Below are 57,671 nucleotides of genomic sequence, written 5' to 3' on the forward strand. Positions count from 1 at the left end.
GCGCGATCTTCCACGCCTTCGGCCGCGGCCTGGGCGCGCTGGAGCTGCTGCCCGACCTGCTGCGCAACCTGGAATGGAAGCCCGAGCGCTTGCGCGCGGCGCTGGAGCCGTCGATGTACGCCACCGACCTCGCGGTCGACCTGGCCCGCCAGGGCCTGCCGTTCCGCGACGCCTACAAGCAGGCCGCCGACCCTGCGCGCTGGGCCGAAGGCGACCCGGAGGCCAGCCTGGGCGCGCGAGTGTCGCCGGGCGCGGCGGGCGACCTGCGCCTGGACGCCTTGCAGGCGCGCCTGAAGGAACTGACATGAGCGCCGCGGCAAAGGATTTCGCTGCGCAGCCTTTGCCGCCCTGGCGCCGCGCCGTGCTCAAGGTCGGCAGCAGCCTGCTCGCCGGCTTCGAGGGCGGCGGGCTCGACCCGCGCTACGCCGCCGGGCTGGCGCGTTTCATCGAAAGCGCGCGCGAACAGCAGCGCGAAGTGGTGCTGGTGTCTTCCGGCGCGGTCGCGGCCGGGCGCAGCCGCATCCACACCGGCGGCGACGGACTGGTGCTGCGGCAGGCGCTGGCCTCGTTGGGCCAGGCCTCGCTGATCGCGTTCTGGCAGCAACTGTCGAGCGTGCCGGTGGCGCAGGTGCTGCTGACCCACGACGACCTGCGCAACCGCCGCCGCTATCTCAACGCGCGCGCTTCGCTGCGCGAGCTGCTGCGCCTGGGCGCGCTGCCGGTGATCAACGAGAACGACACGGTCGCGGTCGACGAGCTCAAGCTCGGCGACAACGACAACCTGGCCGCGGCGGTGGCCTCGCTGGTCGACGCCGACCTGCTGCTGATCGCCACCGACATCGGCGGCCTGTACAGCGGCCACCCGCAGCGCGATCCGAGCGCGCGGCCGATCGGCCATGTCGCGGCGGTGACCCCGGAACTGCTGGTCGCCGCCAGCGGCGGCGCCGGCGCGCTGGGCACCGGCGGCATGCGCACCAAGCTCGAAGCCGCGGCCAAGGCCGCCACCGCCGGCATCGCCACCGCGCTGTTCTGCGGCCGCGACGCCGAGGTGGTGCAGGCGCTGGCCCAAGACCGCTTGCACGGCACCCTGGTCGCCGCGCACAGCGACCGCCTGCGCGCGCGCAAGCAATGGCTGCGCCACGCGCCGGCCAGCGGCAGCCTGCATATCGACGCCGGCGCGGCGAATGCCTTGCGCGTGCGCGGCGCCTCGCTGCTGCCGGGTGGAGTGGTCGCGGTCGAAGGCGAGTTCCGCCGCGGCGACGTGGTCGAGCTGCGCGTGGCCGCGGACGGCGAGGCGGTCGGGCGCGGGCTGGTGCAGTACAACTCGGTCGAGTTGGGTCGAATCAAGGGCCGCCACAGCCGCGATATCGAGGCGGTGCTCGGCTTCCGCTACGGCGAGTCGGTGGTGCACCGGGACGATCTGGTGATGCTGGGCGGACGCACGCCGGCGGAGGTCGCCGCGATCGCGGCCGACCCCAACGATGCGGCCGCCGCGAACGAGGGGAGCAAGGCATGAGCGGTTACGTACGTACCTTGGCCGAGCGCGCCCGCGCGGCCTCGCTGACCCTGGCCGCGCTCGACGGCGGCGAACGCGCGGCGCTGATCGCGGCGATGGCGGGGCAACTGGACGCGCAGAGCGCCGCCATCCTGGCTTCCAACGCCGAGGACGTCAGCCACGGCGAAGCCGCCGGCCTCAGCGCGGCGATGCTCGACCGCCTGCGCCTGGACCCGCAGCGCCTGGGCGCCATCGCCGACGCGCTGCGCGAAGTGGCCGCGCAAGCCGATCCGCTCGACGGCGTCACCCGCAGCGAACCCCGTCCGAACGGGCTGGTGATCGAGCGCAAGCGCGTGCCGCTGGGCCTGATCGCGATGATCTACGAATCGCGCCCCAACGTGACCGCCGACGCTGCGGCGCTGTGCCTGAAGGCCGGCAACGCGGTGCTGCTGCGCGGCGGCTCGGAAGCGCGCGCCAGCAACGCCGCCATCGCCGCCGCCTTGCACGCGGCGCTGCGCGAACGCAGCCTGCCCGAGGCGGCGGTGTCGCTGATCGAGGACACCGCGCGCGAGCACGTGCTGGAACTGCTGCAACTGTCCGACCTGGTCGACCTGGCGATCCCGCGCGGCGGCGAAAGCCTGATCCGTTTCGTCGCCGAACACGCGCGAGTGCCGGTGATCAAGCACTACAAGGGCGTCTGCCACCTCTACGTCGACCGCGCCGCCGATCCCGCGCTGGCACTGGACCTGCTGGTCGACGGCAAGGCCTCGCGCCCCGGCGTGTGCAACGCCCTGGAAACCCTGCTGGTGCATCGCGACATCGCCGACGCCTTCCTGCCGCCCGCGCTGGCCGCCCTGGCCGCGCGCGGCGTGCAGGTGCGCGGCTGCGAGCGCGTGCGCGCCTATGCGCCGGAGCTGGCCGCCGCGGACGAAGCCGATTACGCCGCCGAGTACCTCGACCTGATCATCGCCGCCCGCGTCGTCGACGACCTCGACCAAGCCCTGGCGCACATCGCCCAGTACGGTTCCGACCACACCGAAGTGATCGCCACCGCCGACCCCGCCGCCGCCGACGCCTTCGTCCGCCGCACCCGCAGCTCCGCGGTGATGGTCAACGCCTCCTCGCGCTTCAACGACGGCGGCCAACTCGGCCTCGGCGCCGAGATCGGCATCTCGACCACCCGCCTGCACGCCTACGGCCCGATGGGCGTCGAATCGCTGACCATCGAACGCTTCGTCGTGCGCGGGGCAGGGCAGGTCCGCCACCCCGAGTCGCAGACCCGCTGACTACCGGGCTTCTTGTAGGAGCGGCGTAAGCCGCGACCGCAGGGTATCCAGCTTGCGCCGCACGCCAGGTTTCGCAGTCGCGGCTCGCGCCGCTCCTACACGCAGCAATGCAAAAACGCGTAGCCACCTGGGCCTCCTGTAGGAGCGGCGTAAGCCGCGACCGCAGGGCATCCAGCTTGCGCCGCACATCAGATTTCGCGGTCGCGGCTCACGCCGCTCCTACAGACAGCGATCCAAAACGCGCAGCCACCTGGACCCCATGTAGGAGCGGCGCAAGCCGCGACCGCAGGGTTTCCAGCTTGCGTCGTACGCCAGATTTCGCAGTCGCGGCTTGTGACCGAAGGAAATCCCCGTGGGACGCCGCTCCTACAAGGGAGCGGTCGGCCTGAACTCCAGTTCGTGCGGCCGCTTCAACGCCCGGCGGTTTCCCCGGAATCCCTGCCAGACGCCATCGTCTCTTCGATCCAACCTGCGTAGCTCCCCAGCCGCACGCCGTAACAGGTCTCGCCGTACCGGCCCGGGCGCAGTTCGGTGCCCTCGACCTGGCCGCGCTTCCACGCCGTCAGGCCGGCGACGCGCCACTGTTTGCCCACGGCGACCAGGATCGGCCCGCCGCTGTCCCCGCTACCGATCGATGCCTCCAGCGGCAGCGCCTTCGGCGGTGCGTCGAAGCGATAGCCGATCCAGCGGGCGTCCTCGCTGTCGATCCGGTTATAGCCCTGGCGCAGTTCGGTCCGGTTCGGCCCGTGCAGGGAATGCCCCTTCGTGCCCGTCCCGGTGGCGCCGCGTCCGATGATCCGGACTACCTTGCCCAAGGCCCGGCCGTCGTAGATGCGCGCCGGCGCGACATCGGCGACCGGCTCGGCCAGTTCGATCAAGGCGATATCGTCGGACGCCGCGGCGAAGGCGAAGAAGGCCTCCCAATCGCCGGATTTCAGCGCCGCGTCGATCATCGCCTGCGGCGGTGGCTTGTAGCCCGGATGAACCACGATGCGCCGTACCGCACGGGGCGCGCCGCCGACGACCACCGAATCCACGGCGTGCTGCCAACCGACGGCATGGGCGGCGGTGACCACCCAGCCCGGCGCGATCAGCACCCCATGGCCCTCGCCGGGCATGTCCGCCAGCGCCGGGAACTCGGCGGCCGCCAGCCGATAGCGCGAATCGGGAACGTCGTCGCGAATGACGATGGCATCGGCACCGAACGAGGCCAGCAGGAGCAGCAGGGCGGCAGCGCGCATGCGCGACATCCAGGGTCGGAAACCGCCATTGTCGGGCCCGGAGCGTCGCCTTGGCTACAGATCGGGAAACCTTGCATCGGATGCCGCCGGCGCGCTTCCAGCGCGCGCCGCCAGGCGGGTGGAACCGCCGTGCGAGCCGGCGTTGAACCGAGACCCGCCCGGGAGGCTGCGATCTCGCACCGACTGCGTCCGAACCGCCCGCGTGCTCTCGTTCAGACCGATTGCTCGGCCACGAACACCTTCTGCACGATCTGCCAGCGTCCGTCGAGGTAGAAGCACGACAGCAGGTCGGTCACCTCGCGCGGCGCGATCCGCAGGCGCAACTGGAGCAGGGCCATGTCGCGGGCCACGGCGATGGACAGGATCCGGTCGTCGCGCGCGTCGCCTGCGTCCTGCGGCGAGGTCAGTTTGCGCACCGCATCGAGCCAGGCGGCGACGGGCGTCACCACCACGCCGTCGTCGCCGCGTCGGGTGATCGAGGCCGTGGGGGCGAACAGGGGCGCGAATCGGTCGGCGTCCATGGCATAGGCGGCGTCGAAGTAGGTCTTCGCCAAGGCGATCAGCGCCTCTGTTTTTCCGGCTGTATGCGAGTCTTGCGGCGTCATCGCGGTTCCTTTCGGCGGGTCGGTGCGCACGATATATCGATGCGGTTGACGGGATTAATCCCCGCGCGCTAACCGGCCTTGTTAGCTGGGCTAAGCAATCCAGGGCTGTCGTGAATACTCGGTTACTCTCGGCTGGCGACTTGTGCGACGATTCGGCCGACGACGACATCTCCTTGGGGAATCCGTCGCGCCTGGGAGGGCGAATGCTGCGATCCATCCTGTTGCCGGCGCTGGTCGCCGGTGGTTTGTCGTGCGCCGCCCATGCATCGACGGCGACGCTCGCCGCGGTATCTGCGCCTTATGTCCTGCCCGCGGCGGTCGCCGACGACAACGCGCGCCTGGACGCGGCCATGCCGGCGCTGGCGCGACAATTGCTCGCCGGCCATCGCGACGACGACCGCAGCCGCGACCTCAACCAGCGCTTCCGCCTGCAACTGGTGGCCGGCGACTACGCCGCCGCCGAGCGCAGCCTGGACGCGCTCGCCGCCACCGCCACCCAGGGCCCGGTGCCGGTGCGGCCCAACTTCGCCCAGTACCGGCTGTACGCCCGCGCCAAGGCGCTGCAGGCGGGGCAGGGGCTGCGCTTCGACCAGGCCCTGTCGCGCGCCTTCGCCGAAACCGTCGCGACCCTGGACGACCGCAGCGCCGCCCTGGCCATGCGCGTGCTCAACTTCGAGGCCACCGAACTGCCGCGGCAGCGGCGCGCGCTGGCCGAGGCGCTGGCGCCGCTGCGCGAACGGCCCAGGCTGGACCGCAACGCCGCGCTGGCGCTGGTCCGCAGCTACCAGATCGAACGCAGCTACGCCGCCCTGGCGCCGCGCCTGCCCGCGCTGATCGCCGAAGACGACGCGCGCCGTTACGCGATCCAACGCGACGTCGCGGTGGCCACGCCCGACGGCGCCACCGTCTGCGCGCTGATCTTGCGCCAGCGCAACGCGCCCGCGCGCCAACCGACCCTGCTCAACTTCACCATCTACGCCGACCCGGTCCCTACCTTCAACGAAGCGCGGCGCACCGCCTCGCACGGCTACGCCGGCGTGGTCGGCACCAGCCGCGGCAAAGGCTGCAGCCGCGACCGCCCGGTGCCCTACGAACACGACGGCGACGACGCCGCGGCGCTGATCGACTGGATCGCCGCGCAGCCCTGGAGCGACGGCCGGGTCGGCATGTACGGCGGCAGCTACGAGGGCTTCACCCAATGGGCCGCGGCCAAGCGCCGGCCCAAGGCGCTGAAGGCGCTGATGCCTTCGGTGACCGGCGCGCCCGGCATCGACGTGCCGATGGAAGGCGGCATCTTCTACGGCTTCCAGTACTACTGGCCGTTCTACGTCACCAACAACCGCCAGGTGGACAACGCCCCGCTGCAGGACTATCCGCGCTGGAACCGCATGCACCGCCAGTGGTACCTCAGCGGCCGCCCCTACCGCGAACTGCCGCAGATCGACCGTACCCCCAATCCGTTCTACCTGCGCTGGCTGTCGCACCCGGACTACGACGCCTACTGGCAGTCGATGATCCCGTACCGCGACGAATTCGCCGCGCTGGACTTGAAGGTGCTGACCACCACCGGCTACTACGACGGCGCCCAGATCGGCGCCCTGTACTACCTGCGCCAGCACTACCGCTACCGCCCGCAGGCCGAGCACTACCTGGTGATCGGCCCCTACAACCACGTCAGCGGCCAGCGCGGCACCGTTGCCACCGGCGCCGAACTGCGCGGCTACACCCTGGATGCGCAAGCGCAGATCGACCTGGGCGAACTGCGCTACCAATGGTTCGACTACGTGTTCAAGGACGCGCCCAAGCCGGCGTTGCTGGCCGACCGCATCAACTACCAGGTGATGGGCGCCGACCGTTGGAAGCACGCCCCCTCGCTGGCGGCGATGGCGCAACGGCGCCAGCGTTTCTATTTCGGCGCCGCCGCCGGCGACGGCCGCCACGCCTTCGCCGCCGAGCCGGCCGCGGCCGACGGCTACGTCGAACAGACCATCGACCTGCGCGACCGCAGCGACGCCGACCGCATCGTCCCCGGCGGCGCCATCCTCGACCGCGAACTCGACACCGCCGACAGCCTGGTCTTCGTCAGCGACCCGGTCGGCATCGCCGAATTCAGCGGCCTGTTCTCCGGCCGCCTGGAAGTCGAAACCAACAAGCGCGACTTCGACTTCAACATCTCCCTGTACGAGCAACTGCCCGACCAGCGCTATTTCGAACTCTCGCGCTATCAGTCCCGCGCCAGCTACGTCGGCGACCTCAGCCGCCGGAAACTGCTGCAACCCGGCCAGCGCACCGTGCTGGAGTTCGAAGCCGGCCGCGCGATCAGCAAGCGCCTGCAACCCGGCAGCCGGCTGGTGGCGGTGGTGAGCCTGTTGCGCAATCCGCAGCAGCAGATCAACTACGGCAGCGGCAAGGCGGTGGCGGGGGAGAGCATGGCGGATGCCGGCGAGCCGGTGCGGGTGCGCTGGTACGAAGAAAGCTATCTGGAGATTCCGTTGAGCCTTTGAGCCCTTGCGCCGGCAAGCGTGGTGCAAGATCGCGTCATCACATCAGGGAATCGGGGGCATCGGCTATGCGAACAGCTTCGGCATCGGCTTGGTTTCGAAGCGGGCTGCCTGCAGAACGAGGGGTAGGGCGGAGCGATCCGATGCGCCGCGGTCGATCGCGCGGCGGCCCGGGCCGGAAAACGGCGTCTGCGAAATGTCGCTTTTCTACCGGCCGCCAGCCATGAGCGCGATCGATCGCTTTGCCGCGTTGCGGGGCTGGCGGGAGGCCGGCGAGTTCATCACTGTCGGCGGCCGGCGCATCTACTGCCGTCGCGGCGGCGCGGGGCCGCGGCTGCTGCTGATCCACGGTTTCCCGACCAGCAGCCTGGATTGGGCGCCGATCTGGCCGATGCTGGCCGCGCGTTTCGAGGTGCTGGCCTTCGATCTGCTGGGCCTGGGCTTTTCCGACAAACCCCGCGGCCACCGCTACCGCGTGCATGAGCAGGCGGATCTGGCCGTAGCGGTCGCGCACCATTACGGCTGGAACGCCGCGTTGGTACTCGCCCACGATTACGGCGATACGGTCGCGCAGGAACTGCTTGCCCGAAACGAACGCAACTCCGCGCTGCGCATCCTTCGTCTGTGCTTGCTCAACGGCGGACTGTTCCCGGAAACCCATCGTGCGCGGCTCATCCAGCGACTGCTCGCTTCGCCGCTCGGCCCTGGCCTGGTCGGGCTGATGAGCCGGCGCGGCTTCGCGCGCAGTCTCAATGCCTTGTTTTCGCCGGCGCGGCCGCTCAGCGAGGCGCAGATCGACGAGTACTGGGCCTTGCTGCAGCACGAACGGGGCCTGCAGGCGGTGCCGTCGCTGCTCGGCTACGTGGCCGAGCGCCGGCGCGAACGCGCGCGCTGGGTCGGTGCGCTGCAAACGGCCGAGGTGCCTGTGCGCTTGATCTGCGGTGCGCTCGATCCCGTCAGCGGACTGCATATGGCCGAACGCTATCGGCAACTCGTGCCGCGTGCGGATATCGTCGTGCTGGACGATGTCGGCCATTTTCCGCAGTTGGAAGACCCGCAGCGCGTGTTCGCCGCCGCCGCCGAATTTTTTCTCGGCGGCGACGCGCAGTCGAGCGTGTGAGACGGTTCGGAATTCCGGGTCAGGGCGACGCCGATCCGCCGCATCCGATCGATCCGAACCCATCAAGAACGCGACAGGGTAGAACCCGACAATCGCGCACGCCGGATCGCGCCGTCCGGGCGACATACGCCGCTGCGTTTTTCGGTATGCGGGCTACCGGATCGACGCTGCATCGAGCGCAAGAGATGAACGCGGATCGTCGTCGCCGGCATGCCGTCATTCGATGCATCGCTGGCCGGTCGCGGACGGTTTGCCCGTCTGCTCCAGGGCGGTCGGTGCGTATCGCCGAACGCGCAAGGCGAAACAGCACGACTAACCCATATTTTTGTCGGGAACAGTGAAAGGGTTTCCGAAAACCAAAAACGGCCGTTGACGCTTCCAGGGGTGGGATGTAGTGTCCGGCCGCAGGACGAACCGGTGTAGAGCAAAGGAGAAATGCTCGTGAGCGCGCCCTCGAACGACGGGACCATGGCCGTGCCGGACGCCAGTCCCGGCCGTGCCGACTTCCCGCTGACCGACATGCAACGCCTGCTGGTCGTCAGCGCCGCCGACGGCATGGAATATGCGCTGCATCCGCACCTCTATTTCGAGGTGGAGCGTCCCGGTCTCGACATCGACCGCTTCGTTGCCGCGATCGGCCGCGTGATCGAACGCCACCGGCGCAATATCGTCGCCGTGACCCCGGATCTGCGGCTGCGCCAGGTCGACGAGGTGGAGCCGCCTCGCGTATCCGTCTGGGACCTGCGCGGATTGTCCGAACTGGCGACGACGCTGGGACTCGCCCAGATCCGACACCGGATGGCGAATCAGCCGCTGCCCATGGACCGTTGGCCCTGGCTCGATTTCCAGCTGACCCGCTACGGCGACAGCGACGTGCGGCTGCACGTCAACTTCAGCAACCTGTTTCTCGATCAGTCCTCGGGCCTGCGCCTGCTGTCCGAGATCGAGCAGTACTACGCGAATCCGGATACCGAATTGCCCGCCGACCCGGTCGGCATCGCGGAGGTTTCGCTGGCGTTGGCGCAGCGCCACGACGCCGCCGACCGCGCGCGCGCCTACTGGGACGAGCGCATCGCCGCGCTGCCCGCTCCGCCCGACCTGCCGCTGCTGCGCCTGCACGGAAACCCCGGTTTGAACCGGCGCCGGCTGGTGGTCGACGCAGCGACGTGGAGCGCCTTCACCGCCGGCGTCGCCGCGCACGGCATGAGCCCGGTGACGGCCTTGCTGGCGGTGTACGGCGAAATCGTCGCCCGTTTCAGCGGATCGCGCCATTTCATTCTCAATCAGATGATCACGCGCCGCCTGCTCAGGCGGATCCCGGGCGCCGAGTCGGTGCTGGGCAACCTCGGCGCGATCTATCCGCTCGAATTCGATTGGCGCGGCACCGCCTCCCTGCAGGAACGGGCCGGCCGTCTGCAGGCGACGATCATCGGCGATCTCGGGCGCACCGATTGGTCGGGCGTCGATGTGCTCGGCGCCTTGAATTCCCGCCACCATTCGCAAGGCCGCGCCGCGTGTCCGTTCGTGGTGTCGTCCGGCTTGGCCGGCGGCGAGCAGGAGGCGTTCGTCTACAGCAAGCTGGCGACGCCGCAGGTGTTGCTGGACCACCAGTTCTTCGCGCTGCGCGGCGGCCGCATCGAAATCGTCTGGGACGTCGTGGAAGCGGCGTTCCCCGCCGGGTTCATCGATGCGTTCTGCAGCGCGCACGAAGCGCTGATACGCCGCTTGGCCGCCGACCCGCAAGCCTGGACCGCGACGGCCACGTTGGTGTCGTCCGACCGTCCGGCGCCGCCGGCGCAAACCGGTCCCACCCGGCCGCAGCACGCGGGCCGCCTGTCGGACGGGCTGAAGGTAAGCGCCTGCCTCGCGCCCGAGCGTCCGGCGGTGGTCTGCGGCGACGACGCGCTGAGCTACGGCGAACTGGCCGCGGCCGCCGAATCCTTGGCGAAGGTCTTGTGCGCCCGGGGCGTTCGCCCCGGCGACCGCGTCGCCATCGTGCTGGCCAAGGGCGTCCCGCAGATGATCGCGGTGTATGCGGCGCTGCTCGCCGGCGCCGCGTACGTGCCGATCGATCCGGCTTGGCCGCAGAAGCGGATCGACCAACTGGTGACCGACATCGGCGCGGCGGCGATCGTCTGCGTCGACGGCAGCGACGGCGGCGAACGCGAAGGCGTGCCCGTCGTCGCGGTCCGCGGCGATGCGGCGGCCTCCGCCGGCGCCGCCTGCGCCGGCACGGTGCTGCCCGCCGAGCTCGATCCGTCCGGTCTGGCCTACGTCATCTACACCTCGGGCTCGACCGGCCAGCCCAAGGGCGTCGCGCTCGATCACCGTGGGCCGATCAACACCATTCTCGACGTCAACGGCGAGTTCGGCATCGTCGCCGAGGACGTGCTGTTCGGGGTGTCGTCGCTGTCGTTCGACCTGTCGGTCTACGACATCTTCGGTGCGGCGATGGCGGGCGCGACCCTGGTGCTGCCCGATCCGGCCGACCACAGCCCGCACGCCTGGCTGGCGGCGATGCTCGAACGCGGGGTCACGGTGTGGAACTCGGCGCCGCCGCTGATGCAGTTGCTGGTCGACGTCGCCCGCGCCGAGGGCGTGCAACTGCCCGAGCTGCGCCTGGTGATGCTGTCCGGCGACTGGATCGCGCTGTCCCTGCCCGACGACATCAAGGCGATCGCGCCGAACGCGAAGGTGGTCAGCCTGGGCGGCGCGACCGAGGCGTCGATTTGGTCGATCTGGCACCCCATCGATGCGGTCGATCCGAGGTGGCGCAGCATTCCCTACGGACGGCCGATGGCGAACCAGCCCTGGTACGTTCTCGACGAGCAGGGCAATGAGACGCCGACCTGGACGACGGGGCAGCTGCATATCGGCGGCGTCGGCCTGGCCCAAGGCTATTGGGGCGACCCCGACAAGACCGCGAGGGCGTTCACGACGCACCCCGCCACCGGCGAGCGCATCTATCGCACCGGCGATCTCGGCCGCTTGTTGCCCGACGGCAATATCGAGCTGATCGGGCGCATCGACGCGCAATGCAAGATCCAGGGGCATCGGGTCGAGCCCGGCGAAGTCGAACACGTGCTGGCCGCCGATCCGCGGGTCAAGGACGCTGTCGTCCTGGTCGCCGGCGAGGCCAGGCAGAAGCAACTGCGCGCGTTCGTCGTGCCCCACGAGGGGGCGGGCCCCAGCGACGGCGAGTCGATCCGCGCCAGCCTGGTCGACCGGCTGCCGAGTTACCTGGTCCCGGCGCAGGTCACGGTGCTCGCGAGCCTGCCGGTCACCTCCAACGGCAAGCTCGACCGTAGCGCGCTGATCGCGCTCGCCGAACCGGTCGTCGTCGCCGGCGCTGCTTACGTCGCGCCGCGCACCGAGCTGGAGCAGACCATCGTCGCCGTGTGGAAGGACGTGCTGGGCGTCGAAACCATCGGCGTCGACGACGACTTCTTCAATCTCGGCGGGCAATCGTTCGCCGCGCTGCGTGCGGTCGCCGCGCTGCGTTCGCGGACCAAGCTCACGCTGTCCCTCGGCGGGCTGATCGAGTCGCGCACCGTCGCGCGCCTGGCCAGCCTGATGACCGGGCAGCGGCGGTCCAACGCCCTGGTGCCGCTGCACCCCGGCGCCGGGCCGGCGATGTTCATGGTCCACCCGGCCGGCGGATCGGTCGCGGCCTATCGCGACCTGGCGCGCGACCTCGACCGCGCCAGTTTCGGGCTCGCGGCCAGCGAGCCGCTGCCCGGCACCGTGGAAGCGCTGGCGCAGGGCTATGTGGCCGCGGTGCGCGACGCAGCGCCGGGCCCGTACACGATCCTGGGCTGGTCGTCGGGCGCGGTGATCGCGCTGGAGATGACCGCGCAACTCGAAGCGGCCGGGGAAAAGGTCGCGCAGTTGATCGTGCTCGACGCTCCGGCGCCGACCGACCCGCCGCCCGGCCCGGTCGACGACGGCACCTTGCAGGACTGGTTCCGCGAGGACACCGCCGGCGCCGACCTGCTCGACACGGAACTGCATCATGTCTATCCGGTGTTCGCGCAGATCGTGAACGCCTGCCGCAGCTACCAGCCGCCGGTCGTGGCCGCGGACGTCGCCCTGATCCGGGCCCGCGACGGGCGGGTCAGCGAATACGCGGAACATCCGCACGAGGCCATGGGCGATTGGGGCTGGTCTCCGCGCACCCGCGGCACGGTGGCCACGCGCGTGGTCGCCGGCACGCACCACAGTCTGTTCAGTTCGCAGCACCTCGCCGACGTCGTGTCCGCAGTCCAGGAGCTCAGCCGATGACCCACGCACGCCCTTGCGGCTCGCCCTCGCGCCTTTGCGCGTCCGCATCTGTACTGCCCGCGCCGGCGCCGGTTCGCGCCGGGGTGGTGGAGTGAGCATGTCCGGCACCAACGCATCGGCCGGCAACGGCGGGCTGCCCAGCGACGTCGACGTCGTGGTGATCGGCGCGGGCCAGGCCGGCCTCGCCGTCGGCCAGACGCTGAAGCAAGCGGGCGTGAACTTCGTCATCCTCGACGCCGCGAACGAACTCGGCGTTTCCTGGACCCATCGCTGGGATTCGCTGCGGCTGTTCACCTCCGCGCGGTACTGCGGTCTGCCCGGCCTGCCGTTCCCCGGCGACCCGGACCGATACCCGGCCAAGGACGAAGTGCCGCATTACTTCCGCAGCTACGCGGCGAGGTTCGAGCTGCCGGTGCATCTGGGCCACCGGGTGACTTCGGTCGGCCGGTCCGACGGGGGCTTCATGGTGACCACGCCGACCGCACGCATCGCCGCGCGCCAGGTCGTCGCCGCGGTCGGGGCGTTCCAGACTCCGGTCGTTCCCGAGTTTTCCAAGCGGCTGGCACCGTCGGTCACCCAGCTGCATTCGCACGCTTACCGCAATCCCGATCAGATTCCCGCCGGCAAGGTCGCGGTCGTCGGCTCGGCGAACTCGGGCCTGCAGATCGCGACCGAGCTGGCCGGCAGCCGTGAGGTGGTGGTCTGCAAAGGCCGCAAGCAACCCCGATTGCCGCAGCGGATACTGGGGCGCGATGCGTTCTGGTGGCTGTCCAAGTGCGGCATTCTGCGCCTGCCGACCAACACGCCGTTGGCGCGGCGACTGGCCATGCCCGACCCGGTGGTCGGCGCCAAAATCGGCGAACTGGCTCGCAGCATGAGCTTCGTCGAGCGGGTGGTCGACGCCGACGGCACGCAACTGGTCACCGCCGACGGCAAGCGGATCGAAGCATCGACCGTGCTGTGGGCGACCGGCTACCGCAACGACTGGTCCTGGCTGAGCCCGGAACTGCGCGGCTCGGACGGGCAGCCCCAGCACGACGCGGGCATCGGCGCGTCCGGCTTGCACTTCGTCGGCCTATACCGGATGCGCAACCGCGGTTCGGCGCTGCTCGGTTTCGTCGGCCGCGACGCGCAACGCGTCGGCGCAGCCGTCGCGCGCCGCAGCCGGCGCTGAGCCTAGGCTCAGCCGGCCTGCCGTTCGGCGGCCTGCGGTTCGGTCGCCTGCGGTTCGGTGGGCTGCAGCCCGAAAGCCTGCTCCGGCTGCCACTCGTCGATCAGCCGGTCGTAGTTGGCGTAGTCCGGCTCCAGGCCGGCGGCGACGATCTCCCACAGCATCTCGTCGGTGCCGCCGCCGATGCGCGCCATCTTCACGTCGCGCCACCAGCGGCCCAGCGGCGACTCCGACTCCAGCACGCCGGCGCTGCCGAAAATGTGCATGCACTCGGACATCACTTCGCCGCCGAGGCGGACCACGCTGACCTTGGCCGCCGAGGCCGAGCGCACGTTGAACCCGGCGCCCTCCGCGATCAGCCCGTTCAAGGCCAGGCGCATCATGTCGACCCGCGCCTGCAGGTCGGCGACCCGCAGCCGCAGCGCCTGATGGTCGAACAGGGTGGCGCCGAAGGACTTGCGCCGCTTCATCCGCGCGACGGTCACGCCCAACGCCAACTGGCAGGCGCCGACGATCTGCGCCGCCATGGCGAAGCGCTCCTGGGCCAGGGCCATGCTGAGCACGGCCAGGCCGGTGCCGGGGCGGGCGATCATCATCTCCGCGGGCACCCAGGTGTCGAAGAACACCGGCGCGGTGCTGATGCTGCGGGCGCCGACCGTGGCGAATTGCTTGCCGACCCGCAACTGCGAGGTCGGCACCAGGAACAGCGCCAGATCGTCGCGGCCGGCGTGGCTTTCGTCGGTGCCGCGCAGCGCCAGCACGATGTAGTCGGCTATCGGCGAAGGCGAGGCCATCTTCTTGTGCCCGCGCAGGCGGTAGCCGCCGTTCTCGCGCACCGCGGTCGAGGCCAGCCCGAGCATGTCCGAGCCCGCGCCGGCTTCGGTCGCGGAGATGCACAGCACGGCCCGGCCGGCGATCGCCTGGTCGGCGACTTCGCGCAGCCGGTCGGAACGGCCGAACCGGCGCAGCATCGCGATCGCCGAGTCGTGCAGGGTCACGCCGGAGGCGATGCCGCCGGCGCCGAGCCGGCCGAAGCGCTCGGACAAGGCCAGGGTGTGCTCCAAGGCGGGCACCGGGCGGTCCTGCCACTTGGCGGCGAAGATGCCTTCGCGGCCCAGCAATTCGACGATGCTGCGCGGGAACACGCCCGCGGCTTCGGCCTCGTCGACGATCCGGCGGGTCGACTCCAGCGCCAGGATCTTGTCCAGATGCTGCTTGAACGAGGCGGTATCGGACATCGCGGTTTCGATCTGCAGACTCATTAGCCGACCTGTTCCTGTTGTCGTTGACGGTTCATGCCATGCGACATGGCCAGCTCGGTTTCGACGATGCTGATGGTGGCGGAGCGCCGCGGCTTGCCCGACGGCGTCTTCGGCAGCGTGCGCGGCGGCACCACCGACACCAGCCGCGGGCTGACGCCGAACGCCGCATAGACCGCGTCCGACACTTCGTTTTTGATCCGGGCGCTGGATTCGAGGTCGGCGCTGTCGGCCGCTTCGACCACCACCGCGAATTCCTCGCGTATGCCCGCCGCGGCCAGGGCGACGGCGATGGCGTTGCCCGGGCGCACGCCGTCGACGCGGCAGGCCGCGCGCTCGATGTCGGTGGGGAAGATGTTGCGTCCGGCGACGATGATCATGTCCTTCAAGCGGCCGCAGACGACCACTTCGCCGGTTTCGGTGACGTAACCCATGTCGCCGGTGCTGAACCAGCCGCCGTCGCCGAGCAGCGACTGCTTGCCGTTCTGGGTGAGGTAGTAGCGCGAGACGGCATCGCCGCGGATCTTGAGCTCGCCGACCACCCGCGCCTGAGTACCGGCGTCCGGCCCGTCGCCGACCATGATCTCGCCGACCATGATCTCGATGCCTGGCAGGGGCTTGCCCAGCCGGGCCAGGTGGCGCGCGGCCTCGTCCGTGCGCGGCGACGCATACGACTTGAGTTCGATCGCCGCCTGATCGACCGCATCGAACTGCATGCCGGCGCCGGTCTCGGAGAACGAGATCGCCAGGGTGGCTTCCGCCATTCCGTACGCGGCGATGAAGGCCTTGCCGTCCAGCCCGAAGCGGGCGCCGGATTCGATCACCGCGGCGACGGTGGCGTGGTCGATGGGTTCGGCACCGCTGAGCACGAAGCGCAGCGAAGACAGGTCGAACGCGCCGTCGGGCGCCGCGCGCAGATAGCGGGCGAGCAGGGCATAGGCGAAGTTCGGCCCCGCGGTCATCGTCCCGCGGTACTTGGAGATCAGCGCCGGCCACAGCCGCGGCGAGCGCAGGAAGTCCCCGGGCGCCGCGCAAACCGCTTCCGCGCCGACCTGCATCGGCAGCACCATGAAACCGATCATGCCCATGTCGTGGTACAGCGGAAGCCAGCTGACCAGCACGTCGCTGCGCGGGTCGAGCCGCGACGCGCTCACCATCGCCGCTGCGTTTTCGTACAGGTTGCGGTGCGAGATCGCCACCGCCTTCGGCAGCCCGGTCGAGCCCGAGGTGAGCTGCAGGAAGGCGATATCGTCCTCGCCGCAATCCACCGGCGCCAGCGCCGCGCCTTCGGCCAGCGTCTCCGCGGCCAGCACCGTGGTGCCCTGCGCGCCGAACAGCGGCGTGGTGCGCGCGAACGCGTCGCCGACCACCACCACCTGGGCGCCGATCATTTCGAGCACCGCGAAGCTGTCTTCCGCCCAGGCCGCGAGGTCCGAGCGCGGGCCGGGCTGATGCAGCATCGTCACCGACGCCCCGCGCATCCATATGGCCTGGATCACCGGCGCGATGCTGGCCGGTTCGCCGACCAGCACGCCGACCGTGTCGCCGGGCTTCACCCCGGCCGAGGCCAGCGAGCCGGCCATGCGGCGGGCGATCTCATGAATCTGCTGCCAGGTGCGCCGCACCGGCTGCTGCGGTTCGCCGGTCACCAGGCCTTGGCCGGACGCGGGCGCAGAGACGAATACCTGCTGGGTAAACCTGCTCATGATGCGATCGATCCTTGATCTTCCGGTATCGCGCGCCGGCGACGGAGCGTACCGTCGCGGCGACCGGGGGCTTTAGGCGGGAACTGCGGATTCGTCGGGAATCCCGGCGTCGCAAGCGACAGTGCGATGGCGCGTCTGTTCGATCAGCCGGGTCACATCGCCGACGGTCTTGCAGCGGATCAGTTCCTCCTGCTGCAGCGTCACCCCCAAGCGCTCCTCGATCGACACCAGGCCGATCGCGAACGCGATGGAGTCGAAGCCCAACTCGCCGACCAACAAGGCATTCGGATGCACCCGCGCCGGCTCGATCGCAAGTTCGTCCCGGAAAACTGCAACGAGCGTCTCATAGGCGGTCGAATTTTCAGACATAAATCACTCCTTTGATTTCCAACGAGCGTAGCACGGCGGCTATCGCGTCCTGGATCCCCGTAGCGTGTGAATCGGGCGTTCTGCTGCAGGAATACGCGGTTTGGGGATGGCGTAGGACAAGGCCGGTTGACGCACGTTTGGCGTCATATGTGATGGAGTCCGCGTAGTGAAGATCCGAAGCTCTTGGCAGTATCGGCCTTCATCGGCGGCCAGTTCTGATGGTCGCCGTCAATACGAGAGCGGAAAAGAGTTCGCAGCCGCGCTGCGTTAGTTGGAGGACGGTTATGCTAAATCCGATCAGTTCGGCTGGAAGCAGCCCTAAGCCCGATTAGTAGCAGACAATTTGTCACGCCTGTGCATTGAGGTTTACTCAGTGTTGAAGGGAAACCGCTCTCGCGAACAGAAAGTCGGTAGGATTTCCGCAAAGCAGACCAGGGGGCGGGTTGTCGATGCTATTCGAATCCATCAAGAAGCGGATTATCAGTCGATTGATCGACGAGATCTCGGCCATGGATCCGACACATTTAGAATTGGCGGGGCATGGACTGATCGAGCTATTGGAGAACAAGAAACTTGTGCATCATGGCATCAACAAGGACTACAAGTTTGTCGGGTATACCGTCGACTCGTTCTCCGAAGATTCGACGGTCATTGCCCAATACAGTACTGAGGGCGGCTATTTCAAGAACACGGGCAAGGAGGACGCGCCCGTCTACGAAAAGATTGAGAAGGATGTGCAAAGCGCCGAGAAGCACCGACCTCGCACCGGTGCGACCAAAATCTATTTGATGTCAACGGAGGAAGAAATTCCTTCCTTCCGGTCAAAGTTCAATGGCACCGCTATGGCGCAAGAGTTGGGGGATGCGCTGATCATCCTCGACGCGCGGGAACTCGCCAAGCGCATCTACGACCTTGCCGTCGAGAGGCCGGACGCGGCGGCCTTTTTCAGAGAGTTCTTTCCCGAGTTTGGCCAAGCTCTCGACAACTTCGAGTATTTCGGTCGCCTGCCGGCCCAATGTGCAAATCATCAATCAAACGAAGCCGTCATCGCTGCTCTGCGCGATCATTTCGCGGGAGGCCGCTCCGTAGCAGTCCTGCATGGCTTGAGTGGTACGGGCAAGACACAAGCCGCCATCGATTTCGTCCACCAGGAAGAAGGGAACTTCGATAACTACATCTGGCTAGCCAGTGGCGACTGGCATCCCGACATCCCGCTCTCTGCCGTAACGCGACAGCGCGGCGGAAAGCCCTTGAACGTAGTGGGCAGCTTCAATTCGGCCAAGACCATCCTGGTGGTCGACCGGCTTGATCAGGCTGTGGATCCCGCTGTGTTCGCGGAACTCCAGTCCGGGTTCGATAAAGGCGGTGTCGTGATCGTCACGTCCCAAGTCGCTGTTCCCGGTGCACCATCGCATGTGCCAATCCCGCGAGTGTCCAGGGAAATAGCCATGCGCATTCTCGGTGAAGACCCCGCGCAGGCAAGGGAGATCAGTGAGCGTTTCGTGGACGCGTGTGGATTTTTGCCCCTGGTGCTGGCTACTGCCAAAACCGTTATTGACTCTCAGAGCGTCCCACGCGATGCGTTCTATGGGGACGTGCTGGCGTCTCCGGACGCGCTGAGTGGAGACGACGGCGTCTCCATCCTAAGGAGCATTCTGCGTCGACTCGATGGCGCGCCGCTTGCTGCTTTGGAGAGGATTGCGAATACTGGCCTGGCGATGCATGACGGCGGATTCCTTACCCACTTCATCCGCCACGTGCCAAAGTTCGAACTCCAGAAGCTGGCGTTCCTGTCGCCAGCGAGCGCGACTGGCGTCCTGCTCGTCCATGACTTGGTGTGTCGAGCCGTTCGAACGGCCGACGGCACGAGCGACCTGATCACAGAGGTCGAGCACTATATCGAACAGCTGCAAGGAGAGATGACCCCATCCGCGCTGCGTCAGATTCATCTGTCTCGAACACAGCTGCTGGCAGAGCACCATCGACGCGGAGAGCGTGGTCCAGATTGGTTACTGTATGCCTTGCTGCAGATCGAAGAGGCTAAGCAAGAGGTCTTTGCTGTCTACGCAGGCCGACCGATAATTCCTGACGGCAGCCTCGCTGCGCTCATATCCACGATCGATGCGCGCGAGCAATACGCATATACCCTGGATCACCTGGATCGTGCCGGCTACTACGCGGCCTGCGCTCAGGAGTACGAAAAAGCCTTGGGTGGTGCTCAGGGTAGAAACAGGGCGGAGCTTTTGCATCACCTTGGCAAGGCCTATCGCCGCTGTGGTGAGATAGACAAGGCACTGACGACGTTCCGGCAGTTGCTGGAATTGGAGCCCATGTGGCACGCGACACATGGTCAGATTGCACACTTGGGCGCGCAGCACGACGCCACCGAGCAGGCAAAGCAGGCCGGCGAACAGTCATTGCGCTATCTGATCACGCAGATCGTGAGCGATCCGACCAGCGTTCCTCTGCGCGTGGCCATGGCAGCGTTAAGCAATCTGCGTTCCTACGCTGAGGTGGCTGAACAGCTAAATGGAGACGAGAGAAGCATAGAGGCACTTGGGGAAGTGATAAGCCAATCAGCACTCGAAGGGCTCGATCAATTTTATGACGCCTTCGTTGCTTTTACGTCGAAGTTCAGCTACAGGCATCCGCACATCAGCTTCGAGTTGGTTAGCGCCGTTGGAGACATGTTCGAAGTCTCACCTGTATCGATTGGAAGGAGGCACTTGCTGAGCGTCAGCGAATCGCTAGCCAATGTCGCGCAGAGTGCGCAGCGCTCTGGAGATGCGACGCTGGCAAGGAGGTTGTCGGGTTTGAGCCTCATTTACGCTGAAGCGCTGCTCGCGGCGGGAGCGCCGGACTCATTTTCCGCTCGCGGCATTGCGAAAGCTTATACAATTGCTGGCGACCCTGCCCGTGCGCTGCAGGTAATTGCCGCGGTTCCGGCTGGACAGGTCAACCACTGGCTACTCTACCGCCGGGCCGAGGCTGAGTTAGCACTTGAACTGCCGCAGTCGCTTCAAACGGCTCGGGAAGCCCTCGCCGAGGCACAACGCGATCCGCGCGCAGCAAAGAATCTGGCGTCGTACTTCGACATGTTTAGTCGCTGCTTAAAGCACGCAGGCGACATTCCTGGCGCTACGGAACAAGCGAGACTTGCCGTAGCGCATAGCGAGGAGGGTCAGTTCCATCAGGAGCTGACCGAACGACTCGCTGCACTGGAGGAGCTAAGTTGCCGCTAGCCGCACTCGGCAGTCGCGGAGTGCCGCGGAGCCAGCCGAAAGCTACGAGGCGCTCAAGGCCGATTTACGCGAACTAGTGACACTACGAAATACACTCGTACACCATTTCATCGAGCCTCATGATCTCTGGACAGTCGATGGATGCCTGCATGCACAAGATGCACTTACCCGTTCATGCGCAGAGATCGACCGACACTTCGAACAACTGGGTACCTTCGCCGGCCACATGGATGCTGCAAGGGAGGCAGCTGCCGAAGTGATGCAATCGCCCCAGTTCCTCGGCATGGTGGTCAACGGCATCGGGCCCAGCGGCCAGATTCACTGGCCCGTAGCGGGCATCGTCGGAGCGTTGAGGAAAGCCTTCTGGAAACTGTCCATCGGTGGCTGGGTGAACCTGGACGCGGCCGCGCGTTGGGTGTCCGAACATCAGCCGGAACAAATCCCGAAGAAGTATGGGTGTTCCCGCTGGCGGCAGGTCATCCACGAATCCGAACAATTCGAATTGCATCGCTTCACGCACAACGGACAATTCGGGGCGTGGTTTCGAGAACGGTCTAACGCGACTGGTTGAGAATTGTGCGGGTCGTCCATCGCTCTACGGCACACCGGGTCGTTAGCGCCTACCGGCCAGAAGTGGACATTGAGCGCCTGGATCAAGCCGTAGCGCGAAGCGGCTTAAGTCACCGTCCAAAGAACCTCAGGTCGTATAGCTCGTCAGCTGATGCCGGAAATAATGACACTGTTTCACCGACTATCTGGGAGTAATTGGCGATCCAGGTGGCCCGAAGCCGTTCAATGAGATCCTGGGGAACAGCGGGCCGAATATTTTTTACGTTCCAGTCGCGCCAAAAACAAAATATGCTTGTCTATACGTTCCAGATCTCCTGGCATATTTGCGGTGAAATGGATGATGCTGTTAATGCCAAAGAATTTGTTTGGTAGCGATCGTGCAACGATGTTCCTGGCCATCTCGGGAGGCAAAGCAACGTTGCCGTTATTGACGAGAATAAGAAGACCTAGGGCCGACTCAGCTCCAAGTTCAAGTCGTGACTGCTTAATCTGGGTGTTTGCTTGTTTCAAGCTTCCATCGAGCCTCTTGCGGAGGAATGAAGTGACCTCATGTGCGCAAGTTGAAGGCAGCCGCGCAAGGTTGACGATGGTGCGGCCGACTATCGGCGGAGCCAAGTTGCGGTAGACCCAGTCCTGGTACTGACGATTCAGCCACTCACTAAAGCTGCAGTCATCAAAGTAGTTGTCAGAGAGGCACTTGAGCTCACCGACGACATTGTCCTCAGGAAACCAGTAGTCGGCCTTGGTCGGATTTCTTAGTCCGTGGGTGTCATCAAGGAGTAAGCCCCCCAATCGCCCTGACGCAGGCATTCAGCTCTTTCGGGACGTCGACGTGAATTCGCACGATGATCTAACGCAGAACGTGAGCCGCGCCCCGAAGCGACATCGGCTTGAATGAGTTTTTAGAAGTCATTTTAGGCCGTAGTACCTCAAGAGCGCTTCCTTGATTACGTCCGTGGCCACTGACAAGCCGATCTTCCAGGTGCCACCAGCGGCCTTCTTGAGGTTATTGAGAAGCCAATCTTTGACCTTGGGCCCCATCGGCTCGGCCGCACTCTCTGGCTTCTCAGAAGAGGCCAAATCTGCGAGAGCACCTGCATCGTCTGCAGGAATGCCGGCCTGAACTAGATATTGAGACAGTGCCTCTTTGTTGCCCGTGTCGATCGAGATGGAGACGAAGGCGCCGCTTTGGGCCGACACAGAAGTGTAGTTGCCGTAAATGATCTGTTGCGCGATTTGAGTGGTAACTCCTGCTGCACTCCCGGGCAGATCGGCGGTATTTGCTAGTGAGACGTTTGCCGCCTGTGGGACGGACTTTTCAATCTCAAGTGTCAACTCAAGGATTCGATTCAGAACAGCGTGTCTAATGGCGGCCAAGGACGCGCGCGAGATCGTACCAGTGACTGAGTTGCAGGCGTAGTCCTCATAGACCTTTCCCTGCAAGAGGAGAATGAGATTCGAAGCTTCAATTTGCAGTGAGCTACCCTTCTCTGAGGTGGAGAGCAGTTCATCTGCCGCGGCGATGCTTTGCCGCATTTCATAGCGAGTCCAGTGTTTGCCAGCGAACTTCTCGATCAGATAGGGTGAAATCGGCGCGTTGTTGATTCGTGAACCGAACGGGCCAAAGAAGGTGGCTCTGTAGCTAACTCCTAGGATGCGATAGTCGGGAACCTCGACTTCTTGTGGGTACCCCTCCGACTCATGTTTTACCCATTCCGCAAGCGACTGACTGCCAAGTCGCGCGGCTAGCATTCTTAGCTTGAGTAGAATGGGCGCGATGTCGGACTGGTCTTGAAGAACGGCGCTTTGGATGTCTGCAAGAAGTCCCACGGACTCGCCCCAATGACGTCTGACACTTGAGTTAAGCCGCACCGCGCAGCGGCCCCGGCTTGAACGAATTGTTAGGCATCAGCTGAATTGAATGAGGTAGGAGATGTACATGGATCTCCCCTTGAGGTTCTCCACAGTCACCCGGTTCAAGACAAACTTTGTCTGAAGCTTCTCGGGGAGGTAAGCCTTCTGCTCGACCGTGCGGCTTTCGCCTGGCCCTAGGGCGACGTTCTCAAAACGACCATCAGAGAAATCAACTGGTCCGTCCTTTCCGGCGGAGGTCTTAAGAAAACCCTCCACCACAAGCGGCTCTTTCATGTTGTTCTTGATTTGAGTCGTGATGGTGAGGATGTCGCCTTGCCGAATAACCTCCGTTGCCTCAATTGCGATGTTGCCTTTCTTTACTGCCCCATCAAGCGCCTCATGCGCCGCGGACTCCTGAACGGTGACCTTGTATCCCGCAAGCTGTTTTCGCTCGCGGAACACATCAAGTTTTGCATTCACGTAATCAAGGGCTGATGTCTCTGCTTCAGCACCGACGACTGTACCGAAAAGGAAGGGCACGATTAGGACGGCGAGGACTATCGGTATCGCCACAAAGTTCTGCCAGATGGCGGTCGCCTTCTCCTTGCTTTCAACGACCTTGCCTTTCGCCGACTTGGACTCAATGCTTTCGATGTCGATTGGATCGAACGCCTTGCCCTCGATCAGCAAAACGACTGTGATTGACTCGAGCCTCGAGAGCTTAGGTATAGAGAGTGTGTTGCCAACCACGGTGAGTGTGCTTTTCGATGTGCCGATAAGCTCGAACTTGCACGCCTTTCTAAACGTGACCGCGATGTCCTCTTCGTGGGTGAGGCCAGCGTTGTAGATCTGTATTGAGATGATCTGACCATCGCTGCTCGGTGTGTTTAGGTAGAGCTTTGGCGCGATGACGTATAGCCAACGGCTTTTTATTGACGCCAGAATCGCCGAAATTAGCAGGGCCCCAATGACTGTCGTAGCGATTGCTGTGAACATGATCTCCCCTGAAAGGTGCGTCCGATGCCCAACTATCTAATAGCCGGATCCTTGGGTCCGGTTGTACGATTTATCCACAGCGCACCGTGTAGTGGGCTATCCCCTTGATACGACTCGATCTTAGGGCGACTGGGTTCGGCTAACAAGCCGATGTGTAACCAGACCCAGCAGGATGCAGAGCCTACGCACCGGCGGATGTCTGCTTCGGGCCGAAAGCGGACATCGGTGTAGCCCGTCAATCACCAGGACGTGATTTGTTAGGTATACGCAGTCCGGCTATGGAATCGGACATGCCCGTTTGACAGGCGTCCACAGACCCTGCAATGTAGTCTCCATGGAGCGTCGAAACTCCTCGTATAGCGGTACCCACCTTCGTCAACGGTGGGTTTTTCATGCCCGATGTTTGGGCATGCCGACGCGTCTTCCTGCGTCGGGAGGGCGGCTAATACAAAACCCGCAAGGGGAATACGCCCGCCGTCTATGCGCGGTTTCGAACCTCCCGACATCCCGCCGGTCGCACAATGTGCCGCGCGGGCTTTCCGCCTAAGGACAGGAGTGCCGCGTATGCCCCGCAAGCCCGAGTTCGCGCCCCCGCAGGAGGGGGTGGTCATGTCTGTCGATGCGTTCGAAGCGCTTTCCGCTTTCCAGAGGGAGCTGCACGGGATCGTGCGGACTCTGTAGCCGGAGGTATTGATCGAGATCGGGTTTCCGGCGGGGCAGGATCATCGCGTGTTGAGGGAGGTGTTTCAGGCCTTGGCGCGGCGGTTGGATCCGGTGTTGGCGGCTTGTGCTTGGACGCTGGTGGGGGATGGGGCTGCCGGGGCGGGGCGGATGCACTGAGTGTCGGATCGGTCTCGATGCGGGCCGATGTGCTTGGCCGTTGAGCCTCGATTGCCTCCCGTCGAGGCTTGATGTCCGTTGATCGTGAGCCGTCGGCCTGGTTTTAGCGGTGCGGCATGGCCGGCGCTGAGGCCGGGATGGCATAAGGTGCGACTTGGCGCCGATGCGACGAGGACGGTATGACGACTGGGGTTTTAGCCCTGCTGATTGGGCTTGTGGGTTTCGCCTCGGTGGGAGGCTCCTGGCACGTTCCGGCAGGGGCGCTCGCGCTGGCCGCTGTCCTGGCCGCGTTGACGTTCGTTGGGCGCAGCCCGCAGTCGCCGGGGTGGAACTGGGCTAACACCCTGGCCGTTGCCGGCGTGGTGCTGGCCGGGGTGTCCGTCGCCCGTGTGGTGATTTAGAGACAGATGCACGAACGGTGTCAGGGACAGTTTTGAGTGTCTCTGACACCGTTCTCAAGTGGCTAGCTCGCGGGCGGTGAACTCAGGCCCTTATCCCGCCATCGCTTACTTCGCCGGGCTCAAGGTCGGGAACAAAGTACCGAGCACGGTTTTGGTTGCCTTGTCGCCGCCCATGTCCTCGGTGGCGTTGGCCACCACCAGGGCGCCGGTGTTCGTGTTCGGGAACAGCACCGCCCAGGCGAGCCAGTTGCCGTCGGAACCGCCGTGCACCAGCACGGGGCCCTGGCGTCCTGCAATCGAATCCTGGACGCCCCAGTCCAGGCCCGAGCCGCTGCCGGGTTGCGCCGTTTGCATCAACCGATACGAGGCGGGGGTCAGCAACTTGCCGCGGCCTTGGCTGCCGGCCAGTTGGTCGAGGCAAAAGCGCGCCCAGTCGGCCAGGCTCATGTGCATGTTTCCGGCCGCGGTGTACATCATCGGCACGCCGTCGTCGGACACTTTCGGTGCCGTCGTCACCGGCTTGCCGCCGCGGTGGCCGAGCGGCTGGCCGGCCGGGGTGGGGCCGAAGCCGGCGCTCGCCATGGCCAACGGCTGGAAGACTTCGCGGCGCATCAGTTCTTCGAAGTCCTGCCCGGTGGTGCGCTCGGCGATGACGGCCGCGATGAGGAAGCCGGTGTTGCAGTAGTTGAATTCGGTACCGGGTGCGGCCGCCGGCGCGTCCTTCAAGGCCTGGGCGATGAAGGCCAGGCGTTGTTGCGGCAAGGGCCGGGTGTCGGCGAAGAAGGTGTCGAGGAACTTCAGGTCGCGGATGTTCTCCGGCAGGCCCGATCGGTGCGAGAGCAGCTGGACCAGGGTGACCGACCGGTATTCCGGGCGCATCGTGTCGGCCAGGTCGGGCAGCAGCGTCGCCAAGGGCGCGTCCCAGGACAGCACGCCGCGATCGACGAGTTTGGCGATCAGCGCGACCGTCATCGGTTTGCCGGTGGAGCCGATCAGCCAGGCGTCGTCGGCGCCGACCGCGTCGGTTCCATCGCTGCGGCGCAGGCCGCGCACGGCTTGTTGGGCGATCGCGCCGTCGCGCATGACCAGGGCGCCGAGTGCGGGCGTCTTGGTGCCCTCCATCGCGTCTTTCAGCAGGGCGTCGAGATCGACGGCGTTCGGCGGCGGCGCGTCGTTGGGATGGGCCTGCACCGCGAGCGGCGCTTGCAGGAGGAGCATGGAGGCAAGAACGAGCTGAAGGAAGCTTCGACGCGCTGGATGTTTCAAGTGGATCCCCTGGTGTGCGGCTTTTCGATGAGGAACGACGCACCCCGTTGCGTCGTTACCGGACCGCAGCGAGCGCGCTTGCATGGATCGCGCGCCTGCTGCATGGGGCCATGCTGCGGCTGAGCGCGGATGCGTGCATGAGCTGCAAGTCATGGCTGCGGCGCGTGGGCTTGCGCGACCGAGCGCTACCGCCGGCAGCGCGCGCCAGCCATCGCTTCAGCCATTGGCCGGTTCCGCCAGACGCAGCACCAGATAACGCATGAAGAACTGCGTGACCGGGCCCACGCATAGCGCGAATACCAGGGTGCCCACGCCGGCCGTGCCGCCCAACGCCACCCCCATCGCCAGCACCGCCATCTCGATGCCGGTGCGCACACGCTGGATCGACCCGCCCGTGCGGCGTGCGAGTCCGGTCATCAGGCCGTCGCGCGGCCCGGGCCCGAGTTGCGCCCCCACGTAGAGCGCGGTGGCCAGCGCACAGACCGCCACTCCACCGACCAGGCAGGCGCAACGTAACGGCAACGACTCGGGCGCATCCAGAATCCGCAGATTGAGGTCGGTGAACGGTCCCAGCAACAGCGTGTTGGCCACGGTGCCCAGCCCGGGCATCTGCCGCAGCGGAATCCACAGCAACAGTACCGCCACGGCCACCAGGACCATGACCATGCCGAGCGACAGCGGAAGCTGGCGCGCAGCGCCTTGGTGGAATACGACCCACGGCGAGCCGCCGAGCGCGCTTTGCATCAACAGCGCGTTGGACACGCCGTAGAGCCATAGGCCGGCCAGCAGGCGCAAGAGCCGTTCCGGGAGACGGCCGGCACGGAGTTGGGCGAGAGGGCCGAGATTGGCCAGCCCGAGGGGAGAGGTATCGGGGTTCATGAGCGCCAGTATCTGGACGATTGGCACTTTCATGTAGAGCCATTTTCGCCATAGTGGCCTCATGAATCGATCCATGACTGCAGAGCACCTGGCCACTTTGATCGGTCAGTTCCCGCGCAAGCCGGCCTACCGGGGGCTGCGCCAAGCCCTGCAGGAACTGATCGGCGGCGGCCGCATTCCCCTCGGCACGCGTTTGCCCAGCGAGCGGGCGATCTCCCAGGCGCTCGCCGTCTCGCGCAATACGGTGACCCGCGTCTATGCGGACCTGGTCGCCGCGGGTTACGCGACTGCGCGCCAGGGGGCGGGCACGTTCGTCGAGGTTCCCGACGACCGCCGGCGCGCGCACGAACACTCGCTGCGCCCGCTCGCCGGCGCGCGCGCCGCCGAAGGCGCCATCGACCTCAACTGCGCCGCGACGGCCGCCATTCCAGGTATCGCCTCGGCCTACGAACGCGCGCTGGAAAGGCTGTCCGGCTACCTGGGAAGCGAGGGCCACCGGCCAATCGGCCTGCCGACCTTGCGCGCGCTGATCGCGCAAATGTACGCGCGGCGAGGTTTGCCGACCGACCCCGAACAGATCATGGTCACCTCCGGGGCATTGGCCGGCACGGCGGTCGTCGCGCGCGCACTGTCGCGGCCGGGCGACCGGGCGATGATCGAATCGCCGGTATACCCCAACGCCATCGAGGCGCTGCGTCTGGGCGGCGCGCGTCTGGTCGCGTCGCCGATGGCCGATGCGCTAGGGGAGGAGGGCTGGGACTTGGATGGCATCGAGGCCACCTTGCGGCAGACGCGGCCGCACCTGGCCTACCTGATCCCCGATTTCCAGAATCCTACCGGCTTCCTGATGCGCGACGAGCAGCGCGCACGCTACGCCGCCGCGCTGCAGGCCACGCGCACGACCGCGGTCGTCGACGAATCGCTGCAGGCCATCGCGCTGACGGACGCTGGCGTGCCCCTGCCATTCGCTGCGCACGCAGCGGGCGCGATCACGATCGGCAGCGTTTCGAAGTTGCTGTGGAGCGGGTTGCGCGTCGGCTGGATCCGCGCGCCGCACGACCTGATCGAGCGGCTTATCAAGGCCCGATTGCAGTTCGACCTGGGCACGGCGGTTTTCGACCAACTGGTGGTGACCGAGTTGCTGGACAGCGGCGATGTCGTCGCGATGCGTCGCGCGCAACTTCGCCAGCGCCGCGATGCCCTGGCTCACGCTATCGAAGAACGGTTGCCGGACTGGCGTTTCCGGCTGCCGGAAGGCGGAATGACGTTGTGGCTGCAGTTGCCGGGCGGCAGCGCTACGCAGCTGGCGGCGCAACTGGAGACCGTCGGCGTTCATGTCCCCCCGGGCCCGATGTTCAGCGTCGAAGGCGGCAACGACCGGTGGCTGCGCATCCCCTACGTACGACCGGAGGAGGAGTTGATCGAGGCCGTTGCGCGCATCGCGGATGCTTGGTCGAGGTTGCCGGCCGGGCCCTCGGGTCGCCGCGACCGCTCGCGGGCGATCATTCTTTAGCACGAGCGCCGCGGGCTCCGCAGGGACTGCCCGCGGCCGGAAGAAGGCAGCGCCGGTCGCCGGTATCGGCGGGCTGAGGGGATGGCGGTTTTCTGCGCCGGCGCGGGCGTGGAGCGGGGGCTGCGCGGGCTGGTCGCGGCTTACGCCGCTCCTACAGGAGGAGTGCGGTGCGCACGGATGTGTTCGGGCAAGCGGGGTCAGCGCTGCGGCTTGAATTCGACCGGGACGATGACGACGGCGGCGATGGGGCGGCCGTTGCGTTGGGCGGGGGCGAAGCGCCAGTGGCGGACGGCGGCGACGGCGGCGCGGTCCAGGTCGCGGTGGCCGCTGCGTTTGGCGACGTCGAGGCGTTGCGGGCGGCCGTCGGCGCCGACTTGCACGCGCAGCGAGACCAGGCCGCCTTCGCCGCGGCGCAGGGCGTCGAGGGGGTAGGGCGGTTTGGGGCTGTAGCCGGGCAAAGGGCGGGGCTTGGCGCTGGCGCCGCGCGCGGCGGTGTCGCGTTGCGCGCGCGGTGCGGTGCCCGTCGGCGCGACGCTTGCGGCGTCGTCGTTCGGGGCGGCCGGTGGCGTTGTGGCGTCGTCGTTGCTGCCGGCCGGGTCCGGCGACTGCGGCGGCGCCAGCGGCGGGCGGTCCAGGCCGGGCGCGCCTTCGATCTGCTGCGACGAGGTTTCGCTTTCGATCTGCCGGTAGCCGTGCGATACCACCAGCAGCACCGCGATCACGAACACCACCGCCAGGCCCAACATCGGGATCCAGGCGGTTTCGGGCAGGGTGTGGCGGGTGAAGGCCGGCATCGGCGCGGCCAGCGCCAACGGTTTCGGCGCCGGCGGTTTGACCGCGGTGACGCCGAGCGGTACGGCCTGGTTGGGGTCCATGTGCAGGGTGCTGATCCGGCCTTGGTTCAGCGCTTGCGCGACCTCGGTGCTGGCGCCGAGCGCGGCGGCGACCTGTTCCAGCGCGATCGGCGGCGGCGAACTGCGGCGTTCCACGCCGGTGAAGCGGCGGCGGTTGTATTCGGCCCACAGGATCAGCAGCGCCGCGGCGCCGACCGCGGTGGCCGGCAGCACCAGCAGCAGGAAGGGGTCGATTTCGTGCTGGCGCAGATACAGTTCGGCTTCGGCGCGCTGGATGCCGAACAGCCACATGAACAAGGTGACCAGCGGCATCCACAGGTAGATGTAGACCGCCCAGAACGCGCCGGTGGTCAGGCCCCAGAAGGTGCGCGGCAGCAGCGGTTGCGAGTACGGCCGCTGGATCAGGCGCGAGTCGTGCCTGTGCCGCCGAGAGCGGCGCGGCTGCGGCTGCTGCGGTGCCTGTGGCTTGGGCGTGTTCATCGCAGCCCCCGATCCGGGCTGACCCACACCGCGCGGGTGCCGCGGCGCTTGGCCAGGGCCTTGGGCACCGCGGCGACGGTGGTGGTGAAGCTCAGCAGCCAGAACACCATCGGGTACCAGATCATCCAGTAATAGTTACGGCCGACGCCGGTTTCGTAGCGGCGGTCGATGACGATGCTGGCGGCGAACTGCAGCAGGCAGATCATCGCCAGGATCACCCCGTGCCAGGACGGCAGCAGGGTCGGCACGCGCAGTTGCTCGGGCAGTTCGAACACTTTGCCCAGCGCCCACAGCAGGATGATGAAGGCCATCATGTAGGCCCAGGCCAGGCTGAGCAGGTACTCGCCCAGCACCGGCCACATCCGCCGGCGCCGCCACGAGAACAGGTCGCGGGTATGGCGCATCAGCACTTCGACGCCGCCCTGGGCCCAGCGCAGGCGCTGCTTCCACAGCCCGCGCACGGTTTCCGGCATCAGGATGAAGCACATCGCATTGGGCTCGTAGCGGATGTCCCAGTGGTTCATCTGCAGGCGCCAGCTGATGTCGATGTCCTCGGTCACCATGCTGTCGGACCAGTAGCCGATCTGGTGCAGGGCGGTGCGGCGGAAGGCGCAGATCACCCCGGAGACGGTGAAGATGCGGCCGTAGACGCGCTGGGCGCGCTTGATCATGCCGATGATCGAGGCGAACTCGCCGACCTGCAGGCGGCCGAGCAGGGTCGAGCGGTTGCGGATGCGCGGGTTGCCGGTGACCGCGCCGACCCGCGCGCCCGAACACAGGTGCCAGACCATCCAGTGGGTGGCGTATTCGTCCAGCAAGGCGTCGCCGTCGATGCAGACCAGGTACTCCGAGCGCGCCGCCAGCGCGCCCATGCGCATGGCGTTGGCCTTGCCCAGGTTGCGGTCGAGGTGGACCACGCGCAGCTGCGGGTACTGCGCGGCGAGTAGGTTGAGCTTCTCGCCGGTATCGTCGCCGCTGCCGTCGTTGATCGCGATCACCTCGAACGAGGGATAGCGCTGGGCCATCGCCGAGGCGATGGTTTCGCGCACGTTGTCGCCCTCGTTGTGGCAGGGGATCAGGATCGACACGAACGGCGCCGCGTCCAGCGCCGGCGGGTCGGTGCGGCCGCGGGCGTGGCGCTCGCGGCGCAGGTAGTAGTACAGCCCGCCTGCGATCCAGAAGAACGACATCACGATCGGGTAATAGAAGGCGAACTTGAACGACACCGCGAGCAGGGCGCTGAGAACGTCGTACATGGCAGTCTCCGGTAAGGGGCGCGTGCGCGGTGGAAGGGCCCGGCGCTCCAGCGCCGGGGCGGACTCAGCGTTCGATGTAGGGGAAGCCGCGCGCGGACATGATTTCGCGCGCGTCGGCGGTCGAGGGCAGGTCGTCGATGAAGTTGTCCGGGTACCAGGCCAGATGGCGCACGCCGGCGGCCTGCAGGCGCCGCGCCATGGTCTTCAACCGTTGTGCCGGGATCGGCTTGTCGTCGCGCCAGTCCACGGTCTGCAGCTCGAAAATGGTCCGCGCTAGGCCGCTGGGCGAGCGCGCCACCTGCGCCACCAGCCGGTCCATCCAGGCCTGCGGCTCGCGGCTGTTCTCCATCCACGGCATCGCCATCACCGCGGTGTAGTCGTAGGCCTGGTTGAACGCGGCCAGGTTCTGGGCGAACCAGCGCTCGCTGTCGGGGCGCAGTACCGGCTCGGCGAACAGGTTGCGCACGGTGATCAGCTTGGGCCGCCATTTGCCGGCGGCGCGGGTCAGCTCCTGGGTGAACTCGATCAGCGCCTGGGTGCGCTGCGCGGCCTGCTCCGGCGCCTGGCCGCGCAGTTCGTCGTCGCGCAGCAGGGCGTCGTCGTGGAACAGCAGGCCTTCGGTGTAGCCGCTGACCGCCAGGTCTTCGTAGATGTCGGCGACGATCTGGCGCGCCTGCGGCTGGAACGGATTGAGGCGGAAGGTTTCCTTGGGGTTGCTGGCGGCGATCGCCAGACGCTGGCGCAGCGCGGCGTCGGGCAGTTCGTAGCCCAGCACCGGCAACCAGGCGAACACCTTGACCCCGGCGCGGGTCTTGAGCTGCCAGGCGACCCGGTTGTACAGGTCGGCGCGCATCGGCAGGTGCCGGTTGGGGAAGTACAGCGCGTCGGCCGAACCGTTGCCGTCGGGGTCGGCGAAGGCCTGCAGGAACACGTGGCTGGGGCCGACCTGCTTGACCCGTTCGATCAGCTTGTCCAGGTTGCGCGCCTGCTGCGCCGGGTCGGCGTCGTAGACGTAGTCCAGGTCGACCTGCAGCGCGCGCAGGCCGTCCAGCGCTTCGTCGTGGCGCAGTTCGTAGGCCAGGTCGTTGACGGTCGGGTTGTCGAACACCAGCAGCCGGGCCAGGCCGTGCAGGTCGCGGCGCAGGGTCTGGTGGCGGCCTTCCAGGTCGAAGGTGACCTGCATGCCGAGCTGGTCGGCGATGGCGTTGGTCTGGCTGTTGTAGGCCGCGTACGGCCACACCACCGACTGCGGGGCGACGCCGAGTTCGCGCTTGATCGCGGCGACGCTGTCGCCCAGGTCCTTGCGGATCCGCGCCAGGTACTCGGCTTCGGTTTCGTAGCGCTCGGCCTTGGGATCCCACACCCGGGTGATCGCCGCCGGCATGCTGTTGCCCTGCGGGTTGGAGGTCACGCCGCGGTGCAGGGCGTGGCTGTGCGAGGCGATCTCGATCAGGCCCGAGGCCTGCATCTCGCGCAACTGGTCCCAGGTGACGAAGTCGTCGTGGGTGAACATGCGCGGGCCGTAGTCGACCTGCTGGTCGCGCGGCAGATCGACCCACGAGGTCACCACCGCCATCAGCGCCGGATAGCCGTAGGCGCGCAGCAGCGGGAAGGCGTGGGTGTAGATGCTGCGCAGGCCGTCGTCGAAGGTCAGCAGCACCGCCTTGGGCGGTAGCGGCTGCTCGCCGCGCGAAGCGGCGATGACCTGGCTCAGCGACACCGGACGGTAGCCGTGGCCGGACAGCCAGTCCAGGTGGGCGGCGAAGTTCTGGGTGCTGACCGCGTAGGCGTCGGGGTCGCCCTTGCGGGCGACGTCGTCGCGCACGTCGTGGTAGCTCAGCACCAGCAGTTCGTCGGCCTGGGCCGGCGCCAGCGCGGCCAGGGCCAGCGCGGCGGCGGCGAGCAGGCCGCGCAACGCGCGCAGCGCGCGGGTGCGCGGCAGTAGGGTGGCGTGGCGGGTTGCGGCGGGGAGGGTTCCATCCATGTTCATTGCTCTCCCCAACGGAAGTTCAGATCGAAGCCGAGCCGGTCCTCGCGCCGGCCGTCGTAGACCGGGCGCGACCAGTTCAGGCCGTAAGTCAGGGTGCGGCCGGTGCCCAGGCCCCATTCGTGTTCGTAGCGCAGCTGCGGCACCCAGGCGCTGCCGTAGCCTTGTTGCCAGTACGGGCCGGCGTAGGCGGTGAAGCGCTGCAGCAGGTGATGGCTGTAGCGGCGCCAGGCGACGTGGTTGACGCGCAGGCCGAGATTGAGCGAGGCGTCGCGGCTGGGGTTGAAGTAGGGCACGTCGGCGTCGCGGCGGCTGGCGCGGCTGGCCGAGAGTTCGGCCAGGCCGTCGACCTGCAGATGCGGACGGGTGTAGGCGCGCTGGTTCAGCGCCAGCGTCAGCGCGCTGCGCCGGTTGTCGTCGCTGTAGCGCAGCTGCTGCACGCGGGCGTCGAGCGCGGTGCGCTCGCTCGGGGTCCAGCGCAGGCCCAGGCTCAGCGCGTCGGCGTCGATGCCGGCGCGGCGCGCCTGCAGCGAAGCGTCCGGCGATTGCCGGTACCAGGACGCGCTGCCGCGCCAGGCGTCGTCGAAACGCCAGCCGGCGTCGAGGTAATAACCGGTGCGGTCGTCGCGGCCGAGCCAGCGGTCGCTGGCGCGGTCGACGCCGAAGCCGAGGCTGAGCCGGTCGTAGGCGTAGCTCGCGCCGATGCCCTGGCGGCGGTCGTGCACGCGTTCGCCCGGGTAGTCGGCCCAGGCGTCCTGGGCGTGCGCGGTCAGGCGCCAGCGGTCGTGGATCAGCGGGCTGCTGATCTCGACCCGGTGGGTGCCGTCGCGGCTGCCGAGCGGCGAGGCGCTGTCGCCGCCGCCGTCGGCGCGGCTGCGATGGCTCGAGGTCGACACCTGCCACTGCCAGCCCAGCCGGCTTTCCCAGGACTCGCGCATCTGCCGCACCTGCACGTCGCGTTCGCGGCGGGCCAGCAGTTCGTCGTGGATCGGACGCGCCAGGTCGACCCGGTCGTGTTCGAGATAGGCGCCGATCTGGCCGATCCGCGCGCCGACGCTGGTCGGCTCCAGGGTGCTGGCCATGCGGAAGCGTTCCAGCGCGCGTTCGGTCCAGCCGCGGCGCTGGTAGGCGACGCCGAGGTTGGTCTGCAGGCCGGCGTTGTTCGGGCCGATCGCCGCCAGCGCTTCCAGGCCGCGCTGCGCGCCGACGGTGTCTTCGCCGTACAGGCCGACCATGATCAGGTTGGTGTCGGCGTCGTAATGGCGCCAGTTGGCGTGGCTGACCTTGGCCCCGGGCACGCGCACGAAGGCCGGCTCGGCGGCCTTGATCTTCTCCAGTTGTTTTTTCGCGTCGTCGAAACGCTCGGCTTCGGAATAGGCATAGGCCAGCTGCAACTGCGAATCGTGGTCTTCCGGCATCTCGCGGACGACCCGTTCCAGCACCGTCGCCGCTTCCTCGGGGTGGCGCGCGGCCAGCAGCGAGGCGCCGACCCGGGCCAGGGCGTACAGAGGCACTTCGACGCCTTCGGCCTGCAGCTGGCGATAGTTCTGCACCGCTTCGGCGTGGCGCTCGAGGATGTTGAGCATCACCAGTTCGTCGAAGCGCGTGCGCAGGTCGGCCTGGCGCTGGCTCTCGCTCTGGCCCTGGCGGTATTCGGCGATCGCGCTGCGCGCGGCGCGGATTTCCTCCAGCCGCTGTTCTTCGTTCTCCGGGTACAGCCCGCCCCACACCACCATCCGCGCCAGGCGATTGGATTCCAGGCGCTGGCGCTCGTCGGCGCTGAACAAGCCGGGGCGTTCGCGGTACAGGCTCCAGGCGCGATGGGCGTTGCCGAGGTCGGCCAGGGTCAGCACCTGCAGGCGCAGCAGGGCCTCGTCGCCGGGGCGGGCGGCGAGGGCGGCTTCGATGCGCGACAAGGCCGCCAGCCACTGCCGGTCGGCGCGCAGGCGCTCGATCTCGGGCAGCGGAGACTCAGAGAGAGGGCTGGCGTACTTGTTTTGACTCTCAGAGGCAGAAACTGACGAAAATGGGCAAATTGAGCTAGCAGAAACCAGGGCGAAGGCAAGAGCGTAAGAAAGGCGATGCGTAATCGGCATGAACCACCAAGATCCGTGGGGGAAGACGCGACCGGGTCCGTGACGCGAATGAAAAATGTGAACTACATCACATTGAGTTATGGCCCCATTGACGCAAAAGCTGTGCCAAAGCGCCGTGAATCGCGGGCTTGATTTTTGCGCCGAAGTGCTTGTCTGGATTGGATTTTGCGTAATGTGTGCAGTGCTTCCCAATGTTGCGGCGCGGTTTGACAGCTTCGTTTTAGATCGATTTAAATCGGGCGAAACGACGTGTCACAGCTTCGCCAGCGGGCGCGGCGCGACGTCGCGCGAGCATGGGAGCGGGGCATGGCGTTGGGCGATGCGTTGAGCGAAAAGGGGCGTCGCGTTCGCGGCGAACGGCAGCAAGAGGTGGGCGTTCGCATCGCGCGCAACGCGAGTCTGGCCATCGCCGTCGCGGCGGCGCTGTGCGCCGCGCAGGCGTCGGCGGCGGTACCGCGCAGCTTCGCGACCTCGTTCGAAACCGGCGAGCCGGTGCCGGCCGATGCGGCGGATGTGCCGGGCTCGCTGCACGTCGACGGCGGCCCGGACGCGGCCGCTGCGCTGACCGCCAAGCCCGGGGTCGGTTTCACCGGCCTGCGCTCGTTGCGCTACCAGGGCGAAGGCGGGCGCGAACAGCGCCTGCAGGCGTTCGACGTCGACCTGGCGCTGAGCAAGGACAGCGTGCTGTCGTATCGCCTGTTCCCGCTGTCGGATGCGCGGGTGTCGGGACGCAAGGCCGCGGTGCCGGCCGACGACCTGCGCAACACGTCCGGTTACGTCGCGATCGACCTGGAATTCGACGACGGCAGCCGGTTGTCGCAACACGCGCCGACGGACGCGTACGGCCAACCGTTGACCGCGCGCGGGCAGGGCCTGGCGCGGCTGCTGTATCCCGACCAGTGGAATGCGGTGTCCAGCCGGATCGGCGAAGTCGCGGCCGGGCGCCGCGTGCGCCGCATCCTGGTCGTGCACGACGCCGACCACGCCGCGCCGTTCCGCGGCTGGCTGGACGACCTGCGCATCGAGCGCATGCCGCAGGCCAAGGGCCCGGCGCCGCGGCCCAGCGACTATGTCGATACCCGCCGCGGCAGCAATTCCAATGCGCGCTTCTCGCGCGGCAACACCTTTCCCGCGGTCGCGCTGCCGCACGGCTTCAATTTCTGGACCCCGACCACCAACGCCGGTTCGCACTGGATCTACCAGTACCAGGAGCGCAACGGCGACGACAACCGGCCGCGCCTGGAGGCCTTGGCGCTGTCGCACGAGCCCAGCCCGTGGATGGGCGACCGCCAGACCTTCCACATCCTGCCGGCGATCGGCAGCGCCCGGCCCGAATTCGATCGCGGCAAGCGCGCGCTGAGCTTCGGCCACGACCAGGAGACCGCGCGCGCCGATTACTACCGGGTGCGCTTCGACAATGGGCTGGTCGCCGAGCTGACCCCGACCGACCACGCGGCGATGCTGCGCTTCACCTTCCCGGACCCGAACGCGCAGCTGCTGTTCGATCACCGCGACGAACACGGCGATATCCGCCTGAACCCCGACGACGGCAGCTTGAGCGGCTGGAGCGACAGCCGCAGCTCGCTGTCGACCGGCGCCACCCGGCTGTACTTCTACGCCCGCTTCGACCGGCCGCTGCGCGGCGGCGAGCGCCTGCCGCGCGAAAAGGGCCGCGACCGGGTGTCGGCCTGGTACGGCTTCGACCTCGGCGCGGATCCGTCGCGTCAGCTGACGATGCGCATCGCCACCTCGCTGCTCGGCGTGGAGCAGGCCAAGCGCAACCTGGAACTGGAAATCGGCGCCGACGAGGGCTTCGACGCGGTGCGCGAGCGCGCCCGCGCGGCCTGGGACGCCAAGCTCGGCACGGTGCGCATCGAAGGCGCGCCCGAGCACGAACGGGCCACCTTGTACTCCAACCTGTACCGCCTGTTCCTGTACCCGAACAGCGGCTACGAGAACACCGGCACCGCCGACCGGCCGCTGTACCGCTACGCCAGCCCGTTCGCGCCGGCCGCCGGCGCCGACGGCGACACCGTCACCGGCGCGGCCGTGGTCGACGGCAAGGTGTTCGTCAACAACGGCTTCTGGGACACCTACCGCACCAGCTGGCCGGCCTATGTGCTGCTGGCGCCGACCCAGGCCGGCGAGATGATCGACGGCTTCGTCCAGCAATACCGCGACGGCGGCTGGATCGCGCGCTGGTCCTCGCCGGGCTACGCCGACCTGATGGTCGGCACCAGCTCCGACGTCGCCTTCGCCGACGCCTGGCTCAAGGGCGTGCGCAATTTCGACGTGCGCTCGTTCTACCAGTCGGCGATCCGCAACGCTTCCAGCGTCAGTCCGATTCCGGGCGCGGGGCGCAAGGGCATCGAGCGGGCGATCTTCACCGGCTATACCGACACCACCGTCGGCGAAGGCCTGTCCTGGTCGATGGACGGCTACATCAACGACTACGCGATCGGCCGCCTGGCCGCGGCGCTGGCGCAGGAGGCACCGGCCGACGATCCGTACCGCGCCGGCTATGCCGACGACGCGGCCTACTACCGCAACCGCGCGCTGGGCTACGTCAATCTGTTCCATCCGCAGCTGGGCTTCTTCGTCGGCCGCCATCGCGACGGCCGCTGGCGCTACGCGGCCAGCGAGTTCGACCCGCTGCGCTGGGGCGGCGACTACACCGAGACCAACGCCTGGAACATGGCCTTCCACGCGCCGCAGGACGGCGCCGGCCTGGCCGCGCTGTACGGCGGCCGGGTCGCGCTGGGCAACAAGCTCGACCTGTTCTTCGCCACGCCCGGCCTGTTCGAGGTCGGCGGCTACGGCCAGGTGATCCACGAAATGCTCGAAGCGCGCGACGTGCGCATGGGCCAGTACGGCCACAGCAACCAGCCCTCGCACCACATTCCCTATATGTACGCCGCCGCCGGCCAGCCGTGGCGGATCCAGGAGAAGGTGCGCGACATCCTCGACCGGCTGTACGTCGGCGGCGAGATCGGCCAGGGCTATCCGGGCGACGAGGACAACGGCGAGATGTCGGCGTGGTGGTTGTTCAGCGCAGCCGGTTTCTATCCGCTGCGGATGGGCTCGCCGGAGTACGTGATCGGCGCGCCGCGCTTCGAACGCATGAGCATCCGCCTGGAAAACGGGCGCGAACTGCGCATCAACGCGCCCAAGGTCGGCGCGCGCAATCGCTACGTGCAATCGCTGAAGGTCAACGGCGAGCCCTGGGACCGGCTGACCCTGCCGCACGAATTGCTGGCGCAGGGCGCGGTGCTGGACTTCCGCATGGGCCCGTCGCCGTCGAACTGGGCCAGCGCCCCGCAGGCGCTGCCCGAATCGCTGAGCGCCGATGGCGACATGCCGATGCCGTGGCGCGACCTGGGCCGGCGCGACAACGCGACGGTGGCCGGCATCGCCGCCAAGCAGGCGGCGGCTCTGTTCGACGACGACTCCGGCACCGGCCTGCGCCTGAACCTGCCGATGCCGTCGATCGCCTGGAGCTTCAAGCGACCGGCGACCGTGCACCTGTACACGCTGACTTCGTCGGCCAAGCGCGGCGACGCCCAGGCCTGGGCCCTGCAGGGTTCCAACGACGGCGAGCAGTGGACCACGCTCGACGAGCGCAGCGGCCAGTCCTTCGCCTGGCGCCGGCAGACCCGCGCCTTCGCGCTGGCGCAGCCGGCGACTTACAGCCGTTACCGCTTGCGCCTGGCCGGCGAAAGCGGTGGGATCGAACTGGCCGAGGTGGAGTTGATCGGCGAGGCGTCGAGGGAGTGAGCAGCGCAGCGGAATGAAGAGCGAGCGTGCCGATACGGCGCCTGGTCGAATCCTCGCTTCTGGTTCCGGCTCAGCGGTCGTTGAACGCGGTTGTGACGCAATGCGGGCTTTAACATCGCGCGCTGCGGCCAGCATAAAACGGCGAGCCTCCGCTTTCGTAAGTCGGTGGCCGCTGCGCGCTCGTTCCTGCATTCGGCCGGCGTTCTCGTCGCGACCGTGACGCTTTCCAGGCTTTAACGCCGCGCTCATGTCCGCCGCAGCGCGGCGTCGTCCGCGGCTGCGAATCGTTCCCGATCTGTCCCGATATCGCCCCGGATTGTTCCTCGGCAGGCGTCGCGTGCGGGGCTAGGGTCGCAGGTGCTGTCCCCATCCACCTGGACGATCCTCAGCGAGGCGCATATGGAACGCATGCGACGTAACCGCAGCGCAGGACGGCTGGCCGCCGTGCTGGCCGCGGGCCTGATGCTGGCCGCGCCCTGGGCGCAGGCGCAGAACTTCGAAACCTATTACGGCAACCAACCTTGGCGCGACCGCGGCGAGGACGTCAAGACGGTCAACTTCTGTCCCGGCGGCGGTTCGGTCACCGTCGGCACGCGCCGCTCCAGCGACGGACTGGAACAGGTGCTGGTGACCCGCGCCAACGACAGCGGCGTCACCGACAACCCGGGCCTGAACACCTGGCAGCAGGCCTATCCGATCGCCGGCAGCAAACTGTCGAATGCGTTCGGCGTGATCGAACTGACCGGCGGCCGCGGTTTCGCCGTGACCGGCGCGGTCACCGTCGGCGACGGCAGCTTCGTTTACGTGCTGCAGATCGATTGCAAGGGCTATCCGCGCTGGACCACCTTGCTCGACAACCTCGATCCCTCGCATCGCGCCACCGGCTACGACCTGATCGAAGGCGGCACCACGGTGTCGAGCACCGCCGGCAACGGCCAGATCGTGGTGGTCGGCGAAGAGATCGACCGCAACGGCCGCAGCTTCGGCCGCATCGCGCGCCTGGACCCGGCCGGCAACGTGATCTGGGACCAGGACTACGACGGCGGCAGCGATTGGCCGAACCTGCGCTTCCGCGCGGTGACCGAAAACCTGGCCGGCACCGGCGGTTACACCGACCTGGTGGTGGCCGGTTCGGCCTGGTCGAGCGCGGCGCGCGGCGGACTGATGTTCCGTACCGACGGCGGCGGCGCGCCGGTGTGCAGCAGCGTGCTCGCCACCGGCCAGGACCACCGCGACTTCCACGGCCTGGCCGCGTTGCTGAGCCCGAACTACCAGGGCGAGACGGTGCTGGTCGGCGCCGCCAGCACGCTCAGCGGCGGCAACGCCCAGGTCTACATGGCGCGCTATTCGCGCCTGAGCTGCGCGCCGAAAGTGCAGTCGGTGTGGCAGGACCGCGCCCAGGCCAGCTTCACCGCCTTCGACGTGGTCGAGGCGCGCAGCCTCGACGGACGCGACGGCGCGCTGGCGGTGGTCGGCACCATCGCCGGCACCCAGGGCTTCCTGCTCGCGGCCAATCATCGCGACCTGCTGCGTTACGGCGGCCTCGGCCCGCGCCGCTTCGGCGACAAGTTCCGCGAAAGCCTGTACGCGATCGACAGCAAGCGCGACCGCTTCATCCTCGCCGGCGACACCTACGGCGACTGGCAGGGCGTCGGCGACGCGCAGGACGTGTACTTCGTCCAGGTCGACCCGGGCCTGAACACCGGCTGCGCCGATCCCTGGGAACCGGCCGCGGTGCCGGTCGACCTGCCGTACAAGCAGCCCTTGCCGCATCCGATCCGGATCCCCGAGTTCCGCCGCGCCGACACCCCGCTGCTGCAGGCCAGCGATTGGGGCTATGCCTGCGCGCTGGATCCGCCCGAGGGCTGCCCGGGCCTGATCAACAACGGCATCGTCCAGCTCGGCGTGTCCAACACCGGCTACCTCAACATCGAGTGTCCGAACATCGACCTGTCCAGCGGCCGCTACGGCACCCGCCTGGTCGGCCTGCGCTACATGCCGACCAACGGCGAAGCCTCGGCGCCGGGTGCGCCGTGCGAAGGCTGGGGCGTGGCCAATGCCGATCCCTCGGCGCCGGTCACCGGCCGCACCTCGCGTTGCGCCGGCACCAGCAACATGTCGGTGGTGAGCTTCACCTCCACCCCGAGCACGGCGACCTCGGTGGTCAACGTCGGCAACACCTTCCGCGTGACCCACCAGTACACGCCGATCGCCGCGACCAGCTACCTGTACCGGGTCGACGTCAGGATCGAGAACATCGGCCGTACTCCGGTCAACGATCTGCGTTACACCCGCGGCATCGACTACGACATCCCGCCGAACACGTTCTCCGAGTACATCACCATGGCCGGCGCTTCGCCGTTCCTGTTGGCCTGGAACAACAACGGCTTCAATTCGCTCGATCCGTTGGCGGCCAATAGCGGCACCTCGGGGCCGATGACCGATTTCGGCCCCGGCGACCTCGGTTCGCACATGGACTTCCGCTTCGGTGCCTTGCCGGTCGGCGCTTCGCGCAGCTTCGTCACCTTCTACGGTGCGGCGCCGACCCAGACCGCGGCCTTGAACGCGCTGTCGATCGTCGGCGCGGGGCTGTACTCGTTCGGCCAGACCAACTGGGACGGCGTCGGCGGCGCCGGCAATACCAATCCCAACCCCGGCACCTTCGGCGCCACCACCGGCGCGCCGGCGACCTTCATGTACGGCTTCAAGACGCAGTGATCGCCGCGGCGACGGCCGGCGCTACGGCCGTCATCGCACGCGAGCCCCGGGGGCCTGTGCCCCCGGGGCATTTTCGTATCCGCCGCGGCGCAGGCTGCGCTGCAGGTGCCAGACCCCAAGCAGCAGGCACAGCGCGATCGCCGCGGCCAGGGCCGCGGCCGCCGGCGCCAGGCGCAGGCGGTCGGCGAGCAGGCCGGCGAGCAGGGTCGCCAGCGGCATCGCGCCCATGGTCGCGGCCGAGAACCAGGTCATCTCGCGGCCCATGCGCCGCGCGTCGGCGTTGCGCTGCAGCCACGACAGCGACTGGATGCCGTAATAGTTCGACGCCGCGGCTAGCAGACAGAACGCGGCCAGGGTCGGCGCCAACGTGGCGCTGGCGGCGAGCAGCGCATAGGCGAGGGCGGCGACCGCCCAGCACAGCAGGATCTTGCCCAGCACCGACGGCAGACGCTCGCTGGCGCGCGCCGCCAACGGCGCGGCGACGGCGATGCCGGCGAACTGGGCCAGATAGACCAGGAAATAGCGCGCGTCGCCGCGCTCGACCAGCAACAAGGGCAGCAGCACCTGCACCGGGCCGAAGGCCAGCACGGTGCTGGCCAGCAGGTAGGCGTAGTAGCTGCGCGGCACTGCGGTCGTCGCGCCCGCTTGGGCGCAAGCTTCGACGTGTGCGTTCGTGTTCGCGTCGTTGTTCGCGCTGCCGCTACGACGCACCGGCCCGCGCCGGCGCACCGCCGCCAGCAGCCACAGCGAGGCCGCCACGCAGGCGGCGTCGATCCAGAACGCCCAGGCCAGCCCGCGGGCGTCGTCGCTGCTCAGGATCAGGCTGCCGGCGAGCATCGGCAGCAAGGTCATCGCCAGGCTGGAAGCGACCGCGAACACCGCGTTGCCGGCGCTGAGCAGCGGCTTGCGGATATAGAGGCCGAAACTGGCGCGGCCGGCCGGGTAGGCCAGGGCCCAGACCAGGCCGCCGAGCAGGGCGATCGCGTACACGCTTTCGATCGCGATCCGGCCACTGCCGGCCAGGATCGCCAAGGCGGCGTTGAGCGCGACGTAACAGGCGCGGCACCACCACAGCACGCGCAGCGGGTCGAGCCGGTCGAGCAGGCCGCGCCCCAGCCACAGCAGCAGCGCGCTGGGCAACGCCTCGATCGCCGCGGTCAGGCCCAGGTCGAAGGCGCGGCCGGTCAGGCGCATGACCAGGAACGGCAGGGCGATCAGGGTGAAGCTGGCGCCGAAGGTGGTGATCAGATTGTCGAGCAGCAGCCAGCCCAGGCGCGGATCGCGCCGGCTCAGCCGCCACAGGCGCGCGCTGTCGGCGGCCTGGCGGCGCAGCGCAGGCCAGGCCCGCGGGAGCATTGCCGAAGCGCCCGCGCGCGCCGGCTCAGGACGCGGCCGCGCCGGCGCGGCGCAGGAAGAACAGCTCGCCGTCGCGTTCCACCGCCAGGCCGTAGGCGCTGGCGATCGCGCGCAGCTTGCCGGCGTCCAGGCGCCATACCGGCTCGACGTCGTCGACGCCCAGGTCCAGGGTCCATTGCATGCCCAGCCAATGGGTGAGGACGAAGCCGCGCTCGCTCAGCAGCCCGGCCAGGGTTTCGAAATAACGTTCCAGATGGCGCTGGCAACAGGCGAAGCTGGCCAGGTTGTTGTCGAGCACGCAGTCGTAGCGGCGTGCGCGGAACTGTTCGGCGAACTCCAGGCCGTGCTTGTTGAGCAGATGCACCTGGTAGTCGGCGATGCCGAGGCTGCGGCCGTGTTCCCATTCGCCCGCCGCCACGGTCACCGACGTCACCCGCGCGCGGCCGGCCAGCAGGCGCGCGACCGAGGAGTTGCCGGTGCCGATGTGCAGCACCTCGCGTCCGTCCAGCTCGGCCTGTTGCAGCCAGTGGTTGATCGCCTGCTGGTCCTCGGTCGGCTCGCACTGCGAGTAGTCGAGCAGGGGCCAGGTGGCGCGCTGCTCGGCGGCCTGATGGGTGTCGACCTGCGGTTCGCGCCCGCAGTCCAGGCGCTGCGCGCCGATGTCGAAGCGCGGCCGGAACGCGGTCGCGGAGGAGGTCGTGGATGAGGTCATGGCGTCGGTCGGTGCGAGCGGTGCGGATCGATTCTTCAACGCGCGCCGGCGCGGTGTCGAGCGAATGCGCGCGCCGTTGCCGGAACTGCTAAAGGTCGTCACAGAAAACGCAGTGCGCCTGCTTTCATTCTTGCTTGCGAAAAACGCGGCCATGCATCGCGTTTTCGAAAGCGAACCGAGTAAAAAGTTTCGCTTGCAAGCGTTCCGCGTTTTGCCGTGCCTCCCCCCGCTGTAGCCAACGCAAGCACCGAACGTGCGGCCCTGCCCAGCAGGCGCCGTATCGACGCGTCCGGTCTGCCCAACAGACCCTGCGATCCGCCGTACGCGAAGCGTGCGCGGGCCGCGTTGCCGGATGCGTTCTCCCCATGCTGAGCCAGTTCGTTCTGACCGGTCTGGTCGGTTTCTCGACCCTGATCCTGTTGTGCTGCCTGATCTTCCTCGCCGGCTGGGCGGTGTGGCGCGCCTTGCGCCGGCCGCCGTCGCCGACCCTGGCCGACTATCCCTTCGTCTCGATCCTGGTGCCGTTCTACAACGAGCCGCCGGCCTCGTTCCTGCGCACGCTGGAGGCGATCGAGAACGCCGAGTACCCCGGCCGGATCGAAGTGTTGTTGGTCGACGACGGTTCGACCAACGCCACCCCGCAGGCGCTGGCGCAGTGGCTGCGGCAACCGCGCGAGAAGCATTACCGCCTGGTGCCGCTGGCGCGCAACGGCGGCGCCAAGGGCCTGGCCCTGGACGCGGCGCTGCCGCAGCTGGCGCCGGAGTCGGACGTGGTGACGGTGATCGACAGCGACACGGTGATCCTGCCGTGCTCGTTGCGGCGCGCGGTCGAAGCCTTGTACGCCTCGCCGCGCCACGCCGCCGCCTGCGGCCTGATCGTGCCCGACGAGCGCCATCGCTCCTGGCTGCACCGGCTGCAGTTCTACGAACACGTCGGCGCGCTGGCGGCGATCCGCTACGTGCAAAGCAAGATCGGCGTGGTCAACGTGGTCGCCGGCGCGTTCTCGCTGCACCGCACCGCGGTGATCCGCGAACTCGGCGGCTGGGGCGACTGGCTGGTCGAGGACATTTCCTGGACCTGGCGCGCCTTCGCCCACGGCTATTCCATCGCCTACGCGCCGGACGCGATCGCCTACACGATCTGCCCGACCACCCTGCAAGGCCTGTTCCGCCAGCGTCGGCGCTGGGCGCGCGGGCGGCTGGAGTCGTTCCGGGTCGCCTGGCGGATTTCCTGGGCGCGGACCATGACCATGCTGCCGTGGTGGCTGCTGTGGGCGCAGTCGGCGCTGGTACCGACCTTGCTGTTGCTGATCGCCGGCGCGCTGGTCTACCGCAGCCCCAGCCTGCTCGCGGTGGCCGGCCTGAACTGGTTGCTGATGGCGGCGCTGAACTTCGTCTCGATGATCCAGGCCCGCACCCGGCTCGGCTTGCGTCCGCTCGACCTGGCCCTGGTGTCGGTGTGCAACACCGTCATCGACGTGCTGTTGCTGCCGGCCAACCTGATCGGCCTGCTCGACGAACTGCGCGGCGGTCGCAAGACCTGGCTGACCCGCTGAGCCGCGCATGGACTGGCACGGATTCCTGCAGCACCGCCCGCAAGCCTATCTCGGCCGCGGCGCGCCGGACCGGCGGGTGCTGGCGCTGACGTTCGACGACGGCCCCGGCGCGGCGACCCCGGACTTGCTGGACGCATTGGCCGAACTGGACGTGCGCGCCAGCTTCTTCTGCGTCGGCGCGGCGATGCGCGCGCGGCCGGCGCTGGTGCGGCGCTTGCTCGACGAGGGGCATGAGCTGGGCAACCACTCCGAGCGCCATGCCGACGCGCGCGGCATCGAGGCCGGACGATGGATGCGCGAAGAGGTGGCGCCGGCCGCGCAGGCGCTGGCGGCCGCTTGCGGATCGACGCTGCAGGCCGCGCCCGCGCCCTTGTTCCGCCCGGCCTACGGCGAAATCGACGCCGCGCAATACGAGGCCCTGGCCGCGGCCGGCTACACCGTGGTCGGCTGGTCGGTCGACCCGCGCGACTGGCTGGAGCCGGACGCGCCCGGCTACGTACCCTGCGTGGTCGAATCGGTGCTGGCGCGTATCCACCCCGGCGCGATCGTGCTGCTGCACGACGGCGACGACGAAAGCGGCCGCGCGCGCGGCGGCATCGTCGAGATCGTGCGCCGGCTGGTGCCGGCGCTGCGCGGTCAGGGCTATGGCTTGGTCAGGGCCGGCGATTTGTTGGCCGAGCGGCCACCGACCGATCCGGAGCGGGCCAGCGCCGCGAACTGAACCTGTGTCGGTTGTCTATGCGATGCGGATGCGGATGCGGCTCAGCGCTTGGCGGCCGTCGTCTCGAGCCGGGTCAACGCGCCCGGCGTCCAGGCGTAGTGCCAGGTATGCCGGCCCGGCGGCGGACACTTGTCCGCGCACTGCGGCGCATCCTTGCGGGCGACGAAAGCGACCGAAATGCGCCCGCCCTCGACCCGGATCGACTCGACCTCGCCAGGAATCTGCGCGCTGGCGTTCTCGACGTAGCCGAGCGCGCGGACCCGGGCCAGGTGGGCTTTCTCCGCTGCGTCGCTCAGGCGCGAGGGTTGCGCGCGTCCATCGTTCGGGCGCAGCGCGTCCAGCACCGTCAGCGAATTCTCGCAATCGAAGTTGGCCTGGCTGCAGGTGGCCGTCAGCAGGAACAGGATTTCGGACCGGCCGTCGCCGTCGAGATCGGCGACCTGGACCCGGCGGGCGCGGAAATCGCTTTGGATGTCGTCGCCGGAGCGGTTGCCGGCGGCGGCGTCCGCCGCGCGCTGGGCCAGGGCCGGAGTCGGTGGCGCGGCGGACGATATGCCCGCCCAGCAGGCGAGCGACAGCGACAAGAGGACGACGATCCTTGGCATGACGACGATTCCCTGATGCCTCGGACCCGAGGCGGCAGCGGCTTAGATAACGCAGCCGCCGGCGCAGCGCAACGAGACGCCGACCGGGTCGGTGTTGCGCCGCGGCACGGCGGGGCTGGCCCGGGCGGCGGCGTGGGCCGCCTGGCGCCCCGGCGCGCGTCCGGCGCCGGTTTGATCTGGGTCAAGCCGCGCCTGCGACGACCGCCTAGGCTGGTGCGCATTGCGTCCGCGGCTGCGCCTGCGCACGGGGTCGCAATGTGGGGCCGGAGGCTTGTGCTAGCGTCCGGCGGGTATCGCCCAGCCAACGCCAGGTGATGACGGATGAAGCGGCCTGCGGACACTACGGACGGCGGCAAACGGCGCGAACGCGCGGCCTTCCTGTTGCTGACCGGCGTGGTGTTTCCGCTGCTGGCGGTGCTCGCCGTTGCCGGTTACGGCTTCGCGGTGTGGATCTGGCAGATCTTCACCGGTCCGCCGACGGGGCACTGACGGCCATGACGGCGACCGGCCTGAGCCGACGCGAACTGCTGTTCGGGCGCGCTGCGTCTGTTGCGCCGCTGCGCCCGCCGTGGGCGCTGGCCGAATCGGCTTTCCTAGAGGCATGCACGCGCTGCGATGCCTGTGTCGACGCCTGCCCGGAACGAGTGCTCGCGCGCGACGCCGCGGGCCGGCCGAGGTTCGATCCGCAGTTGGGCGAATGCAGTTTCTGCGGCGCCTGCGCCGAAGCCTGCGTGCCCGGCGCCTTGCGTCGGTCGGCCGCCTCGGCGCCGTGGACTTTGCGCGCGCTGGTTTCCGAGCGCTGCCTCGGCGATCAAGGCGTGGTCTGCCGGAGTTGCGAAGAAGCCTGCCCGGAACTGGCGGTGCTGCGACCCCGCGGCCGCCACGGCGGGGTGGCGGTGGATGCCGACCGCTGCAGCGGCTGCGGCGCCTGCATCGGCGTGTGCCCCGCCGGCGCGCTGCGGCTGCAAGCCGCCACGGAGACGGCGCGATGAAGCCCGACGGCAAGCACCCTGGCGAGCGCGAGGCCGAGGTGCACATCGCCAGCTTCGTGGTCCAGCACCGGCCCAACGCCGCCGCCCGGGTGGCCGCGGCGGTCGCGGCTTACTCCGACCTGGAACTGGCCGTGGCCGGCGCCACCGGCAGCGTGGTGGTCTGCGAGTCGGCCGACCGCCGGGTGCTGACCGAACGCATCGACGCGCTGCGCGAAACGTCCGGCGTGCTCAACGTGCTGCTGGTCTATCACCACGCCGAGCCGCGCGCCGCGCTCGAGCAACCCATCGACCCCCCTTCGCAGGCGGACTAGCCCATGCCCCTGACCCGACGCGATTTCATCCGCACCAGCGCGATCGCCACCGCGGCCGCCGCGGCCGGCATTCCATTGTCCGGCGGCGGCAGCAACCTGATCACCGAGGGCGAGCTGACCGGGCTGAAGTGGAGCAAGGCGCCGTGCCGGTTCTGCGGCACCGGCTGCGGGGTCAACGTGGCGGTGAAGTCGGGCCGGGTGGTGGCCACCCACGGCGACGTGCATGCCGAGGTCAACCGCGGCCTGAACTGCGTCAAGGGCTATTTCCTGTCCAAGGTGCTGTACGGCAGCGACCGCCTGACCCGGCCGCTGCTGCGCAAGAAGAACGGCGCCTACGCCAAGGACGGCGAGTTCGAACCGGTCGACTGGGACGAGGCCTTCGACGTGATGGCGGCGCAGTTCAAGCGCGTACTCAAGGAGAAAGGCCCGGGCGCGGTCGGCATGTTCGGCTCGGGACAGTGGACGATCTTCGAGGGCTACGCCGCCAACAAGCTGTGGAAGGCCGGCTTCCGCAGCAATCACCTTGACCCCAATGCGCGCCACTGCATGGCCTCTGCGGTGATGGGCTTCATGCGCACCTTCGGCATGGACGAGCCGATGGGCTGCTACGACGACATCGAAGCCGCCGACGCCTTCGTGCTGTGGGGCTCGAACATGGCCGAGATGCACCCGATCCTGTGGACCCGGGTCGCCGACCGGCGCCTGTCGCACCCGCAGGTCAAAGTCGCGGTGCTGTCGACCTTCGAGCACCGCAGCTTCGAGCTGGCCGACATCCCGATCGTGTTCAAGCCGCAGACCGATCTGGTGATCCTCAACTACATCGCCAACCACATCATCCGCAGCGGCCGGGTCGACCGCGTCTTCGTCGACAAGCACACCCGCTTCCGCCGCGGCAACGACGACATCGGCTACGGCCTGCGCCCCGAGCACCCGCTGGAGCGCCGGGCCAAGCATGCCGGCGACCCCAACGGCGGCCAGGACATCGACTTCGCCGCGTTCGCCGCCTTCGTCGCGCCGTACACGCTGGAAAAGACGGTAGAGATGACCGGGGTGGAGCGCGGCTGGCTGGAGCAACTGGCCGAGCTCTACGCCGACCCCAAGCGCAAGGTGACCTCGTTCTGGACCATGGGCTTCAACCAGCACACCCGCGGGGTGTGGGCCAACAACATGGTCTACAACCTGCACCTGCTGACCGGCAAGATCGCCACCCCGGGCAACAGCCCGTTCTCGCTGACCGGCCAGCCCTCGGCCTGCGGCACCGCGCGCGAGGTCGGCACCTTCAGCCACCGCCTGCCGGCGGACATGGTGGTGACCAACCCCGAGCACCGGCGCCATGCCGAGGAGATCTGGAACATCCCCCACGGGATCATCCACGACAAACCCGGCTACCACGCGGTCGAGCAGAACCGCGCGCTGCGCGACGGCAAGCTCAACGCCTACTGGGTGATGGTCAACAACAACATGCAGGCGGCCGCGAACCTGATGCAGGAGACCCTGCCGGGCTATCGCAACCCGGCCAACTTCATCGTCGTCTCCGACGCTTATCCCACCGTGACCGCGCAGGCCGCCGACCTGATCCTGCCAGCGGCGATGTGGGTGGAGAAGGAGGGCGCCTACGGCAATGCCGAGCGCCGCACCCAGTTCTGGCATCAACTGGTCAAGGCGCCGGGGCAGGCCAGATCCGACCTGTGGCAGTTGATGGAGTTCTCCAAGCGCTTCACCACCGAGGAATGCTGGCCGGCCGAACTGCTGGCGGCCAACCCGCAGTTCAAGGGCAAGACTCTGTACGAGGTACTGTTCCGCAACGGCAACGTAGACCGCTATCCGCTGTCCGACATCGAGGCCGGCTACGACAACGACGAGTCGGCCGCGTTCGGCTACTACGTGCACAAGGGCCTGTTCGAGGAATACGCCGCCTTCGGCCGCGGCCACGGCCACGACCTGGCGCCGTTCGACGACTACCACCGCGCGCGCGGCCTGCGCTGGCCGGTGGTCGCCGGCAAGGAAACGCGCTGGCGCTATCGCGAGGGCGCCGACCCCTACGTCAAGCCCGGCCGCGGCTTCGAGTTCTACGGCAACCCCGACGGCCGCGCGGTGATCTGGGCCTTGCCCTACGAACCGCCGGCCGAGTCGCCGGACCAGGAGTTCGACCTGTGGCTGGTCACCGGCCGGGTGCTGGAGCATTGGCATTCGGGCTCGATGACCATGCGCGTGCCCGAGCTGTACCGTAGCTTCCCGGCCGCGGTGGTGTTCATGAACCCCGACGACGCCAAGGCGCGCGGGCTCAAGCGCGGCGACCCGGTGCGGGTGGCCTCGCGGCGCGGCGAGATGTTGTCGCGGCTGGAGACGCGCGGGCGCAACCGGATGCCGCGCGGTGTGATCTTCGTGCCCTGGTTCGACGCCGGCCAGTTGATCAACAAGGTCACCCTGGACGCGACCGATCCGATCTCCAAGCAGACCGACTACAAGAAGTGCGCGGTCAAGGTCCAGGCGGCGTAGGGAGGCGGCGATGCGCAACAAGACCCTGTTGATCGCGACGGCGATGGCGCTGGCCCTGGCGGCGATGGCGTTCTCCGCTGGCTGGTTGTTCGGATCGGGCGAGAAGCCGCGCCCCTCGGCGCCTCCGCCGGCCTTGCCGGTGGCCGCGGCGGCCGACGATCTCGGCCCGGCCGGCATGCAGCTCGATGCGATCCGGCGCGGCGTGCCGATCGGCCGCGAGGCCGTGCCGCCGCCGCTGGCCCGGGTCGAGAACGCCGACCTCAAGCGGGTGCGCGCCTATCCGATGCAGCCGCCGACCATCCCGCACACCATCGACGGCTACCAGGTCGACAAGAACAGCAACCGCTGCATGCTCTGCCATGCGCGAGTCAACGCCGCCACCTTCCAGGCGCCGCCGGTCAGCGTCACCCACTACATGGACCGCGACGATCAGTTCCTGGCGGCGGTGTCGCCGCGGCGCTATTTCTGCAATCAGTGCCACGTGGTCCAGACCGACGCCAAGCCGCTGGTGGGCAACGCGTTCGAGGACGTCGACAGCCTGCTGCATCCGCCGGCGAAGGACTAGACCATGTGGATCCGAGGCAAGGCGATCCTGTTGTCCCTGTGGCGCACGCTGCGTGCGCCGAGCGTGCACTACAGCCTGGGCTTTCTGACTGTGGCCGGCTTCCTCGCCGGCATCGTGTTCTGGGGCGGCTTCAACACCGCGCTGGAAGCGACCAATACCGAACAGTTCTGCACCGGTTGCCACGAGATGCGCGACAACGTGTTCGAGGAGCTCAAGGGCACGATCCACTACAGCAACCGCTCCGGCGTGCGCGCCACTTGTCCGGACTGCCACGTGCCGCACGACTGGACCGACAAGATCGCGCGCAAGATGCAGGCCTCCAAGGAGGTCTGGGGCAAGCTGTTCGGCAGCATCGACACCCGCGAGAAGTTCCTCGACCACCGCCTGCAACTGGCGATGCACGAGTGGACCCGGCTCAAGGCCAACGACTCGCTGGAATGCCGCAACTGCCACGACTACGACTCGATGGACCTGACCCGGCAGGGCTCGCGCGCGGCGCAGATCCACAAGCGCTGGCTGGGCACGCGCGAGAAGACCTGCATCGATTGCCACAAGGGCATCGCCCATCGCCTGCCGGACATGACCGGGGTGCCGCAGGGCTAGGGCGGGGCGGCCGGCGCCGGCCGGGCGCGGCCGCGCGAGCCGGATCCCGGCGTGATCCGGCCGATCATTTCCGGGCGCGTTCCGGGTCGATCGATTCGTATTCCATCATGATCTGTTGGGTCTTCGCGTCGATGCCGCGGTAGCGCACCGCGATTTCGGTCGGGAGCAGGCGCGGGCCGCTCAAGGTGCAACGCGCGCTGGCGCCGGCCATGGCTTGCAGCGCGCCGGAGCAGTCGACCCGGGCGCCTTTCAGCTGCGACGGCGGCAGCTCCCGGTTGGCCCGCAACAGTCCGTCGAGGCTGGCGGCGAGCCGCTCCGGCGACACGTCCTGGGCGATGGTGTATTTGGTGAACAAGGCGGTGACGAAGCCGCCGGACACGCCCTCCAGGGTGGCGGTGAAATCGTTGCGCCGGCCGTCGGGCAAGACCGCTCGGCACCGCAGGGATTGGCCGGGGAGGCCGGACAGATCGGCCGGGCACTGCGCGGAGCGGATCGGCTGAGCGTTCGGGTGGCGGGCCAATAGCTCGACCGCGCGCGCCTCCACGCTGGCCCGCGCGACCGTCAAGCGCGCCGGCCGGACCTGCAGCGTCGGGCCGGCGGCGCCGATCGATCGCACCTGCACGTCGTAAAGGCGGGCGTGGTCGCCGGGCAGCCCGGTCGCGCACTGGGTCGCGGCGCCGATCCGCGACGGCAGCGGCTGGATGCAGGCGACGGCGCCGTCGACCGCGATACCGTCGGCCGCAAGCGCACGGCGTACGCGCTCGCTCAATTCGATCGCGGCCTGGTGCCTGTCCCGGCCGATATCGCGGCAACCCGCCGCGCCTAGGGCGACGGCCGCCAGCAACAACGCTGGCAGCGCCTTGCCCGGAGTCCAGGCCAGGCCGGCATGCGGCAGTGCCGACGGAGCGGGCCAAGCGAGGTGAGCGGTGCGACGGGCGAATCGGTCCATGGTTCGCGGGGCGGTGGCGAAAGCGGCCATCATGCCTGACCCTGTTCCGGATCCGGCGCGAGCCCGGCCGCGCGCGCAGCGCGTCGACCGTGCCGCGATCCGTCTTCCGGCGCCGCGCCGATGCGGTAGCCTTCGCCCATGCGCATTCTCGTCGTCGAAGATCAGTCCGACCTGCGGCAGGCGGTGGCCAAGCGGATCCGCGCGCTCGGCCATGCCGCCGACGAGGCCGAGGACGGCGCCAGCGCCGAGTCCTTCGTCCGCAGTTATGTCTACGACGCGCTGATCCTGGACCGCCTGTTGCCCGACGGCGACGCCATCGTCCTGCTGCGGCGCTGGCGCGGCGAGGGTCTGGCCGCGCCGGCGCTGTTCCTGACCGCCTGCGATCAGGTCGACGACCGCATCGAAGGCCTGGCCAGCGGCGCCGACGACTATCTGGTCAAGCCGTTCTCGATGGACGAGCTGATGGCGCGGATCGCCGCGATCGCCCGCCGCGGCGGCTCGATCCGGCCCACCAGGCTGCGGGTCGGCGATCTGGAGATCGACCTGGGCCGGCGCGAAGTGCACCGGCGCGGGGTGCTGTTGCCGCTGCGGCCGAAGGAGTTCGCGGTGCTGCAGCTGCTGGCCGAACGCGCCGGCCGGGTGGTGTCGCGCAGCGAGCTGATCGCCGGCTGCTGGGGCGAGGACCACGAGCCGGCCTCGAACGCCGAAGAAGTGGTGGTGGCCGCGTTGCGGCGCAAGCTCGGCGATCCCTCGCCGCTGCGCACGGTGCGCGGCGCCGGCTATCTGCTCGAAGACGGCCTGCTCGAAGACGGCGATGGCCCCCAGGCCCCGTGATCGCCGGCTGCGCCGGCTGCATCTGCGCCTGACCCTGGGCTGGGCCGGCGCTTGGCTGCTGTGCGTGGCGGCGCTGTGCGCGCTGGCGATCGCCACCCATGCCCGGCTGAGCCGGCTGGATTTCGAATCGGCGATGCAATTGCGCGCCAGCGCGGTGTACGGCCTGACCTGGTTCGACGAACGCGGCGCGTTCCACGACGAGTTGCTGCGCCGCGAGCCGGGCGTGCTCGACGAGGCCGTCGACATCTGGGTGATCGCGCCCGGCACGCCGCCGCGGGTGCTGCTGGCGCCGCCGCGGCCGCGCTTCGACCTGCAGGCGCGCTTCGCCCGGGTCGATGCCTGGGTCGCGGGAGCGCAGGATTTCGCCGAAGAAGGCCGCGACGGCCGCGGCCGCGCCTACCGGTTGCAGGCCCGGGTCACCTACGACGACCAGGACCGGCCGCGCGCGCTGATCCTGGTGGTCGCCGACCCGGCCCTGCGCGACGCCGCGCAGGCGGCCTTCGTCCGCAACACCTTGCTGATCGTCGCCGCGCTGGCGGCGCTCGGCCTGCTGCTCGGCAACCTCTTGGCGCGGCGCGCGTTGCGCCCGGTGGTGCAGTCGTTCGAGATGCAGGAGCGCTTCATCGCCTCGGCCGCGCACGAGCTGCGCGCGCCGGTGGCCAATCTGCGCGCGCTGTGCGAATCCGCCGCGGCCGGCGACGACAGCCCGCAGCGCGCCCTCGATCGGGTCGGCGACATCGCCTTGCAGGCCTCCGGTCTGGTCGACAAACTGCTGTTGCTGGCGCGGCTGGATTCGGGCGGCGCGCCGCTGCAGAAGCAATCGCTGCGCCTGGACCTGCTGGCGGAAGCGGCGCTGCCGGACGACGGTTCGGTCGCGCTGGAGGCGCGCGAATCGGTGGTCCAGGCCGATCCGGTGCTGCTGCAGTCGGCGTTGCGCAACCTGGTCGAGAACGCGCTCGCCCACGGCCGCCGCGACGGAGCGCCCGCCGCGGTCAGGGTGACGGTGGGCGCGGGCTGGGTCACGGTCGAAGACGACGGCCCCGGGTTCCCCGAGAGCTTGCGCCAACGCCTGGCGCAACCCTTCGTCGCCAGCGCCGGCAGCCGCGGCGCCGGCCTGGGCCTGTCGATCGTGCGCCACATCGCGCAGCTGCACGGCGGCTCCCTGAGCCTGGAAAACCGCGAATCCGGCGGCGCCCGCGCAGTGCTGCGCCTGCCGGACTGAGCGTCTCAGCCAATTCTCAGGTTGGCCGCGTAGCTTGCCGCGTCGAAGGTTCCGCAGGGACCGGATCGAGCGGCGCCCGGCGCCCGCTCCGTCCTCCCGGCCTTCGCCGCCGCGCGGCGCCCCGCGCCATCGAACGAGAGTCCGATCCCATGCAGACCGCTACCTCCCCCCGCGCAGGCCGCCTGCGCACCGCGCTGGCCGGCGCCTTGCTGTCGGCGCTGGCCCTGACCGGCAGCGCCGCCGCGGCCCAGGCCGGCTCGGGCTACCTGCCCGACGAAACCGCCCGCCACGACGCCACCTGGCTGCAATGGCCGCACCGCTACACCTACGGCAGCGCTTACCGCGACCGCCTGGAGCCGACCTGGATCGCGATGACCCGCGCCCTGGTGCAGAGCGAGAAGGTGCGCATCGTGGTCTACGACGCCGCGGAACAGGCGCGGGTGCGCGGCAAGCTGAGCGCGGCCGGCGTGTCGCTGGCCCGGGTCGAGTTCCTGATCTGGCCGACCGACGACGTGTGGGCGCGCGACAACGGCCCGATCTTCGTCTACGGCGCCAACGACGAGCTCAAGATCGCCGACTGGGGCTTCAACGGCTGGGGCGAGGACGCGCCGTACCGCAAGGACGCCGCCTTGCGCGGCGCGGTGGCGGCCGAACTCGGCATCGAGCGGGTCGACCTGAGCGATTACATCGTCGAAGGCGGCGCGGTCGAAGTCGACGGCCGCGGCGTGCTGATGGCCACGCGCAGCTCGATCCTGGAACCGATGCGCAACCCCGGCGTGAGCCAGAGCGAACTGGAGACCGCGCTCGCCGCCCAGCTCGGCGTGGCCAAGTTCATCTGGCTGGACGGCGGCCCCGGCGGCAAGGACGACATCACCGACATGCACATCGACGGCTTCGCCCGATTCGGCACGCCCGACACCATCGTCACCATGAGCCGCGCCGACCTGCGCTATTGGGGCCTGTCCTCGACCGACATCGAGCGCCTGCGCGCGGCGCGCGACCTGGACGAGCAGCCGTACCGCTTCGTCGAGCTGCCGCTGACCGCGCGCGACGTGGTCACCGACTACGGCTACAACATCCGCTTCAAGGGTTCCTACGTGAATTACTACGTCGCCAACACCGTGGTGCTGGTGCCGGAATACAAGGATCCCAACGACGCCGCGGCCAAGGCGATCCTGCAGCGCCTGTACCCGGACCGCAAGGTGATCGGCATCGACGTGCGCAACCTGTACCGCAACGGCGGCATGGTGCATTGCGTGACCCAGCAGCAGCCGGCGGCGCTGTAAATCCGGTCTTGCGCCCGCGATGCCCCGGACTCGGGTTCGGGGCATCGCGCATTCGCGACACCGGGGCAGGGCACAGCACGGAGCGGGCGGCGGCCGCAGACGATGAACGCCGCCGCGCGTCCGCCCGATCGCCAGCGGCATTCGTCCCGCGCTGCTTGACGCTGCGCGCGGGCGCTCCGACCCTGTCCGCAGATCATGCGGTGGAGCGAGCCTTGAACATCATGCGTTGTCTGCTGGCGGCGCTGCTGCTCCCCGACGCGGCATCCGCGCAACAGGTCGTCGGCGATTACGTCTATACCTGCCCGACCGGGCTGCAGTGGAACGACCCGCGCTGCCTGCGCGAGCCGGTCCAGGGCGATCGGGGCGATGCAGTACGACCACCCGCACACGCCCCCGGCGCCTCGTTCGGTCCCGTCGCCGCGAACACGGCGTACTGGGCGTTGGCGATGGGGATCGGCTCGGACGGGCGCTCCGGCTACGCCCTCGGCGCCGATCCCGTTTCTGCGCAGGCCGCCGACAGGATCGTCCTGCGCCGCTGCCGATCCGCCGGCATCGGCGAATGCCGCATCGTTCATCGCTACGCCACGGGTGTATTCGCGATCGCCCAGGCCGCGGACGGCGGTTTCGTCCATGGTGTTTATCCTTACCCGTCGCTGACTTCGCAGTTCAAGCAGCGCAAGCCGGCGGAAAAAGCGGCCGGCGCCGCCGTGGTCGAGGCCTGCTCGGAGCAGACCGGAACGCGTTGCAGGCTGTTGCAAATCGTGCCGAGCAACGACTGGGTCGGCTACGACGAATGAACCCGCCGCCCGGGCCCGCTTCGCGGTCGCAAGCCGAAGGCCCGGTGCGCGTCAACGACGGTTGTCGGAATCCGCATGGGGGCCATCCGGCGCCGCGGAGATGTCCAGGACATAGGCGACGCTGCCGGCGCGCCCGGAGGTCATGGTGCCGAACTCCGTCGCGGACACGGCGAAGCGGTAGCGTCCCGGCCGCACCGGCTCGCCTTCGATCCGGGCGCAGTCCTCGCCGCGGGCGTGCTCCAGCCGCAGCCCGTCGGGCAACTCGCCCGAGTCGATCTCGAACGCGGCGATCGGATTGCCGGGGTTGGAAACGCAGAGGGATTGGGCGTAGGGCGTCCGCACCGAGCCGGAGGGTAGGGCGTCGGGTTGCAGGCGCAACTCGCGGCTGCAGCCGGACGCGCCGGCCATCGCCGCGCACGTCGCGAGCGCAAGCCAGAGCGCATCGGTCTTGACCTTGAGCATGGGGCCTTTGCATGATCGATCGCATTCGATCTTAGCCCCTACTCGGTTCCGATAGCGGCGGACGGACGCGCCGCTCGAAGGCGGCGCGGTTGGCCTATCGCAGGGAGGGGAAGGCTTTGAAACAGGTTTGGTCGGCCGGTTTGGCCTTGCTGGGCGTTTTGTCCGGCGCCGACGCAACGGCGCGCTGCATGGACGTGGAAGGCCGGGTGGCCGCCTGCCGGATCGCCGGGCAGGAGAAAAGCCTGGCGATCTGCCTGGCCGGCGACGAGGCGGTGTACCGCTACGGCCCGAGCCAGGGACCGGACGAACTGGTGTTGCGCGCGCCGCTGACCCAGCTCGGCTACTTCCGTGCGGACGGCGCCCAGGACACGATCGACGAGACCGTCGTCTTCGGCAGCGGCGATCATTCCTATCGGGCCCGCTTCGGCTTTCGCGACGGCC

Annotated in this window: 45 protein-coding genes (2 of these 45 running past the window's edge); 26 read left to right on the top strand and 19 right to left on the bottom strand. The window is 68.3% G+C overall.

Going from position 1 to position 57,671, the window contains the following annotated elements:
- The 3 genes in view from argH to K4L06_RS14850 are tightly spaced (each overlapping or abutting the next) and all read left to right on the top strand, a layout consistent with a single transcriptional unit that may run on beyond the window.
- Window positions 1-308: the end of an argininosuccinate lyase gene (gene argH, locus K4L06_RS14840; RefSeq protein ID WP_221672125.1), read on the top strand. The gene continues 982 nt to the left of window position 1, outside the view; 308 of the gene's 1,290 nt are visible here — the last part of the coding sequence; its start codon lies off the left edge, out of view; its stop codon occupies window positions 306-308.
- The gene (gene proB / locus K4L06_RS14845; protein WP_221672126.1) at window positions 305-1,516 is read left to right on the top strand and encodes a glutamate 5-kinase; all 1,212 of its coding nucleotides are present in this window, start codon (window positions 305-307) and stop codon (window positions 1,514-1,516) included. The genes argH and proB overlap by 4 nt, the downstream gene beginning before the upstream one ends.
- A complete protein-coding gene (locus K4L06_RS14850; protein WP_221672127.1) occupies window positions 1,513-2,781 on the top strand; it encodes a glutamate-5-semialdehyde dehydrogenase in 1,269 nt (422 codons plus the stop codon). Before proB ends, K4L06_RS14850 begins: the two co-directional genes overlap by 4 nt.
- Window positions 2,782-3,191: 410 nt before the next feature.
- On the opposite strand, the gene K4L06_RS14855 is transcribed toward K4L06_RS14850, so the two are convergent.
- A complete protein-coding gene (locus K4L06_RS14855; protein WP_221672128.1) occupies window positions 3,192-4,022 on the bottom strand; it encodes a trypsin-like serine protease in 831 nt (276 codons plus the stop codon).
- Between the two features lie 212 nt (window positions 4,023-4,234).
- Entirely contained in the window at window positions 4,235-4,657 is a 423-nt protein-coding gene (locus tag K4L06_RS14860) for a nuclear transport factor 2 family protein (protein WP_221672129.1), read from the bottom strand.
- Window positions 4,658-4,830: 173 nt separating this feature from the next.
- Between K4L06_RS14860 and K4L06_RS14865 the strand changes: the two genes are divergently transcribed.
- The 4 genes from K4L06_RS14865 to K4L06_RS14880 all read left to right on the top strand — a co-directional run bounded on the left by K4L06_RS14865 (window position 4,831) and on the right by K4L06_RS14880 (window position 13,703).
- Entirely contained in the window at window positions 4,831-7,131 is a 2,301-nt protein-coding gene (locus K4L06_RS14865; protein WP_221672130.1) for a CocE/NonD family hydrolase, read from the top strand.
- A 220-nt stretch (window positions 7,132-7,351) separates the two neighbouring features.
- Window positions 7,352-8,248, top strand: a complete 897-nt coding sequence (locus tag K4L06_RS14870) for an alpha/beta hydrolase (protein WP_221672131.1) — start codon at window positions 7,352-7,354, stop codon at window positions 8,246-8,248.
- Window positions 8,249-8,689: 441 nt separating this feature from the next.
- Window positions 8,690-12,529, top strand: coding sequence for a non-ribosomal peptide synthetase (locus tag K4L06_RS14875; protein ID WP_221672132.1), 3,840 nt, complete (start codon window positions 8,690-8,692; stop codon window positions 12,527-12,529).
- A gap of 97 nt (window positions 12,530-12,626) precedes the next feature.
- On the top strand, window positions 12,627-13,703 hold the full coding sequence (locus K4L06_RS14880; protein WP_221672133.1) for an NAD(P)/FAD-dependent oxidoreductase: 1,077 nt from the start codon (window positions 12,627-12,629) through the stop codon (window positions 13,701-13,703).
- 8 nt (window positions 13,704-13,711) lie between these two features.
- Here the strand turns inward: K4L06_RS14880 and K4L06_RS14885 are convergent, their stop codons facing one another.
- From K4L06_RS14885 to K4L06_RS14895, 3 genes are all read right to left on the bottom strand, one after another.
- Window positions 13,712-14,962 carry an acyl-CoA dehydrogenase family protein gene (locus K4L06_RS14885; RefSeq protein ID WP_221672134.1) on the bottom strand — a complete coding sequence of 417 codons (1,251 nt, stop codon included), beginning with the start codon at window positions 14,960-14,962 and terminating at the stop codon, window positions 13,712-13,714.
- Window positions 14,962-16,665, bottom strand: a complete 1,704-nt coding sequence (locus tag K4L06_RS14890; RefSeq protein ID WP_221672135.1) for a fatty acyl-AMP ligase — start codon at window positions 16,663-16,665, stop codon at window positions 14,962-14,964. The genes K4L06_RS14885 and K4L06_RS14890 overlap by 1 nt, the downstream gene beginning before the upstream one ends.
- Window positions 16,666-16,737: 72 nt before the next feature.
- Window positions 16,738-17,034 (bottom strand): acyl carrier protein, encoded by a 297-nt coding sequence (locus tag K4L06_RS14895; RefSeq protein ID WP_221672136.1) that lies wholly within the window; start codon window positions 17,032-17,034, stop codon window positions 16,738-16,740.
- Between the two features lie 449 nt (window positions 17,035-17,483).
- Between K4L06_RS14895 and K4L06_RS14900 the strand changes: the two genes are divergently transcribed.
- Both K4L06_RS14900 and K4L06_RS22635 read left to right on the top strand, forming a co-directional pair.
- A complete protein-coding gene (locus tag K4L06_RS14900) occupies window positions 17,484-20,276 on the top strand; it encodes a hypothetical protein (protein WP_221672137.1) in 2,793 nt (930 codons plus the stop codon).
- Window positions 20,277-20,535: 259 nt separating this feature from the next.
- On the top strand, window positions 20,536-20,847 hold the full coding sequence (locus K4L06_RS22635; RefSeq protein ID WP_255595150.1) for an OST-HTH/LOTUS domain-containing protein: 312 nt from the start codon (window positions 20,536-20,538) through the stop codon (window positions 20,845-20,847).
- A gap of 221 nt (window positions 20,848-21,068) precedes the next feature.
- On the opposite strand, the gene K4L06_RS14910 is transcribed toward K4L06_RS22635, so the two are convergent.
- The 5 genes from K4L06_RS14910 to K4L06_RS14930 form a co-directional block, all read right to left on the bottom strand.
- Window positions 21,069-21,656, bottom strand: a complete 588-nt coding sequence (locus K4L06_RS14910; protein WP_221672139.1) for a hypothetical protein — start codon at window positions 21,654-21,656, stop codon at window positions 21,069-21,071.
- A 99-nt stretch (window positions 21,657-21,755) separates the two neighbouring features.
- Entirely contained in the window at window positions 21,756-22,676 is a 921-nt protein-coding gene (locus K4L06_RS14915) for a hypothetical protein (protein ID WP_221672140.1), read from the bottom strand.
- 78 nt (window positions 22,677-22,754) lie between these two features.
- Window positions 22,755-23,696, bottom strand: a complete 942-nt coding sequence (locus tag K4L06_RS14920) for a hypothetical protein (RefSeq protein WP_221672141.1) — start codon at window positions 23,694-23,696, stop codon at window positions 22,755-22,757.
- Window positions 23,697-25,042: 1,346 nt separating this feature from the next.
- Window positions 25,043-26,287: a serine hydrolase domain-containing protein gene (locus K4L06_RS14925; protein ID WP_221672142.1), complete on the bottom strand. Its 1,245-nt coding sequence runs from the start codon at window positions 26,285-26,287 to the stop codon at window positions 25,043-25,045.
- A 132-nt stretch (window positions 26,288-26,419) separates the two neighbouring features.
- A complete protein-coding gene (locus K4L06_RS14930) occupies window positions 26,420-27,115 on the bottom strand; it encodes a hypothetical protein (protein ID WP_221672143.1) in 696 nt (231 codons plus the stop codon).
- 40 nt (window positions 27,116-27,155) lie between these two features.
- Between K4L06_RS14930 and K4L06_RS14935 the strand changes: the two genes are divergently transcribed.
- Entirely contained in the window at window positions 27,156-28,595 is a 1,440-nt protein-coding gene (locus tag K4L06_RS14935; RefSeq protein WP_221672144.1) for a PLP-dependent aminotransferase family protein, read from the top strand.
- A 197-nt stretch (window positions 28,596-28,792) separates the two neighbouring features.
- Here K4L06_RS14935 and pgaD read toward each other — a convergent pair whose 3' ends face one another.
- The 4 genes from pgaD to pgaA all read right to left on the bottom strand — a co-directional run bounded on the left by pgaD (window position 28,793) and on the right by pgaA (window position 35,268).
- Window positions 28,793-29,929 (bottom strand): poly-beta-1,6-N-acetyl-D-glucosamine biosynthesis protein PgaD, encoded by a 1,137-nt coding sequence (pgaD, locus tag K4L06_RS14940; protein ID WP_221672145.1) that lies wholly within the window; start codon window positions 29,927-29,929, stop codon window positions 28,793-28,795.
- Complete coding sequence (gene pgaC / locus K4L06_RS14945) at window positions 29,926-31,185, bottom strand: poly-beta-1,6-N-acetyl-D-glucosamine synthase (RefSeq protein ID WP_221672146.1); 1,260 nt, start codon at window positions 31,183-31,185, stop codon at window positions 29,926-29,928. Before pgaC ends, pgaD begins: the two co-directional genes overlap by 4 nt.
- Window positions 31,186-31,249: 64 nt before the next feature.
- The gene (pgaB, locus tag K4L06_RS14950; protein ID WP_221672147.1) at window positions 31,250-33,169 is read right to left on the bottom strand and encodes a poly-beta-1,6-N-acetyl-D-glucosamine N-deacetylase PgaB; all 1,920 of its coding nucleotides are present in this window, start codon (window positions 33,167-33,169) and stop codon (window positions 31,250-31,252) included.
- Between the two features lie 2 nt (window positions 33,170-33,171).
- Window positions 33,172-35,268, bottom strand: coding sequence for a poly-beta-1,6 N-acetyl-D-glucosamine export porin PgaA (pgaA, locus tag K4L06_RS14955; protein ID WP_255595152.1), 2,097 nt, complete (start codon window positions 35,266-35,268; stop codon window positions 33,172-33,174).
- Between the two features lie 369 nt (window positions 35,269-35,637).
- On the opposite strand from pgaA, the gene K4L06_RS14960 reads away from it, so the two are divergent.
- On the top strand, window positions 35,638-39,042 hold the full coding sequence (locus K4L06_RS14960) for a GH92 family glycosyl hydrolase (protein ID WP_343225768.1): 3,405 nt from the start codon (window positions 35,638-35,640) through the stop codon (window positions 39,040-39,042).
- A gap of 357 nt (window positions 39,043-39,399) precedes the next feature.
- The gene (locus K4L06_RS14965; protein WP_221672150.1) at window positions 39,400-41,760 is read left to right on the top strand and encodes a hypothetical protein; all 2,361 of its coding nucleotides are present in this window, start codon (window positions 39,400-39,402) and stop codon (window positions 41,758-41,760) included.
- A gap of 30 nt (window positions 41,761-41,790) precedes the next feature.
- Here K4L06_RS14965 and K4L06_RS14970 read toward each other — a convergent pair whose 3' ends face one another.
- The gene (locus tag K4L06_RS14970) at window positions 41,791-43,116 is read right to left on the bottom strand and encodes an MFS transporter (protein WP_221672151.1); all 1,326 of its coding nucleotides are present in this window, start codon (window positions 43,114-43,116) and stop codon (window positions 41,791-41,793) included.
- A 25-nt stretch (window positions 43,117-43,141) separates the two neighbouring features.
- Window positions 43,142-43,828 carry a hypothetical protein gene (locus K4L06_RS14975; protein WP_221672152.1) on the bottom strand — a complete coding sequence of 229 codons (687 nt, stop codon included), beginning with the start codon at window positions 43,826-43,828 and terminating at the stop codon, window positions 43,142-43,144.
- Here K4L06_RS14975 and K4L06_RS14980 point away from each other — a divergent pair.
- The 3 genes from K4L06_RS14980 (at window position 43,815) to K4L06_RS14990 (ending at window position 46,105) form a co-directional block, all read left to right on the top strand.
- The gene (locus tag K4L06_RS14980; RefSeq protein ID WP_221672153.1) at window positions 43,815-44,063 is read left to right on the top strand and encodes a hypothetical protein; all 249 of its coding nucleotides are present in this window, start codon (window positions 43,815-43,817) and stop codon (window positions 44,061-44,063) included. The two genes, K4L06_RS14975 and K4L06_RS14980, sit on opposite strands and share 14 nt — an antisense overlap.
- 130 nt (window positions 44,064-44,193) lie before the next feature.
- Window positions 44,194-45,384, top strand: a complete 1,191-nt coding sequence (locus K4L06_RS14985; RefSeq protein ID WP_221672154.1) for a glycosyltransferase family 2 protein — start codon at window positions 44,194-44,196, stop codon at window positions 45,382-45,384.
- 7 nt (window positions 45,385-45,391) lie between these two features.
- The gene (locus K4L06_RS14990; protein WP_221672155.1) at window positions 45,392-46,105 is read left to right on the top strand and encodes a polysaccharide deacetylase family protein; all 714 of its coding nucleotides are present in this window, start codon (window positions 45,392-45,394) and stop codon (window positions 46,103-46,105) included.
- A gap of 41 nt (window positions 46,106-46,146) precedes the next feature.
- On the opposite strand, the gene K4L06_RS14995 is transcribed toward K4L06_RS14990, so the two are convergent.
- A complete protein-coding gene (locus tag K4L06_RS14995; protein WP_221672156.1) occupies window positions 46,147-46,689 on the bottom strand; it encodes a hypothetical protein in 543 nt (180 codons plus the stop codon).
- A 342-nt stretch (window positions 46,690-47,031) separates the two neighbouring features.
- Here K4L06_RS14995 and napE point away from each other — a divergent pair, with 342 nt between their 5' ends.
- From napE to K4L06_RS15025, 6 genes are read left to right on the top strand one after another with little or no spacing between them, the layout of a single operon-like run.
- Window positions 47,032-47,199, top strand: coding sequence for a periplasmic nitrate reductase, NapE protein (gene napE / locus K4L06_RS15000; RefSeq protein ID WP_221672157.1), 168 nt, complete (start codon window positions 47,032-47,034; stop codon window positions 47,197-47,199).
- A 5-nt stretch (window positions 47,200-47,204) separates the two neighbouring features.
- Entirely contained in the window at window positions 47,205-47,702 is a 498-nt protein-coding gene (gene napF, locus K4L06_RS15005; protein WP_221672158.1) for a ferredoxin-type protein NapF, read from the top strand.
- Window positions 47,699-48,013 carry a chaperone NapD gene (locus K4L06_RS15010; RefSeq protein ID WP_221672159.1) on the top strand — a complete coding sequence of 105 codons (315 nt, stop codon included), beginning with the start codon at window positions 47,699-47,701 and terminating at the stop codon, window positions 48,011-48,013. The genes napF and K4L06_RS15010 overlap by 4 nt, the downstream gene beginning before the upstream one ends.
- A gap of 3 nt (window positions 48,014-48,016) precedes the next feature.
- A complete protein-coding gene (gene napA, locus K4L06_RS15015; protein WP_221672160.1) occupies window positions 48,017-50,512 on the top strand; it encodes a periplasmic nitrate reductase subunit alpha in 2,496 nt (831 codons plus the stop codon).
- Between the two features lie 10 nt (window positions 50,513-50,522).
- Window positions 50,523-51,077, top strand: a complete 555-nt coding sequence (locus K4L06_RS15020) for a nitrate reductase cytochrome c-type subunit (RefSeq protein WP_221672161.1) — start codon at window positions 50,523-50,525, stop codon at window positions 51,075-51,077.
- Window positions 51,078-51,080: 3 nt separating this feature from the next.
- Entirely contained in the window at window positions 51,081-51,680 is a 600-nt protein-coding gene (locus K4L06_RS15025; protein WP_221672162.1) for a cytochrome c3 family protein, read from the top strand.
- Window positions 51,681-51,744: 64 nt separating this feature from the next.
- Here the strand turns inward: K4L06_RS15025 and K4L06_RS15030 are convergent, their stop codons facing one another.
- Window positions 51,745-52,662, bottom strand: coding sequence for a DUF4333 domain-containing protein (locus tag K4L06_RS15030; protein WP_221672163.1), 918 nt, complete (start codon window positions 52,660-52,662; stop codon window positions 51,745-51,747).
- Between the two features lie 105 nt (window positions 52,663-52,767).
- Here K4L06_RS15030 and K4L06_RS15035 point away from each other — a divergent pair, with 105 nt between their 5' ends.
- From K4L06_RS15035 to K4L06_RS15050, 4 genes are all read left to right on the top strand, one after another.
- Window positions 52,768-53,463, top strand: a complete 696-nt coding sequence (locus K4L06_RS15035; RefSeq protein ID WP_221672164.1) for a response regulator transcription factor — start codon at window positions 52,768-52,770, stop codon at window positions 53,461-53,463.
- A complete protein-coding gene (locus K4L06_RS15040; protein ID WP_221672165.1) occupies window positions 53,444-54,685 on the top strand; it encodes a HAMP domain-containing sensor histidine kinase in 1,242 nt (413 codons plus the stop codon). The genes K4L06_RS15035 and K4L06_RS15040 overlap by 20 nt, the downstream gene beginning before the upstream one ends.
- Window positions 54,686-54,834: 149 nt before the next feature.
- Window positions 54,835-55,971: an agmatine deiminase family protein gene (locus tag K4L06_RS15045; protein WP_221672166.1), complete on the top strand. Its 1,137-nt coding sequence runs from the start codon at window positions 54,835-54,837 to the stop codon at window positions 55,969-55,971.
- A 221-nt stretch (window positions 55,972-56,192) separates the two neighbouring features.
- Window positions 56,193-56,768: a DUF4189 domain-containing protein gene (locus tag K4L06_RS15050; RefSeq protein WP_255595656.1), complete on the top strand. Its 576-nt coding sequence runs from the start codon at window positions 56,193-56,195 to the stop codon at window positions 56,766-56,768.
- 51 nt (window positions 56,769-56,819) lie between these two features.
- Here K4L06_RS15050 and K4L06_RS15055 read toward each other — a convergent pair whose 3' ends face one another.
- On the bottom strand, window positions 56,820-57,230 hold the full coding sequence (locus K4L06_RS15055) for a hypothetical protein (protein WP_221672168.1): 411 nt from the start codon (window positions 57,228-57,230) through the stop codon (window positions 56,820-56,822).
- A 188-nt stretch (window positions 57,231-57,418) separates the two neighbouring features.
- Here K4L06_RS15055 and K4L06_RS15060 point away from each other — a divergent pair, with 188 nt between their 5' ends.
- On the top strand, window positions 57,419-57,671 hold the 5' portion of the coding sequence (locus K4L06_RS15060) for a hypothetical protein (RefSeq protein ID WP_221672169.1). 911 nt of this gene lie beyond the right edge of the window; 253 of the gene's 1,164 nt are visible here — the first part of the coding sequence; the start codon lies at window positions 57,419-57,421; its stop codon lies beyond the right edge, outside the window.

Source organism: Lysobacter sp. BMK333-48F3 (genome assembly GCF_019733395.1).
GTDB lineage: Bacteria > Pseudomonadota > Gammaproteobacteria > Xanthomonadales > Xanthomonadaceae > Lysobacter.

Coding starts and splice junctions, on each gene's coding strand:
- proB (WP_221672126.1), top strand. CDS start 305: ATGAGCGCCGCGGCAAAGGATTTCGCTGCGCAGCCTTTGCCGCCCTGG.
- K4L06_RS15020 (WP_221672161.1), top strand. CDS start 50,523: ATGCGCAACAAGACCCTGTTGATCGCGACGGCGATGGCGCTGGCCCTG.
- pgaC (WP_221672146.1), bottom strand. CDS start 31,185: ATGTACGACGTTCTCAGCGCCCTGCTCGCGGTGTCGTTCAAGTTCGCC.
- K4L06_RS14930 (WP_221672143.1), bottom strand. CDS start 27,115: ATGAAAGTGCCAATCGTCCAGATACTGGCGCTCATGAACCCCGATACC.
- K4L06_RS15055 (WP_221672168.1), bottom strand. CDS start 57,230: ATGCTCAAGGTCAAGACCGATGCGCTCTGGCTTGCGCTCGCGACGTGC.
- napF (WP_221672158.1), top strand. CDS start 47,205: ATGACGGCGACCGGCCTGAGCCGACGCGAACTGCTGTTCGGGCGCGCT.
- K4L06_RS14910 (WP_221672139.1), bottom strand. CDS start 21,656: ATGCCTGCGTCAGGGCGATTGGGGGGCTTACTCCTTGATGACACCCAC.
- K4L06_RS14925 (WP_221672142.1), bottom strand. CDS start 26,287: ATGCAAGCGCGCTCGCTGCGGTCCGGTAACGACGCAACGGGGTGCGTC.
- K4L06_RS14895 (WP_221672136.1), bottom strand. CDS start 17,034: ATGTCTGAAAATTCGACCGCCTATGAGACGCTCGTTGCAGTTTTCCGG.
- K4L06_RS14990 (WP_221672155.1), top strand. CDS start 45,392: ATGGACTGGCACGGATTCCTGCAGCACCGCCCGCAAGCCTATCTCGGC.
- K4L06_RS15050 (WP_255595656.1), top strand. CDS start 56,193: ATGCGTTGTCTGCTGGCGGCGCTGCTGCTCCCCGACGCGGCATCCGCG.
- K4L06_RS14970 (WP_221672151.1), bottom strand. CDS start 43,116: ATGCTCCCGCGGGCCTGGCCTGCGCTGCGCCGCCAGGCCGCCGACAGC.
- K4L06_RS14885 (WP_221672134.1), bottom strand. CDS start 14,962: ATGAGTCTGCAGATCGAAACCGCGATGTCCGATACCGCCTCGTTCAAG.
- K4L06_RS15035 (WP_221672164.1), top strand. CDS start 52,768: ATGCGCATTCTCGTCGTCGAAGATCAGTCCGACCTGCGGCAGGCGGTG.
- K4L06_RS15010 (WP_221672159.1), top strand. CDS start 47,699: ATGAAGCCCGACGGCAAGCACCCTGGCGAGCGCGAGGCCGAGGTGCAC.
- K4L06_RS14935 (WP_221672144.1), top strand. CDS start 27,156: ATGACTGCAGAGCACCTGGCCACTTTGATCGGTCAGTTCCCGCGCAAG.
- K4L06_RS14900 (WP_221672137.1), top strand. CDS start 17,484: ATGCTATTCGAATCCATCAAGAAGCGGATTATCAGTCGATTGATCGAC.
- K4L06_RS14985 (WP_221672154.1), top strand. CDS start 44,194: ATGCTGAGCCAGTTCGTTCTGACCGGTCTGGTCGGTTTCTCGACCCTG.
- K4L06_RS14870 (WP_221672131.1), top strand. CDS start 7,352: ATGAGCGCGATCGATCGCTTTGCCGCGTTGCGGGGCTGGCGGGAGGCC.
- K4L06_RS14850 (WP_221672127.1), top strand. CDS start 1,513: ATGAGCGGTTACGTACGTACCTTGGCCGAGCGCGCCCGCGCGGCCTCG.
- K4L06_RS14975 (WP_221672152.1), bottom strand. CDS start 43,828: ATGACCTCATCCACGACCTCCTCCGCGACCGCGTTCCGGCCGCGCTTC.
- K4L06_RS15025 (WP_221672162.1), top strand. CDS start 51,081: ATGTGGATCCGAGGCAAGGCGATCCTGTTGTCCCTGTGGCGCACGCTG.
- pgaA (WP_255595152.1), bottom strand. CDS start 35,268: ATGCCGATTACGCATCGCCTTTCTTACGCTCTTGCCTTCGCCCTGGTT.
- pgaD (WP_221672145.1), bottom strand. CDS start 29,929: ATGAACACGCCCAAGCCACAGGCACCGCAGCAGCCGCAGCCGCGCCGC.
- K4L06_RS15045 (WP_221672166.1), top strand. CDS start 54,835: ATGCAGACCGCTACCTCCCCCCGCGCAGGCCGCCTGCGCACCGCGCTG.
- pgaB (WP_221672147.1), bottom strand. CDS start 33,169: ATGGATGGAACCCTCCCCGCCGCAACCCGCCACGCCACCCTACTGCCG.
- K4L06_RS14920 (WP_221672141.1), bottom strand. CDS start 23,696: ATGTTCACAGCAATCGCTACGACAGTCATTGGGGCCCTGCTAATTTCG.
- K4L06_RS22635 (WP_255595150.1), top strand. CDS start 20,536: ATGCAATCGCCCCAGTTCCTCGGCATGGTGGTCAACGGCATCGGGCCC.
- K4L06_RS14890 (WP_221672135.1), bottom strand. CDS start 16,665: ATGAGCAGGTTTACCCAGCAGGTATTCGTCTCTGCGCCCGCGTCCGGC.
- K4L06_RS15040 (WP_221672165.1), top strand. CDS start 53,444: ATGGCCCCCAGGCCCCGTGATCGCCGGCTGCGCCGGCTGCATCTGCGC.
- K4L06_RS14880 (WP_221672133.1), top strand. CDS start 12,627: ATGTCCGGCACCAACGCATCGGCCGGCAACGGCGGGCTGCCCAGCGAC.
- napA (WP_221672160.1), top strand. CDS start 48,017: ATGCCCCTGACCCGACGCGATTTCATCCGCACCAGCGCGATCGCCACC.
- napE (WP_221672157.1), top strand. CDS start 47,032: ATGAAGCGGCCTGCGGACACTACGGACGGCGGCAAACGGCGCGAACGC.
- K4L06_RS14855 (WP_221672128.1), bottom strand. CDS start 4,022: ATGCGCGCTGCCGCCCTGCTGCTCCTGCTGGCCTCGTTCGGTGCCGAT.
- K4L06_RS15030 (WP_221672163.1), bottom strand. CDS start 52,662: ATGATGGCCGCTTTCGCCACCGCCCCGCGAACCATGGACCGATTCGCC.
- K4L06_RS14865 (WP_221672130.1), top strand. CDS start 4,831: ATGCTGCGATCCATCCTGTTGCCGGCGCTGGTCGCCGGTGGTTTGTCG.